44 protein-coding genes, 1 other RNA gene and 3 pseudogenes are annotated in these 53,163 nt (G+C 73.2%); 30 read left to right on the top strand and 18 right to left on the bottom strand.

Going from position 1 to position 53,163, the window contains the following annotated elements; genetic code table 11:
- Positions 1–145: 145 nt before the first annotated feature.
- The gene (locus ACEZDE_RS32620; RefSeq protein ID WP_380544396.1) at positions 146–736 is read right to left on the bottom strand and encodes a TetR family transcriptional regulator; all 591 of its coding nucleotides are present in this window, start codon (positions 734–736) and stop codon (positions 146–148) included.
- Between the two features lie 225 nt (positions 737–961).
- Here ACEZDE_RS32620 and ACEZDE_RS32615 point away from each other — a divergent pair, with 225 nt between their 5' ends.
- The 3 genes from ACEZDE_RS32615 to ACEZDE_RS32605 all read left to right on the top strand — a co-directional run bounded on the left by ACEZDE_RS32615 (position 962) and on the right by ACEZDE_RS32605 (position 4,272).
- Positions 962–2,293, top strand: coding sequence for a glycosyltransferase family 4 protein (locus tag ACEZDE_RS32615; RefSeq protein ID WP_380544393.1), 1,332 nt, complete (start codon positions 962–964; stop codon positions 2,291–2,293).
- A gap of 78 nt (positions 2,294–2,371) precedes the next feature.
- A complete protein-coding gene (locus ACEZDE_RS32610; RefSeq protein ID WP_380544390.1) occupies positions 2,372–3,175 on the top strand; it encodes a class I SAM-dependent methyltransferase in 804 nt (267 codons plus the stop codon).
- Positions 3,172–4,272: a prenyltransferase/squalene oxidase repeat-containing protein gene (locus ACEZDE_RS32605; RefSeq protein ID WP_380544386.1), complete on the top strand. Its 1,101-nt coding sequence runs from the start codon at positions 3,172–3,174 to the stop codon at positions 4,270–4,272. The genes ACEZDE_RS32610 and ACEZDE_RS32605 overlap by 4 nt, the downstream gene beginning before the upstream one ends.
- 7 nt (positions 4,273–4,279) lie before the next feature.
- Here the strand turns inward: ACEZDE_RS32605 and ACEZDE_RS32600 are convergent, their stop codons facing one another.
- Positions 4,280–4,534 carry a hypothetical protein gene (locus ACEZDE_RS32600; RefSeq protein ID WP_380544383.1) on the bottom strand — a complete coding sequence of 85 codons (255 nt, stop codon included), beginning with the start codon at positions 4,532–4,534 and terminating at the stop codon, positions 4,280–4,282.
- Positions 4,535–4,645: 111 nt separating this feature from the next.
- Between ACEZDE_RS32600 and ACEZDE_RS32595 the strand changes: the two genes are divergently transcribed.
- Positions 4,646–5,446, top strand: a complete 801-nt coding sequence (locus ACEZDE_RS32595) for a maleylpyruvate isomerase family mycothiol-dependent enzyme (protein WP_380544380.1) — start codon at positions 4,646–4,648, stop codon at positions 5,444–5,446.
- A gap of 19 nt (positions 5,447–5,465) precedes the next feature.
- Here the strand turns inward: ACEZDE_RS32595 and ACEZDE_RS32590 are convergent, their stop codons facing one another.
- The 8 genes from ACEZDE_RS32590 to ACEZDE_RS32555 form a co-directional block, all read right to left on the bottom strand.
- On the bottom strand, positions 5,466–6,482 hold the full coding sequence (locus tag ACEZDE_RS32590; RefSeq protein WP_380544377.1) for an LLM class F420-dependent oxidoreductase: 1,017 nt from the start codon (positions 6,480–6,482) through the stop codon (positions 5,466–5,468).
- 165 nt (positions 6,483–6,647) lie between these two features.
- Positions 6,648–7,079: a hypothetical protein gene (locus tag ACEZDE_RS32585; protein ID WP_380544374.1), complete on the bottom strand. Its 432-nt coding sequence runs from the start codon at positions 7,077–7,079 to the stop codon at positions 6,648–6,650.
- Between the two features lie 194 nt (positions 7,080–7,273).
- Positions 7,274–8,260, bottom strand: a complete 987-nt coding sequence (locus ACEZDE_RS32580) for an ArsR family transcriptional regulator (RefSeq protein WP_380544371.1) — start codon at positions 8,258–8,260, stop codon at positions 7,274–7,276.
- Positions 8,261–8,470: 210 nt separating this feature from the next.
- Positions 8,471–9,616 (bottom strand): DUF5336 domain-containing protein, encoded by a 1,146-nt coding sequence (locus ACEZDE_RS32575; RefSeq protein WP_380544368.1) that lies wholly within the window; start codon positions 9,614–9,616, stop codon positions 8,471–8,473.
- A gap of 107 nt (positions 9,617–9,723) precedes the next feature.
- Positions 9,724–10,737 carry an N-acetylmuramoyl-L-alanine amidase gene (locus ACEZDE_RS32570; protein ID WP_380544365.1) on the bottom strand — a complete coding sequence of 338 codons (1,014 nt, stop codon included), beginning with the start codon at positions 10,735–10,737 and terminating at the stop codon, positions 9,724–9,726.
- Positions 10,727–12,361 (bottom strand): hypothetical protein, encoded by a 1,635-nt coding sequence (locus ACEZDE_RS32565; protein WP_380544363.1) that lies wholly within the window; start codon positions 12,359–12,361, stop codon positions 10,727–10,729. Before ACEZDE_RS32565 ends, ACEZDE_RS32570 begins: the two co-directional genes overlap by 11 nt.
- Positions 12,362–12,531: 170 nt before the next feature.
- Entirely contained in the window at positions 12,532–13,200 is a 669-nt protein-coding gene (locus tag ACEZDE_RS32560; RefSeq protein WP_380544360.1) for a class I SAM-dependent methyltransferase, read from the bottom strand.
- 64 nt (positions 13,201–13,264) lie between these two features.
- A complete protein-coding gene (locus ACEZDE_RS32555) occupies positions 13,265–14,611 on the bottom strand; it encodes a M48 family metalloprotease (RefSeq protein ID WP_380544357.1) in 1,347 nt (448 codons plus the stop codon).
- 127 nt (positions 14,612–14,738) lie between these two features.
- On the opposite strand from ACEZDE_RS32555, the gene ACEZDE_RS32550 reads away from it, so the two are divergent.
- From ACEZDE_RS32550 to ACEZDE_RS32530, 5 genes are all read left to right on the top strand, one after another.
- Positions 14,739–17,039: an acyl-CoA dehydrogenase gene (locus ACEZDE_RS32550; RefSeq protein WP_380544354.1), complete on the top strand. Its 2,301-nt coding sequence runs from the start codon at positions 14,739–14,741 to the stop codon at positions 17,037–17,039.
- A gap of 30 nt (positions 17,040–17,069) precedes the next feature.
- On the top strand, positions 17,070–18,266 hold the full coding sequence (locus ACEZDE_RS32545; protein ID WP_380544351.1) for a lipid-transfer protein: 1,197 nt from the start codon (positions 17,070–17,072) through the stop codon (positions 18,264–18,266).
- A gap of 214 nt (positions 18,267–18,480) precedes the next feature.
- Positions 18,481–19,344 carry a MaoC/PaaZ C-terminal domain-containing protein gene (locus ACEZDE_RS32540; protein WP_380544348.1) on the top strand — a complete coding sequence of 288 codons (864 nt, stop codon included), beginning with the start codon at positions 18,481–18,483 and terminating at the stop codon, positions 19,342–19,344.
- Between the two features lie 97 nt (positions 19,345–19,441).
- Positions 19,442–20,518 (top strand): Zn-dependent alcohol dehydrogenase, encoded by a 1,077-nt coding sequence (locus ACEZDE_RS32535; RefSeq protein WP_380544345.1) that lies wholly within the window; start codon positions 19,442–19,444, stop codon positions 20,516–20,518.
- 74 nt (positions 20,519–20,592) lie between these two features.
- Complete coding sequence (locus ACEZDE_RS32530; protein ID WP_380544342.1) at positions 20,593–21,561, top strand: 3-oxoacyl-ACP reductase; 969 nt, start codon at positions 20,593–20,595, stop codon at positions 21,559–21,561.
- A gap of 33 nt (positions 21,562–21,594) precedes the next feature.
- Here ACEZDE_RS32530 and ACEZDE_RS32525 read toward each other — a convergent pair whose 3' ends face one another.
- Positions 21,595–21,768 carry a hypothetical protein gene (locus ACEZDE_RS32525; RefSeq protein WP_380544339.1) on the bottom strand — a complete coding sequence of 58 codons (174 nt, stop codon included), beginning with the start codon at positions 21,766–21,768 and terminating at the stop codon, positions 21,595–21,597.
- A 202-nt stretch (positions 21,769–21,970) separates the two neighbouring features.
- Positions 21,971–24,256, bottom strand: a complete 2,286-nt coding sequence (locus tag ACEZDE_RS32520; RefSeq protein WP_380544336.1) for an alpha/beta hydrolase family protein — start codon at positions 24,254–24,256, stop codon at positions 21,971–21,973.
- Positions 24,257–24,522: 266 nt separating this feature from the next.
- Between ACEZDE_RS32520 and ACEZDE_RS32515 the strand changes: the two genes are divergently transcribed.
- The 3 genes and pseudogenes from ACEZDE_RS32515 to ACEZDE_RS32505 all read left to right on the top strand — a co-directional run.
- Entirely contained in the window at positions 24,523–25,386 is an 864-nt protein-coding gene (locus ACEZDE_RS32515; protein WP_380544333.1) for a Nif3-like dinuclear metal center hexameric protein, read from the top strand.
- Between the two features lie 54 nt (positions 25,387–25,440).
- Positions 25,441–26,181, top strand: coding sequence for a zinc ribbon domain-containing protein (locus ACEZDE_RS32510; RefSeq protein ID WP_380544399.1), 741 nt, complete (start codon positions 25,441–25,443; stop codon positions 26,179–26,181).
- A 74-nt stretch (positions 26,182–26,255) separates the two neighbouring features.
- Positions 26,256–26,918, top strand: a pseudogene (locus ACEZDE_RS32505) (histidine phosphatase family protein); the annotation flags it as partial.
- Positions 26,919–26,983: 65 nt separating this feature from the next.
- On the opposite strand, the gene yaaA reads toward ACEZDE_RS32505, so the two are convergent.
- On the bottom strand, positions 26,984–27,778 hold the full coding sequence (gene yaaA, locus ACEZDE_RS32500) for a peroxide stress protein YaaA (RefSeq protein WP_380544329.1): 795 nt from the start codon (positions 27,776–27,778) through the stop codon (positions 26,984–26,986).
- Positions 27,779–27,876: 98 nt separating this feature from the next.
- On the opposite strand from yaaA, the gene ACEZDE_RS32495 reads away from it, so the two are divergent.
- From ACEZDE_RS32495 to ACEZDE_RS32435, 13 genes are all read left to right on the top strand, one after another.
- Positions 27,877–29,559 (top strand): RNB domain-containing ribonuclease, encoded by a 1,683-nt coding sequence (locus ACEZDE_RS32495; RefSeq protein WP_380544326.1) that lies wholly within the window; start codon positions 27,877–27,879, stop codon positions 29,557–29,559.
- A gap of 85 nt (positions 29,560–29,644) precedes the next feature.
- Positions 29,645–30,047: RNase P RNA component class A (rnpB, locus tag ACEZDE_RS32490), an RNA gene on the top strand.
- Between the two features lie 379 nt (positions 30,048–30,426).
- A complete protein-coding gene (locus ACEZDE_RS32485) occupies positions 30,427–31,329 on the top strand; it encodes a transcriptional regulator (RefSeq protein WP_380544323.1) in 903 nt (300 codons plus the stop codon).
- Between the two features lie 21 nt (positions 31,330–31,350).
- Positions 31,351–31,929: an HD domain-containing protein gene (locus tag ACEZDE_RS32480; protein WP_380544320.1), complete on the top strand. Its 579-nt coding sequence runs from the start codon at positions 31,351–31,353 to the stop codon at positions 31,927–31,929.
- Positions 31,926–32,249: a 4a-hydroxytetrahydrobiopterin dehydratase gene (locus tag ACEZDE_RS32475; protein ID WP_380544317.1), complete on the top strand. Its 324-nt coding sequence runs from the start codon at positions 31,926–31,928 to the stop codon at positions 32,247–32,249. The genes ACEZDE_RS32480 and ACEZDE_RS32475 overlap by 4 nt, the downstream gene beginning before the upstream one ends.
- 76 nt (positions 32,250–32,325) lie before the next feature.
- The gene (locus ACEZDE_RS32470; RefSeq protein ID WP_380544314.1) at positions 32,326–32,874 is read left to right on the top strand and encodes an NUDIX hydrolase; all 549 of its coding nucleotides are present in this window, start codon (positions 32,326–32,328) and stop codon (positions 32,872–32,874) included.
- A gap of 314 nt (positions 32,875–33,188) precedes the next feature.
- Entirely contained in the window at positions 33,189–35,051 is a 1,863-nt protein-coding gene (araB, locus tag ACEZDE_RS32465; protein WP_380544311.1) for a ribulokinase, read from the top strand.
- 4 nt (positions 35,052–35,055) lie between these two features.
- A complete protein-coding gene (locus ACEZDE_RS32460; protein WP_380544308.1) occupies positions 35,056–35,895 on the top strand; it encodes an L-ribulose-5-phosphate 4-epimerase in 840 nt (279 codons plus the stop codon).
- On the top strand, positions 35,892–37,400 hold the full coding sequence (gene araA / locus ACEZDE_RS32455; protein ID WP_380544305.1) for an L-arabinose isomerase: 1,509 nt from the start codon (positions 35,892–35,894) through the stop codon (positions 37,398–37,400). Before ACEZDE_RS32460 ends, araA begins: the two co-directional genes overlap by 4 nt.
- Before the next feature lie 208 nt (positions 37,401–37,608).
- Positions 37,609–38,670 (top strand): LacI family DNA-binding transcriptional regulator, encoded by a 1,062-nt coding sequence (locus tag ACEZDE_RS32450; protein ID WP_380544302.1) that lies wholly within the window; start codon positions 37,609–37,611, stop codon positions 38,668–38,670.
- Between the two features lie 137 nt (positions 38,671–38,807).
- Positions 38,808–39,962, top strand: a complete 1,155-nt coding sequence (locus tag ACEZDE_RS32445) for a substrate-binding domain-containing protein (protein WP_380544299.1) — start codon at positions 38,808–38,810, stop codon at positions 39,960–39,962.
- 5 nt (positions 39,963–39,967) lie between these two features.
- Positions 39,968–41,665 carry a sugar ABC transporter ATP-binding protein gene (locus tag ACEZDE_RS32440; RefSeq protein WP_380544296.1) on the top strand — a complete coding sequence of 566 codons (1,698 nt, stop codon included), beginning with the start codon at positions 39,968–39,970 and terminating at the stop codon, positions 41,663–41,665.
- Complete coding sequence (locus ACEZDE_RS32435) at positions 41,662–42,681, top strand: ABC transporter permease (protein ID WP_380544293.1); 1,020 nt, start codon at positions 41,662–41,664, stop codon at positions 42,679–42,681. Before ACEZDE_RS32440 ends, ACEZDE_RS32435 begins: the two co-directional genes overlap by 4 nt.
- Before the next feature lie 66 nt (positions 42,682–42,747).
- On the opposite strand, the pseudogene ACEZDE_RS32430 reads toward ACEZDE_RS32435, so the two are convergent.
- Positions 42,748–43,734, bottom strand: a pseudogene (locus ACEZDE_RS32430) (ADP-ribosylglycohydrolase family protein); the annotation flags it as partial.
- A gap of 104 nt (positions 43,735–43,838) precedes the next feature.
- Positions 43,839–44,198: pseudogene (locus ACEZDE_RS32425) on the bottom strand (ATP-grasp domain-containing protein); the annotation flags it as partial.
- Positions 44,199–44,355: 157 nt separating this feature from the next.
- Between ACEZDE_RS32425 and ACEZDE_RS32420 the strand changes: the two are divergent.
- The 5 genes from ACEZDE_RS32420 to ACEZDE_RS32400 all read left to right on the top strand — a co-directional run bounded on the left by ACEZDE_RS32420 (position 44,356) and on the right by ACEZDE_RS32400 (position 49,040).
- Positions 44,356–45,660: an MFS transporter gene (locus tag ACEZDE_RS32420; protein ID WP_380544290.1), complete on the top strand. Its 1,305-nt coding sequence runs from the start codon at positions 44,356–44,358 to the stop codon at positions 45,658–45,660.
- A 66-nt stretch (positions 45,661–45,726) separates the two neighbouring features.
- Positions 45,727–46,098, top strand: a complete 372-nt coding sequence (locus ACEZDE_RS32415) for a hypothetical protein (RefSeq protein ID WP_380544287.1) — start codon at positions 45,727–45,729, stop codon at positions 46,096–46,098.
- A gap of 82 nt (positions 46,099–46,180) precedes the next feature.
- Positions 46,181–47,221 (top strand): Gfo/Idh/MocA family protein, encoded by a 1,041-nt coding sequence (locus tag ACEZDE_RS32410; RefSeq protein ID WP_380544284.1) that lies wholly within the window; start codon positions 46,181–46,183, stop codon positions 47,219–47,221.
- Positions 47,222–47,310: 89 nt separating this feature from the next.
- Positions 47,311–48,360, top strand: coding sequence for a LacI family DNA-binding transcriptional regulator (locus ACEZDE_RS32405; RefSeq protein ID WP_380544281.1), 1,050 nt, complete (start codon positions 47,311–47,313; stop codon positions 48,358–48,360).
- A gap of 92 nt (positions 48,361–48,452) precedes the next feature.
- Entirely contained in the window at positions 48,453–49,040 is a 588-nt protein-coding gene (locus ACEZDE_RS32400) for a DUF2269 domain-containing protein (protein ID WP_380544278.1), read from the top strand.
- Here the strand turns inward: ACEZDE_RS32400 and ACEZDE_RS32395 are convergent.
- The 3 genes from ACEZDE_RS32395 to ACEZDE_RS32385 form a co-directional block, all read right to left on the bottom strand.
- Positions 49,021–50,637 carry a peptide chain release factor 3 gene (locus tag ACEZDE_RS32395; RefSeq protein WP_380544275.1) on the bottom strand — a complete coding sequence of 539 codons (1,617 nt, stop codon included), beginning with the start codon at positions 50,635–50,637 and terminating at the stop codon, positions 49,021–49,023. The two genes, ACEZDE_RS32400 and ACEZDE_RS32395, sit on opposite strands and share 20 nt — an antisense overlap.
- Before the next feature lie 94 nt (positions 50,638–50,731).
- A complete protein-coding gene (locus ACEZDE_RS32390) occupies positions 50,732–51,814 on the bottom strand; it encodes a Zn-dependent alcohol dehydrogenase (RefSeq protein ID WP_380544272.1) in 1,083 nt (360 codons plus the stop codon).
- A 43-nt stretch (positions 51,815–51,857) separates the two neighbouring features.
- Positions 51,858–53,163, bottom strand: a 1,306-nt coding sequence (locus ACEZDE_RS32385; RefSeq protein ID WP_380544269.1) for an aldehyde dehydrogenase family protein, incomplete at its 5' end; no start/stop codon positions are given.

The following is a 53,163-nucleotide window of genomic DNA, read 5'->3' as shown; positions in this document are numbered from 1 at the left end:
CGAGGGCTCGCACGTGATCAGCCGCAAGGACTACGGCATCACCTGGAACGCGCCCCTGGGTGGGTGCAACTTGCCCACGGTGGGTCGGTTGCAGCCCCCAGGGGCGCGGGGAACTGCGCGAACAACCAGGCAGACGCCGCAGGCGTCAGAGCAGTCGGCACGCGGTTTCCAGGTCGATGCGGACCTGGGCGATGGAGGCCCGGCCGGAGAGCCAGGTGACCAGCGCGGAGTGCCAGGTGTGCTCGATCACCCGGACCGCCGCCAGCTGGTCCCGGCTCGGCGGGTGGTCCAGCCCCATCGCCTCGGTGATCAGCACCGCGGTGAGCCGGCTGACCTGGTCCACCTCGGCGCTGACCGAGCGGTCCGCGAAGGTCAGCGCCCTGACCATGGCCTCGGCCAGCTGCGGTTCGCGCTGCAGCCCGCGGAAGGTGCCCATCAGCGTCTCGGTCACCCGCGCCCCGGGCGTCGCCCCGGACGGCGGGTGCTTGCGCAGCTGAACCTGCATCAGCTGGAGCTGGTCCTGCATCGTGGCGACCAGCAGGTGCACCTTGGAGGGGAAGTAGCGGTAGAGCGTGCCCAGGGCGACCCCGGAGGTCTCCGCGACCTCGCGCATCTGCACCGCGTCGAACCCGCCGCGGCAGGCCAGCTGCGCCGCCGTGTGCAGGATCCGGCGGCGCCGGGCCTCCTGCCGCTCGGTGAGCGGCGGCGCGGCGGGCGGCCTGGGGCTGGTCGTCATCGGGCGCTCCCCACGGTCGGGTACTTCGCCTGCCGTCCGCTGCTGCCGGCGGCACTGGACATGTCGTGTTCCGCATGATGGCGCAGAGTCGGGTGGTGGCGCGAATCACCCGCCTCGTGCGGAGGCGGATCCCTACGGACCGGTAATCTCGGGTCTCCGTGCTCCGCATCATTGGAACGTGTTCTAGATTACCCTGAGCCGGGACGACAGAGGAGAAGCATCCAGGTGACCAGTGCTGTGCGGGACGCCGCGCCCGCGGACCGGCCGCTTCGGATCGCGTTGCTCTCCTACAAGGGCAACCCCTTCTGCGGCGGCCAGGGCGTCTACGTCCGCCATCTCTCCCGTGAGCTGGTCCGGCTGGGCCATGACGTCGAGGTGCTGGGCGGGCAGCCGTACCCGGTGCTGGACGAGACCGACGGCCCCGGCCGGCTCGGCTTCACCGAGATCGCCAGCCTGGACCTGTACCGCCAACCGGACCCGTTCCGTAACCCCCGTCCGAGCGAGTACCGGAGCCTCGCCGACGTGGTCGAGTACGCGACCATGCGCAGCGGCGGCTTCCCCGAGCCGCTGACCTTCAGCATGCGGGCCCGGCAGCACCTGGCCCGGCACCGCGGGCGCTACGACGTGGTGCACGACAACCAGACCCTCGGCTACGGCCTGCTCGGCCTGGACCGGATCGGCTTCCCGCTGGTCACCACGATCCACCACCCGATCACCGTGGACCGCGAACTGGACCTGGCCGCCGCCGACAGCCTGAAGCGGCGGCTCTCGGTCCGCCGCTGGTACGGCTTCACCCGGATGCAGCGCCGGGTGGCCCAGCGGCTGGACTCGGTGCTGACGGTCTCGCAGAGCTCGGGCCGGGAGATCACCGAGCACCTGGGCGTCCGCCCGGAACGGGTGCACGTGGTGCCGATCGGCGCGGACGTGCGGCTGTGGTCGCCGGACGCCTCGGTGCCGGTGGTGCCCGGACGGATCGTCACCACCTCCAGCGCGGACGTGCCGTTGAAGGGCCTGGTCCACCTGGTCGAGGCGCTGGCCAAGGTCCGCACCGAGCGGGACGCGCACCTGGTCGTGGTCGGCAGGCGGCGCGAGGACGGGCCGGTCGCCGAGGCGATCCGCCGGCTCGGGCTCGAACGGGCGGTGGAGTTCCGCGGCGGAATAACGGACGCGGACCTGGTCGACCTGGTCCGCAGCGCCGAGGTGGCCTGCGTGCCGTCGCTCTACGAGGGCTTCTCGCTGCCCGCCGCCGAGGCGATGGCCACCGGCACACCGCTGGTCGCCAGCACCGGCGGAGCGATCCCGGAGGTGGCCGGACCCGACGGCGAGACCTGTCTGGCCGTCCCCCCGGGCGACTCCGGCGCGCTCGCCGCCGCGCTCGGCCTGCTGCTGGACGACCCCGCGCTGCGGGCCCGGATCGGCGCGGCCGGACGTGAGCGCGTACTCACTCGCTTCACCTGGGAGCGCGCCGCCGAACTCACCGCCGAGCGCTACCGCGAGGCCATCGCCACCGGCGTCGGGCAGCGTGCCCGCGCGGGTGACGGCTGGCGCTACGTCTGAACGAACGCCCTGCCCGCGGCACCCTGCCTCCCGCCCTGCTTCCCGTGCACCGAACGACGTGAATGGAGCCCAGCGACTGTGCTGACCGTCGACTTCTCCCGATTCCCGATCGCCCCCGGCGACCGGGTGCTCGACCTCGGCTGCGGTGGCGGCCGGCACGCCTTCGAGGTCTACCGGCGCGGTGGCCGCGTCGTCGCGCTGGACCAGAACGCGGAGGAGATCCGCGAGGTCCAGCGCTGGTTCACGGCGATGGAGCAGGAGGGCGAGGCCCCGGCCGGAGCGTCCGCCACCGCGATGGAGGGCGACGCGCTGGCGCTGCCGTTCCCCGACGACAGCTTCGACAAGGTGATCATCTCCGAGGTGATGGAGCACATCCCGGACGACAAGGGCGTGCTGGCGGAGATGGTCCGGGTGCTCAAGCCGGGCGGCTCGATCGCGATCACCGTGCCGCGCTGGCTGCCGGAGAAGATCTGCTGGGCGCTGTCCGACGCCTACCACGAGGTCGAGGGCGGCCACATCCGGATCTACCGGGGTGACGAGCTGGTCGAGAAGATGCGCGGTGCCGGGCTCACCCCGTACGGGCAGCACCACGCGCACGCGCTGCACTCGCCGTACTGGTGGATCAAGTGCGCGGTCGGCGTGGACAACGACAAGGCGCTGCCGGTCAAGGCCTACCACCAGCTGCTGGTCTGGGACATCGTCGGCACCCCGGTGATCAGCACGCTGACCCGGGCGGCGGAGAGCGCGCTCAACCCGCTGATCGGCAAGAGCTTCGTCGCCTACGCCACCAAGCCGCACGACGGCCGCGGGCTGGACGGGGCGGGCCTCGACGGCTCGGGCCTCGACGGCGCGGCGGCCGACGGCGTGCGGGTGGACGGGTGACGGGGGGGCGGGTCACCGGGGGGACCGGGCCGGTCGCGGTGCCCGACGTGCTGGTGCTGCCCGGGGTGCTCGACCCCGGCCAGGCCGCCGCCACCGTCCGCAGCATCCTCGCCGAGCAGCGTGCCGACGGCGGCATCCCGTGGTTCACCGGCGGCCACCTCGACCCCTGGGATCACACCGAGGCCGCCATGGCCCTGGACGTGGCCGGCGAGCACGCCGCCGCCGAGGCCGCCTACCGCTGGCTGATGCGGCATCAGAACCCGGACGGCTCCTGGTACTCCGCCTACACCGACGGCGTGCCGACGGACCGCAACCGGGAGTCCAACTTCTGCGCCTACATCGCCGTCGGCGTCTGGCACCACCATCTCGCCACCGGCGACGACACCTTCCTGGAACAGGTCTGGCCCACCGTCAGCCGCGCGGTCGAGTTCGTGCTCGACCTGCAGCGCGCCGACGGCACCGTGGCCTGGCGCCGGGACGAGGACGGGGGCGTGCCGGACGAGGCGCTGCTCACCGGCTGCGCCAGCGTCCACCATGCGCTGCGGTGCGCCCTCGCCATCGCCGAGTGCCTCGAAGAACCGCAGCCCGACTGGGAGTTGGCGGCCGGACGGCTCGGCCACGCGGTCGCCGGACACCCGGAGGCGTTCCTGGACAAGGACCGCTACTCGATGGACTGGTACTACCCGGTGCTGGGCACGGCGCTGCGCGGCGCCGCCGCCGAGGAGCGGATCAGGCGGGACTGGGACCGCTTCGTGGTGCCCGGCCTCGGCGTCCGCTGCGTCTCCGACCGCCCCTGGGTGACCGGCGGCGAGAGTGCCGAACTGGCCCTGGCACTCTGGGCGGTGGGCGAGTCCGACCGGGCGGTGGAGATCCTCCGCTCGATCCAGCACCTGCGGCACGAGGACGGCGGCTACTGGACCGGGTACGTGTTCGAGGACGACGCGGTCTGGCCGGAGGAGCGCACCACCTGGACCGCCGGAGCGCTGCTGCTCGCCGTGGCCGCGCTCGGTGGGGACGAGGCGACCACGACGGTCTTTGGCGGGGCGCTGCTGCCGACCGGTCTTGCCGACGAGTGCTGCGCCGCCGAAGCTCGCTGACGGGCCGTCAGGCCCGCTCGCCGGTGCGGCCGAGGACGTTGCCGACCGCGCCGTAGACCAGGGCCGGCAGCCCGAACACCAGCAGGGCACGGAACTTGCTGTTGTGGACGCTGTTGAACAGCCCGTGGGACCAGCCGGACAGCCAGTCGGCGGCCTGGTGGAACCAGTGGACGACGTCATTGGCGTTGTTGGCGTCGAAGAGGTAGAGAACGAACCAGATCACCAGGATCAACGCGCATAGGTAGAGCGCGATTCCGATCATACGTACGAGTCCAGTCATGGTCGGCGTATTGCCGCGATCCGGACCGGCAAACCGCCCCGCGAGCGGCGGATGCTAGCGTGCTGGGCCTGCGGAGCGGAAGGAGAGCCGGTAGTGACAGCCACGACAGCGGGGGCGGCGGGGGTGGCGGCGTTCGACCACGGGCGGTATCTGGCGGCGATGGAGGCGGAGGCCCGCTCCTTCGCCGCGGCGGTGGCCCGGGGCGACCTGGCGGCGCGTGTGCCCAGCTGCCCGGACTGGGATCTGGCCGAACTGGTCCGGCATCAGGGGCTGGTGCACCGCTGGGTGACCAAGATCGTGCGCAGCGGCACCCGGCAGCGGGTGGACTGGAGCGACCTGCCGGACCGGGCGCGCCCGGACGACCCGGCCGGACAGGCCGACTGGCTGCTGCGCGGCTCGCTGGTCCTGGTCGGCCTGCTCCGGGAGCAGGGCCCCGACACGGAGGTCTGGGGCTGGGCCAGGGAGCAGCACACCGGCTGGTGGGCCCGGCGGATGGCGCACGAGCTGCTGGTGCACCGGATCGACGCCGAGCTGGCGGTCGACGGGATCGGCCCGGTGGACCCGGAGTTGGCGGCGGACTCGATCGACGAACTGCTGCACAACGCCGGGGCCCCGTCCGCCAACGCCTTCCCCCGCCGGGAGAAGCTGCGCGGCGAGGGCGGCACGCTGCACCTGCACTGCACCGACGTCCCCGGCGAGTGGCTGCTGCGCCGCACCCCGGACGGCTTCGGCTACGAGCCCGGCCACGCCAAGGGCGACGCGGTCCTGCGCGGCCCGGCGGCAGAGCTGATGCTGCTGCTCAACAAGCGGCTGCCGGACGGCGCCGGAGCGGTGGAGTGCCTCGGCGACGCCGAGCTGGCGGAGCTGTGGTTGGACGGGCTGACCTTCGACTGAGACACCGTCAGCAGCTTTGTCAGAGCACCAGTTCGGCCAGGATGCGCAGGGTGTCCGGGTCGCGGGCGGTCAGCAGCAGGTCGGTGACCGGGCTCGCCCGCCAGGCCTGGAGCCGGTCGGCGATCCGCTCGCGCGGGCCGACCAGCGAGATCTCGTCGGCGAAGGCGGGCGGGACGGCGGCGATCGCCTCGGCGGTCCGGCCGTCCAGGAACAGCTCCTGGATCCGGTGCGCCTCGGCCTGGTAGCCCATCCGGGCCATCAGGTCGGCGTGGAAGTTGCGTCCGCGGGCGCCCATGCCGCCGATGTAGAAGCCCAGCATGGCCTGGATCGGGGCGAGGCCCGCGGCGACGTCGTCGCAGACCCGGGCGTGCACCAGCGGCGCGACCGTGAAGCCCGGCGCGGCGGCGGCCAGCGGGCCGGTGTAGAGGTCGGCGTCGCGGGGGGTGGGGGAGAAGTAGAGCGGGAGCCAGCCGTCGGCGATCCGCACGGTCTGCGCGATGTTCTTCGGGCCCTCCGCGCCGAGCAGGATCGGCAGGTCGGACCGCAGCGGGTGCAGGATCGGCTTCAGCGGCTTGCCGAGCCCGGTGCCGTCCGCGCCGGGGTAGGGGAGCGGGTGGTAAGCCCCGTCCAGGGTCACCGGCTTCTCCCGGCGCAGCACCTGGCGCAGCACGTCCACGTACTCGCGGACGGCAGTCAGCGGCGAGCGGGGGAACGGGCGGCCGTACCAGCCCTCGACCACCTGCGGCCCGGACAGGCCGAGGCCGAGCAGCAGCCGCCCGCCGGAGAGGTGGTCCAGGGTCATCGCGTGCATCGCGGTGGCGGTGGGGGTGCGGGCGGCCATCTGGGCGATGCCGGTGCCCAGCCGGATCCGGCTGGTGCGGGCGGCGATCCAGGTCAGCGGGGTGAAGGCGTCGGAGCCCCAGGCCTCGGCGGTCCAGACCGAGTCATAGCCGAGGCGTTCGGCCTCGACCGCGAGGTCGACGAACCCGGGGGTGGGCGCCGCACCCCAGTAGCCGAGCGCGAGTCCTAGCCGCATGGTGGGCACCCCCAATATCTGATGGACCGTCAGTTGTACTGGGGGGATCGTAGGCTGCCCGCCACGAGGCCACAACAGCCGTACCGGACGAGGCTGCGGCGACGGGGCGGGCCGAGGCAGCGGAGGGCTGTCCCCGGCCCGCTCCGCACGACGCGGGGAAACGGCTCAGGGCTGGTACCAGCCGGTGCACTTGTCGCTGTCGCCGACGAAGCCGCAGGCACGGGCGTAGGTGTACGCGTGGTCGCTGGTGTTGGCGTAGGTCGAGCCGCTCGGCACGGTCGCACTGGCGATGAGGTAGAGGTCCGTGTCTATGGTGAGCGGGTTGTTGGTGTAGTCGAGGTGGACGTAGTTGTCCTCGATGGCGCCGGAGATCTCGGCGTGCCACTGGTGGTTGTTCAGGTTCAGCCAGAGCGTGATCGTCCGGCCCGACAGGCTGACCGTGCTGACTCTCTGGTACGAGTCGGCGGCTTGCGCGGTGCCCGCGGTCGCGCAGGTCCCCGCGACGGCGAGCAGGGCCGAACCGAGCGCGAGGCCGACCGCGCGCCGTCCGCGGGACCGCCGCGGTCGCCGGGTCGCGGTGCCTGTTTCCACTGCCATGTCGTTTCTCCTCTTTCGAGCCCCGGATCCGGTGAATTCCCACGCTTTTTCCGAGGCGACTCGATGGTCGCGAGATCGCGCGGGGTCATTCCAGCACGGGCGGTCCCGAAGCGGCCATGCCGTGTACTCCAGGGTTAAAAGCCGAGGTCAGACGCAGTTTTCCCAGGTCTGCGGGATCACCCGGGATCACCGGATCACTGGGCGGCGGCGCCGCGGAGCAGCGATGCGCCGAGCGGCGTGAGGGTGTGCAGGACGCAGGCGCCGTGGCGGTGGGTGGTGATCAGGCCCGCCTCCCGCAGGGCGTTGGCGTGACGGCTGGCGGCCGGGGCGGAGATGGCCGCGGCCCGAGCCAACTCCCCGGTGGTGGCGCCCTGGGCGGCGGAGCGCAGCACGGTCGCCCGGCTGGAGCCGAGCAGCACGGCCAGCGGCGTCCGGTCCCGGTCGGCGGTCGCGTCGGGGAGGAGCCGGCGCTTGAGCGGGTAGGCGAGCACCGGAGGCAGGCTGGGGTCGGCCAGGCTGACCGGATTGCCCCAGCAGAAGTAGGACGGCAGCAGGAGCAGGCCGCGTCCGTCCAGATGGAGGTGGTGCCGACCGGCCACGTAGGGGACTTCCAGCACCGGGGGCCGCCACTGCATCAGCGGCGCGAGCCCCTGGAGCAGGCCCGGGACGCCGCCGTTGAGCAGGTCGCGCAGGCGGACGGCGCGATCGGCCTCCAGATGCGCCTGTATCTGCTCGGAGAAGGGGTCGATCAGGGCCCGGTGGTAGGCGCGGAGCGCCTGCACCAGCGCCTCGCGGGTGTCCCGTTCGGACAGTCGCCGGGTCCAGGCGGGCGCCCCGGCGACCTGGTCGAGCAGGCCGATCTCGTGCCGGACCTGCTGGTCGGGGGTGGCCATGACGGCTTCCAGCCCGGCATCCAGGCCCTCCGAGGCCAGTTGCGGGGTCAGGAAGTCCGGGAAGTACGACGTGCGTGGGAAAAGCGGCAGCAGGACCGTGGAGAGGACCGGGCGGAGCCCCTGCTCCCGCACGCGGCCACTGACGGCGCGCCGCCAGTCGGCGAAGGCCCACCGGCCCTGATCGGTCTGGAGCCGGTGCATGCTGAATGCGATCTCCCAGAGCGGGTCCGGGGCCTTCGCGACCCGGGTGTGTGCGAGATCCGAGTCGGTGAAGTGGATGTGCAGCACGCGGCGCTCCCCTGTCGGCCCGCAGTGGGCCCCGCGGTCATGGTGACCACGGCGGTCACCGGAGGCAAGAGCTCCGACCACGGCTCGGGAAGGCGATCGTGCGGCAGGCGGCAGGGGCCGCGCAGACGACGGTGGCGGTCTCGTCACCCCACGAGACCGCCACCGTCCACCTGCTCTGGTCAGTTGGGTGATCCAGAGGAAACGCCCCGACTAGCCGCGCTGGATGCCGCTGGTGTCGGAGAGCAGGCCGCGCTTGCCCTCCTGAGTCTGCGTCAGCAGGGCGTCGCCGCGCTGGGCGATCGCCAGGTACCAGGTGCCGGGGACGAGTTCGCCGACGGGCTGGCCGCCGGAGTTCTCCTCGGGGGCGAGCGAGCGCACGGCCGGGACCGCGAACCAGAACGGGGCGAAGCCGGGGGCGGCGGACGGCTCCGACTCGGACCCGGCCGCTGCCGCGGCGACCGGGGCGGCAGCAGCTGCGGCGGGCTCGGCCTTGGCCAGGTCGGGCGCCTGCGCCGCGGACTCGGCCTGCTCGGGGGCGGCCTGACGCTTCATCGCCGGGGTCAGCATCGCGGTGGCGTGGTCCGGCTGGTCGTCCTGGCCGTGGTCCTGAGCCTGCGCCTGGTACTGCGCCGGCGGGGCGTCCTGCGGAGTGGGCGCGGGCGCCGCTGCCCCGAACTGGCCGCCGTAGGACGGCGCCTGAGGCGCGGCGGCCTGCGGGTGGCCGAACGCGCCGCCCTGCTGCGGCGCGGCCGGAGCCTGCGGACCGGTGAACGGCTGGCCCGGCTGCGCCTGCTGGACCGGTTCGCCGTGCTGGAACTGCTGCTGCGGGTACGGGTACTGGCCCGGCTGGCCCGGCTGCGGCTGCCCGTAGGCGGGGTAGCCGCCGGGGCCGACCGGGGCTCCGGCGGGCGCGTTCGGCAGCAGCGGCTCGGCCAGCGGCGGGAGCAGCGGGCCGGCCACCGCCGCACCGGCCAGCACCAGGGAGAACAGCAGCGCGAGGTAGGCGCCGAAGCCGTGTCCGGTGCCCGTCCCGCCTCCGAACAGCGACCACAGCGCGCCCCAGAACGCGGCAACGGCGAGCACCGTGCCCCAGTGGCCCAGCGGGATGCCCGCGGGCTTCGGGTCCTGCGGCAGCAGCCGTCCGAGCAGGATCAGCGCCGCCGCGATCACGCCCAGCAGGAACACCGAGGGCAGCAGCGGGAAGAAGGAGGAGTGCCAGGCGTTCGCCGTGAAGGTCCTCGTCCCGTATCCGTACGAGTCACTGGCGCTGTAGTAGGGCAGGAACGAGGAGATCAACAGCAGGAGCGCGGCGCCTGCGACAGCGGCGTCCCCCCTGGTGACGGTTCGGAGGTTCACCGGAGAAGAACCCTCTCGTGAGTGATGCGACGAACGGGGCGAAAGCAAGGACGGGCCTTAGCGTACGGTGTCTGCGCCGCTGAGGGCATTGTCCGGATCAGGTCCGCTCAGCGCGCCTTCCCGGCAAAGGCGGTGAGGCCTGCGGCGATGCCCTTCGCGGCGAGCTGGCGCCAGGAGGCGCTGGTCATCCGGGACGCGTCGGTGGAGTTGCGCATGTTGCCGCACTCGATGAAGATCTTGGGGACCTTCGACATGTTCAGGCCGCCGAGGTCGCTGCGGACGTCGAGCCCGCTGCCGTCGCTGATGTAGTTGGCGTAGGGCTCGCCGGTCGCGCCCTGGAACGCGGCGCGCACGTCCAGGCCCAGGGTCCGGGACGGGGCGACGATCGCGCGGTTGTCCGCGCCGCCCTGGTCCACGGCCGCCGGGAGGATCACATGGAAGCCGTGGTCGCTGCCCGGCGCGCCGTCGCCGTGGATGGAGATCGCGGCGTCCGCGTGCGCGGCGTTGCCGATGGCGGCGCGCTGGGTCACGCACGGCCCCCAGGGCAGGTTGCCGTCCTGGGTGAACACCACCTTGGCGCCCTCGGCCTGCAGGATCGTGCGCACCCTGCGGGCCACGTCCAGGGTGAAGTCGGCCTCCGGGTAGCCGGCGTTGGTGGCGGTGCCGGTGGTGTCGCAGCTGGTGGTGCCCTTGCCGATGGCCACAGTTGCGTTGATCTTGCTGGGGTAGTGGACGTTGCCCGGGTTGTGGCCGGGGTCGATCACGATCACCTTCCCGGCGAGCGGGTGCGCGGCGTCCGCGCCCGCGGCGGGGACGGCGGCGGACTTGGCGGCGGACGGCGACGCGGACGCGTTCGGGCTCCCGGAGCCGGACGGCGAGGCGACTGCGGACGGGCTGCCCGCGGACGAGCCGCCGGACCCCGCCGGTGCGGCGGGCAGGGTCGCGTCGGCGGAGGCCTTCTGGTCGTGGCCGCCGTCACCGGCGACCGCCTGCCAACCCAGCCAACCCGCGAAGCACAGCGGGACGACGGCGGCCAGGACGATCACGCGGGTGGCCGTGCGGGCGCCGCGGGGGGCGGACCCGGTGTCGTCATGCCGGTCGAGCGGGTGTTCAGATCGCACCGGAGGACCTCGTTTTCAAGCCGTACTGTGCCGCGATCGGGTTCCAAGCCGCGACGAAGGAGTTCTTGTCATTGGTGGCGCTGCTGTTCTTCGCGCCGACGGCGCGGGAACTGTCCGTGGCCGGGACGTTCCCGGGGGAACAGGTGTCCGCCACCGCGCCGGCCCAGTCAGCGTAGTCGGTGTCCGCGGCGGCCGACTCCGACCAGGCCCTGCTGAGGGTCTTCATCGCCGCCGCACCGCCCTGGATCTGCGACACGTCGAGCGCGGCGGCCTGCTGCGACAGCGTGGTCCTGGCGGTCGCGGCCTCGCTGAACAGGGACTGGGCGTTCCGCACCGAATCCGGGCTGGCGCAGTCCTGCAGCGCGGTGGAGGCCTGGGCGACCTTGGCGCGGGAGTCGGCCGCCTGGTCGAGCAGCTGGTCCACGGCGGTGGCCTGGGCCTGCGCCCCTCCGGCCGCAGCGGTGCCGGTACCGTCCGACGCGCCGTCGGTCGGCGACGCGGACTGCGACGGCGCGACGCTGCCCGACACGGAGGGGCCGGCGGTGGGGCTGCCGTTGCCGCCGCCCTTGGACTTGCCGAGGCCGAGCCCGAAGACGGCGCCGACGCCCAGCAGCGCGGCCACGACCACGACCAGCACGCCGAGCAGCACCGGGCTCATCCGTCGGCCCGAGCCGTCGGGATCGGGGCCGGGGCCGAAACCGCCGTCGGGCCGGGAGTGCTCCTGGGGGTGGGCGTACTGCTGCTCGTAGGAGTACGGCGGCGGGGCCGTCGGCGCGGCCTGCTGCCACGGGGCGGTCTGGGCCTGGTACGGCGGTGGCTGCTGCGGCGGGCTCTGCTGCTGGCTCTGCTGCTGGTCCCGGTAGAGCGCGGGCCCGGCCTCGCCGGGGGCCGGTGCGCCGTAGGGGTCGGGGCGGTACATCGGCGTCGCGGGCTGCGTCGGCGGCTGCGGGGGGTTCTGCTGGTACGGCGACTGCTGCGGCTGATGCTGTGGCGGTTGCGGTTGCGGCTGCTGCGGCGGCGGCAGGTACGCGGGCGGCACGTTGTACCCCGCCGGGGGATAGCCGTACGCCCCGGGCTGGGCGGCGGGCTGCTGGGCCTGCGTCGGCGGCTGCGGGGGCGCCTGCGGCGGGGGCGTGACCTGCGGGAGGTCGCGGGCGGTGGGGAGGTAGGGCCGAGCCGCGAGCTGCTCGAACTGCGTAGGCACGGGCGCGGCCCCGCCACCGCCGCCCGGAGTCGGCGGCAGGACCGAGGTCGGCTCGTCCCCGGGGCCCGCGGCGGAGCGGGGACCCGAGCCGGGGGCAGCGGCTGCGGCGGGGCCCGCATTCGCTCCCGCCCCCGCGCCGGCTCCCGCATTCGGGCCTGTGGCCGTCGCGGGGCCGCCGGAGCGGGGGTCCGGGGGCGCTGTCGGCTGCTGGGCGGCGGCCGGTGCGGTTTCCGGTGCTGCCGCGGCGGTGGCGTCGTCACCGTCCGCGGGGGCGTCTTCCGGGGGCGTGGGCACCGCCTGTGCCGGGGCTCTGTTCCACATCGCGGCGGTCTTGGGGTCGCGTCTGCGGACCCACCCGCCGGCCCCGTCCCTGGCCGTGGGATCCCACACCGCCGGTGCGCTCTCCTCCGGATCAGCCATGGCCGGTCCCCCTCAGGTCCTTCGTCCAGGTGCGATGACTCGCCGCTCTTGCCTGCGGCCACCGTACCGAAGGCAGACTCCGGACGAGGGCGTTGTCCGTGATCAGCCCCTGTCCGTGCAGCAGCCCTGCTCCCGCCGCAGCCCCGCCGCAGCCCTGTCTCAGCTTTGCCTCAGCCCCGCCGCAGCACCCGCAGCGACCCGGTCACCGAGACCTCGGCGAAGCCCTCCGCCAGCGCCCGCAGGTAGATCCGGTACGGGGCCTGGCCGCCGTCCGCCGGGTCGGGGAACACGTCGTGGACCACCAGCAGGCCGCCCGCGGCCAGATGCGGCACCCAGCCCTCGTAGTCGCCGACGGCATGCTCGTCGGTGTGGCCGCCGTCGATGAAAACCAATCCGACCTGGCCACCCCAAACCGCCGCGACCTGCGGCGATCGTCCGACCAGAGCGATCACGTGGTCCTCCAGGCCGGCCCCGCGCAGCGTCCTGCGGAAGCGGGGGAGGGTGTCCATCAGCCCGACCTCGGGGTCGACCAGTGAGCTGTCGTGGTACTCCCAGCCGGGCTGCTGCTCCTCCGAGCCCCGGTGGTGGTCCACGGTCAGCGCCACCGTCCCGGCCAGCCGCGCGGCCTCGGCCAGCAGGATGGTGGAGCGCCCGCAGTAGCTGCCGACCTCCAGCAGCGGCAGCCCGGTGCGGACGGCCGCGTCCGTCGCGGCGGCGTAGAGGGCCAGCCCCTCGTGCACCGGCATAAAGCCGGTCGCCGCCTCGAACGCCGCCAGGACCTCCGCCGAGGGCGCCTCCACCGAGGAGGAAGCGTCCGTCGCCCGCGCTGTGTCCGTCATCCGCCGCACGCCCTCTTCCGCTACTGCTTCTGCTACTGCCGACAGGACCCTACTGGACGGTATGTCATTCCAGCCCCTTGGCGACGGCGGCCAGCACCGGAGCGAGCTGGGCGTCGATGGAGGCCAGGTCGGCCGGGTCGGGGAGGATCAGGGGCTCGGGGTGCGGCTGGCCGCGGATGAAGGCGATCCGCAGGTGGGTCGGCGGGTGGGTGCTGTCCGTCGCGGAGTCGTCCAGCTCGGAGATCCGCAGTCGGCGGGCCCGCTCGGTCTCCGGGACGGAGTCGAGGTAGTCGCGGAGGGCGGTCCACAGGTCCGGCCGCGCGGCCGACTCGGCCGGGGCCTCGCCGCGACGGCGGCTCACGACGCGGGTGCCACGGAAGCGGCGGCGCTGCAGCACATGCGCCAGGGAGTCGCCGAGGGTGAGCTGTGTCAGCAGCTCGGCGGTGGCGGCGTTCCCGGCGATCCGGGCGGCCATGGAGTCGGCGAGGTACTCGGCACGGCGGCTGCCGAGCACGGTCACCCGCCGCAGCAGGCGGTGCAGCAGCATGACCGCCGCGGCGAAGACGTACATCACTATTCTGGCCACCATCTCGCCCAGGGCCACCAGCCCGCGCGAGCCGATCCGGCGACCCGGCGTGAGCAGGGCGTACCACTCCTCCAGGCAGCCCAGGGCGGAGCCGACCCAGAGCCCGTGGGTGTTGTCGCCGTTGGCGCCGTGGCCCAGCTCATGCCCGAGCAGGGCGACCCGCTGCCGCGCGGAGAGCGTCTCCCACAGCGGCAGGCCGAGGGTGAGCACCGGCTGACGGCGCAGCCCGACCCGCCGGTAGGAGGCGTTGTAGCGGCCGTCGAAGCAGATCAGCCGGAGTGGCGCGGTGCCGAGTTCGGCGGCGATCCGGTCGGTGAGCCGGTACAGCGCGGGTACCTGGTCGCGGTCGAGGTAGAACGAACGCTTGCGGACGCGGCGCATGGTGCCCAGCCGGGGACGCAGTCCGACCGTGCCGAGGATCAGCGCGCCGCCGATGACCAGGCCCGGGGCGCTGTCGGGGTGGCGGGCGATCAGCAGCGCTCCGACGAGTGCGATCGCCAGGGTGACCAGGTGCACCAGCGAGGCGAGTACGACCGCGGCCACCCATGCCCCGTCTCGGACCGGGCTCAGGCTGCCGCTCGTGGTGATCCGTTGGAACAGCCGGTCCTCGGCGGCGCGGTTGAGTCGTCGTTCGAGCCGGTCGCCGCGGGTGGTGGCGGTGGTGGCCCCGGGGTGGGCGTTCCAGCCGCAGGCCTGGCACCAGCGGACGAAGCGGGGGTCGGCGGTGAGCGCGGATCCGCAGTCGGGGCAGGGGGCGGCAGGGGCGGTGTCCGGTGTTGCCGTTATGGGCGTTTTGGCTGGTCCGGGCGCTGGGGGTGTGGGCATGAACGCGCATCATGCCGTAGTTGTGGACGCCCCGTGAAGGGGAATTGTCGGGAGGCGGACTTCCCTGGAAGTGGAACACGTTCTAATCTGACGCTGCGTCAGCCAATGGGGAGCCGAAGGGGAACGCATGGCCATCGGGATCACGGAGGAGCACCGACACCTGGGAGCGGCAGCCCGGGGGCAGTTGGAGCGGGAGGTCCCGGGTGGGGCGGTGCGGGCGTGGTCCGAGGGTGACCGCTCCGGAAGGCCGACGTGGTGGGCCGGGATCGCCGGGCAGGGGCTGCTTGGCCTGCACCTGCCCGGCGAGCTCGGAGGCGGCGACGGCGACCTGCTGGATCTGGCGGTGGCGCTGGAGCAGACCGGCCGCGCGGTGCTGCCGGACGCCTACCTGCCGACCGTGCTGGCCTCGGCGGTGCTGGCCTCGGCGGTGCCGGTTCCCGTGGGAGTGGGGTCGCTCGGGCTCCCGCATCCGTACGACGCGCTGGCCGAGCGCTGGCTTCCGGGGCTCGCCGACGGCTCCGCCACGGCCGCGCTGGCCTTTGACTCACCTGATGTGACTGCTCGTCAGACCGCTTCGGGCGGATGGCTGCTGACCGGCCGCACCGGCCCGGTGCTGGGCGCCGACCAGGCCGATCTGCTGCTGCTGGCCGCCGCGACCGACCAGGGCCAGGCCTGGTTCGCGGTTGAGCCGGAGCAGGCGCGGGAGCAGCTCTCGGTTCGTCCGCTGCGGGCACTGGACCTGACCCGGGGCCTGGCCGAGGTCGAGGTCGCGGCGGACGGACTGATCCTGGCCGAGGAGCAGCGGCTCGCCGTCGCGCCCGGCGCGGTCCGGCGGCTGGTCCAGCTGGTGTTCGCCGCCGAGGCCTGCGGCATCGCGGGCTGGGCGCTGGACACCGCCGTCGCGCACGCCGCCGTGCGCGAGCAGTTCGGGCGGGCCATCGGACGGTTCCAGGGGGTCAAGCACCTCTGCGCGCAGATGCTGGTACGGGCCGAACGGGCCCGCGCCGCGACCTGGCAGGCCGCCCGCGAGCCCGCCGCCTCGCCGTCCGCGCCGCTCGCCGCCACGCTCGCTGCTGCGACGGGCCTGGAGGCCGCCTTCGAGAACGCCAAGGACTGCATCCAGATCCTCGGCGGGATCGGCTTCACCTGGGAGCACGACGCCCACCTGCGGCTGCGCCGGGCTTTGACGCTTCGTCAACTCATGGGCAGCGAAAGCGCTCTGTATGCGGAGGCGGCCGACCTCGCGGCGGGGGCGTCCGGGTTCGACCGTCCTGCCCTGGAACTCCCGCCCGAGGCTGAGGAGTTCCGTGCCGCGCCGCGGTCCGCGGCGGAGTCGGTCCGCGGTCTCGATCCGGACGAGCAACGGCGGCGGCTCGCGCCCGAGGGCTGGGCCGCGCCGCATCTGCCGCCCCCGTACGGAAAGGGCGCGGACGCGCTGCGGCAACTGGTCGCGGAGGAGGAGTTCCGGGCCGCCGGGGTGCGGCTGCCGGATCTGACCATCGGCAACTGGGTGGTTCCCTCGCTGGTCGCCCATGGCACGCCGGAGCAGCAGCGGAGGCTGCTGATGCCGACCCTGCGCGGCGAGTTGACCTGGTGTCAGCTGTTCTCCGAGCCCGAGGCAGGGTCCGACCTGGCCTCGCTGCGCACCCGCGCGGTGCGGCTGCCGGACGGCCGCTGGCGGGTGGACGGGCAGAAGGTCTGGACGTCCAGCGCCCGTACCGCGGACTTCGGCATCCTGCTGGCGCGGACCTCGCCGGACAAGCCCAAGCACCAGGGGTTGACCTATTTCCTTGTCGACATGCGGACGACCGAGGGAATCGACATCCGCCCGCTGCGCGAGCTGACCGGCGACGCGGTGTTCAACGAGGTCTTCCTGGACGGGGTCGAACTGCCCGCCGACGCCGTGGTCGGCGAGGTGGACGGCGGCTGGCGGGTGGCTCGGCACACGCTGGGCAACGAGCGGGTGCACATGTCCGACTCCAGCCCGACCGCCGACGCGGTACGGCAGTTGCTGGCCTCCACGGGGGCCGGGGCCGGGGCAGGGGCCGGGGCCGATGGCCGCCGCGACGCCGTCGACCGGGCCGCCGTCCCCCGTCCCGCCGCCGTCGGCCGGGACCGGCTCGGGCGGCTCGTCGCCGACGAGCACGTCCTCGCCTGCATCGACCTGCGCACCGCGCTGAGCAGCCTGGACGGGCTCGACCCGGGGGCCGGCGCCAGCGTCCGCAAGCTGATCTCCGCCCCGCACGCGCAGCGCGTCGCCGAACTGGCGCTGGAGCTCTGCGGCCCGGCCGGTGCGGTCTACGAGGGGCCGGGGGAGCGGCTCGGCCACGCCTTTCTGATGTCGCGCTGCCTGACCATCGCGGGCGGCACGACCCAGGTGCAGTTGAACGTCGTGGCCGAACGAATCCTCGGCCTTCCGCGCGACTGAGACCCGACGACCAACGGAGAGGGACCACCCATGCCTGAGAAGACCTATCTCGTCGGCGTCGGCATGACGAACTTCGAGAAGCCGGAGACCCGTGACTGGCAGTACTGGGACATGGCCCGTGAGGCCGGGCAGGCGGCCCTCGCCGACGCCGGGATCGACTACGGGCTGGTCGAGCAGGCCCCGGTGGGATTCTGCCAGCAGCAGTCGACGGCCGGTCAGCGCGCCGTCTACGAGCTGGGGCTGTCCGGCATCCCGGTCTACAACGTCAACAACAACTGCGCCACCGGCTCGTCCGCGCTGATGATGGCCCGTCAGTTCGTGGCCGGTGGGCTCAACGACTGCGTGCTGGCGCTGGGCTTCGAGAAGATGAGCCGGGGCGCGCTGGGCGCGGGGGCGGGCGCCGGGGACTTCGCCGCGAGCCCGCTGGCCCGGCACTACGGGGTGATGGCGGCCCGGCACGGCTTCGAGCGGACCCCGCCGACCGCGCAGATCTTCGGCAACGCGGCCCGCGAGCACATGGAGCGCTACGGCACCACCGCCGAGCAGCTCGCCCTGGTCGGGGTGAAGAACCACCGGCACTCCGCCGACAACCCCCGGGCCCAGTTCCGCGACAGTTACACCCTGGACGAGGTGCTGGCCTCGCGCACCGTCCACGCCCCGCTGACCAAGCTGCAGTGCTCGCCCACCTCGGACGGCGCGGCGGCGGCGGTGGTCGCCAGCGAGCGCTTCGTCGAGCGGCACGGGCTGCGGGGCCGGGCGGTGGAGATCCTCGGCCAGGCGATGACCACCGACACCGAGGAGAGCTTCGGCTCCGGCTCCAGCATCGACGTGGTCGGCAAGCCGATGAGCCGGGCCGCCGCCCGTGCGGTGTTCGAGCAGTCCGGGCTCGGCATCGAGGACGTGGACGTGGTGGAGCTGCACGACTGCTTCTCCATCAACGAGCTGCTCACCTACGAGGCGCTGGGCATGTGCGCGGACGGCGAGAGCGGCAAGCTGATCGCCGAGGGCGCGACCGGGCACGGCGGGCGCTGGGTGGTGAACCCGTCGGGAGGCCTGATCTCCAAGGGGCACCCGCTCGGCGCGACCGGCCTGGCGCAGTGCGCCGAGCTGGTGTGGCAGCTGCGCGGCACGGCGGGCGAACGCCAGGTCCCCGGCGCCCGGGTGGGGCTGGCCCACAACATCGGCCTGGGCGGCGCGGCGGTGGTGACCATGCTGCGCCGGGGCTAGCGGCTGCCTGAACCCGTGCCGTCCGGGCGCGTTCGGGGCATGGGCAAGGAGCCTTGGATGCGTTATACCTGACGGATAGTCAGATGTAACAGGTTCTACAAATAGACTCGCGGCGACGGCCGGGCCACAGAGCCGGTCACCGCGCAGAGCGACCCCGGCGCGTCCGACGGTGCGGACGGCCGCGTCGGGGTCCACCAACCAGGGAGCAGACACCATGCCCATCGACGCCGCCGCGGCCCTCGCGGCTCCGCCGCGTACCACCGACCTCACCTGGGACAGCAAGGACGTGCTGCTCTACCACCTCGGCGTGGGAGCGGGCGCGCACCGTCCGGCCACCGACCCGGACGAGCTGCGCTACACCTACGAGAAGGACCTCCAGGTGCTGCCCAGCTTCGTCACCGTGGCGGGGGGCGGTCTGGCCAAGGCCGGGGCGTTCGACCAGCCGGGGCTGCGGCTGGACCTGGCCAAGGTGCTGCACGGCGGCCAGCGGATCGAGCTGCACCGCCCGGTCCCGGCCTCCGGCGGCGCGGTGCTGACCAGCAGGCTGGCCGCGGTCTACGACAAGGGCAAGGCCGCCGTCCTGGTGATGCGCAGCGAGGCCGCGGACGCGGGCGGACCGCTGTGGACCTGCGACACCGAGATCTTCGTCCGCGGCGAGGGCGGCTTCGGCGGCGAGCGCGGTGCGAGCAGCCGGATCACGCCGCCCGAGCGCGCCCCGGAATGGGAGCGGGACGTGCCGGTGCGGCACGACCAGGCGCTGCTCTACCGGCTCTCCGGGGACTGGAACCCGCTGCACGCCGACCCCGACTTCGCCAAGCTGGCCGGATTCGACCGCCCCATCCTGCACGGGCTCTGCTCGTACGGGACCACGCTCAAGACCGTGGTGGACACGGCCCTCGGCGGCGACGCGAGCCGGGTCCTGACCTACAGCACCCGCTTCGCCGGGATCTTCTTCCCGGGCGAGACGCTCCGGGTCCGGATCTGGGACGAGGGCGGCGGGCGGCTGGTGGTCACCGCCTCGGCGGTGGAGCGCGCCGACGCGCCCGTGCTGGCCGACACCGTCCTCTCGTACCACTGACCTTTCGTACCACTGAGCTCTCGTATCCACTGAGCACCGACTGAAGTAAGCACTCACTTACCACCCAGGTTCCACCACCCAGGTTCAGGGAGCAGACATGCGCGCAGCGGTCCTGCACGAGACCGGCCAGGAGAAGCTAGAGGTCCACGACGGCGTCACCGTCCCCGCCACCGGCCCGGGGAAGGTCAAGGTGCGGATGCGGGCGGCGAGCCTGTGCCACTCGGACCTGTCCGCGATGAGCGGCGTCCTGCCGCAGCCCGCCCCGTTCGTGCCCGGCCACGAGGGCGCGGGGGAGATCACCGAGGTCGGCGCGGGGGTCGAGGGCCTCGCCGTCGGCGACCACGTGGTGGTCTGCTGGATGCCGCCCTGCGGGGTGTGTCCCAGCTGCCTCCGCGGCGAGGGCAACCTCTGCCTGGCCGGGTTCGCCAACATGGGCACCCCCAACTACCACCACGACGGCGCCGACATCTTCGGCTTCTCCGGCACCGGCACCTTCGCCGAGGAGAGCGTGGTGGCGGCCGGCTGCGCGGTGAAGCTGCCCGACGACGTCCCCTTCGCGGTCGGCGCGCTGATCGGCTGCGGCGTCACCACCGGGGTCGGCGCGGCCGTCAACACCGCCAAGGTCGAGCCCGGCTCCTCGGTGGCGGTGATCGGCTGCGGCGGCGTCGGCATCGCCGCGATCCAGGGCGCGCGGGTGGCCGGTGCGGCGCAGATCGTCGCGGTCGACCCGGTCGCCGCCCGCCGCGAGTGGGCGCTGCGCTTCGGCGCGACCGAGGCGGTCGCCCCGGACGGCCTCGGCGACGCGGTCCAGCGGCTGACCGGCGGCGAGGGCTTCGACTACGCCTTCGAGGTGGTCGGCAGGTCCGCGACGGTGCGGGCCGCCTACGACGCGGTGCGGCGCGGGGGAGCGCTGGTCGTGGTGGGCGCCGGGGCGATGGACGACAACGCCGAGTTCAACATGTTCGAACTCTTCTTCAACGAGAAGCGGATCCTGCCGTCCCTCTACGGCGGGTCGGACGTGCTGCGCGGCTACCGCACGGTGATCGACCTCTGGCGGGCCGGACGGCTCGACCTGGAGGGCATGATCACCCATCACGTCCGGCTGGAGGACATCAACGACGCGGTCCAGCAGATGCGCAGCGGCGAGGCGCTCCGCACCGTCATCGACCTCTAGGGCTTCCTTCCGTCCGATCCCCGACAGTCCGATCTCCCCCGACAGCATGATCTCTGAACAGGAGTCAGGCAGCGATGAGCACCTCCCTCTCGGGCAAGACCGCCGTCGTCACCGGTGCGGGGCGCGGCCTCGGCCGGGCCGAGGCGCTGGAACTGGCCCGCCTCGGCGCGAACGTCGTGGTCAACGACTTCGGCGCGCCGGGGCGCGACGGCAGCGGCGCGGCCTCGCCCGCACCGGCGGACGAGACCGTCGCGGCGATCCTGGCCGAGGGCGGGCGGGCGGTGGCGCACTACGGTGACGTCTCCGACCTGGACGCCGCCCGGGCACTGGTCGAGCTGGCCGTGTCGACCTACGGACAACTCGACATCCTGGTCAACAACGCCGGGATCCTCCGGGACCGGATGGTCTTCTCGATGTCGGAGGAGGAGTGGGACTCGGTCATCCAGGTCCACCTCAAGGGCCACTTCGCCACCACCCGCTTCGCCGCCGCGCACTGGCGGGCCCGCTCCAAGGCGGCGGACGCGCCGGTGTTCGGACGGATCGTCAACACCTCCTCGGAGGCGTTCGTGGCCGGCTCGGCCGGGCAGCCCAACTACGCCGCCGCCAAGGGCGGCATCGTCGGGCTGACCACCAGCTGCGCGGCGGCGCTGGCCCGTTACGGGGTGACCGCCAACGTCATCTGCCCGCGGGCGCGGACCCGGATGACCGAGGACGTCTTCACCGGGGGCATGGGTGCGCCGGACCAGGGGCTCGACCCGCTCGCTCCCGAGCATGTCTCGCCCCTGGTCGGCTACTTGGCCTCACCCGCGGCGCAGGGCGTCAACGGGCAGGTGTTCGTGGTCCACGGCGGGATGGTGGCGGTGCTCGGGCAGCCGCCGGTGCTGGCCGTCTTCGACACCGCCAAGGACCTCTTCACCCCGGCCGAACTCGACGACCTGCTCACCCCGTACTACGCGGGCCGCACCCCCGGCGACGGCTACGCCAACCTCGGCGTGCTCGCCCTCCGGCACACCGTCCCGGGGGAGGGGCAGGGGCAGGGCTGACGCATCCGGCCCGGCCCGTACCGGTTCTGATGGTCACTCGGTGTCGGCGGAGACCCGGCGGTGGCGTCCGTGCCCCGTCGGCTCCCGTCGGCCCTCGCGGTCGTCCTCGGCGACCGTGCCGCGGTGTTTGCCTTCCGTGTCGTGGTGGTCGTGTCCCGGAGCTGCGTCCAGGCGGTTCTCAGTGATGTCGTCGAAGGCATCGGACATGAGAAGTCGTCTCTCCGTCGGTGTTGTCTTCTGTGCTGTCATGTGGAGCTTTTATGTGGAACCTGATCACCCTATGCAACGGGGGATAGCGGTCGTACCTCGGGTTCGTAACAAGACGTCCACGGTTTGTACCCTTCGGTAGCACTCGCGGGGCGAACGGTGGGGCGTGCCGAGCCTGCGCTGAGGCCGCGCTGAGCCGCCGTCAGGCCGGTCGCCCGGTGCGGAGGAAGCCGGCCAGTAACTCGTGCAGCACCGGTGCGCCGTCCTCGGCCAGCACCTCGTGGCCCGCGCCCGCCGCCTCGACGTAGCGGAAGTCGCCGCCCTCGGACCGGCCCATCCGCAGCAGTTCCTGACGCAGCGTGCGGGACTGGCTGACCGGCACCACGTCGTCCTGGTCGCCGTGCAGCACCAGCAGCGGCGCGGTCAGCCGGTGGCAGACCCGCAGTACGTCGCGCGGGCCGAGCCCGTCCGGTCCCGGGTCGGGCACGCCGTCCGCCCGCGCGCCGCCCAGACGCAGGGTCAGCGCCTGGACCGCGGGCCCCGCCTCGGCCAGCAGCCGGGGGCCGGACAGGAACGGCGCGACCACCGCGCAGCGCGCCACCTGCTCGGGGGCCGACGAGGCGGAGAGCAGCGCGAGGAACGCCCCGTAACTCACCCCGAAGAGTGAAGGGCGCTCCAGCCCGAGGGCGCTCCGCTGGGCGGTGACCGAGGACAGCAGGGCCAGCACGTCGTCCAGGTCGGGGCCGCCCCAGGCGTTCTGCACCGCCTGCGCGTACTCCACGCCGTAGCCGGTGCTGCCGCGCTGGTTGACCGCGACCACGGCCAGGCCCTCGGCGGCCATCCGCTGCAGTGTCGGGTCGAACTCCAGCCGCCAGGCGTCGGCCGGGCCGCCGTGCAGCGCGATGACCAGGTGCTGGGCCGTCAGCCAGGCGTCGCCGCCGTAGACCACGGCCTCCATCGGCCCGGCCGCCCCGGCCAGCTCGACCGTCCGCGCACCGTGCCAGCGACCGCCGTCGGCGGGCGCGGCACTGCCGTCGAGCCGCCACCCGGAGCGCTGGCCACGGGGCGCCGCGGCGTCCTGCCCGTTCCGCGCCGCGGGGAATATCCGGATGACGCTGCCCATGCCGGCCGAGCCGCCCTGGAGCGGAGCCAGCCGCAGCGGCATGGTCGGCGCGGGCTCGGAGCCCTCCGGCGGGGACGCCAGCAGCCGGTCCACGTCGATGGTGGCGATGCCCGCCGGGTGGTCCGGCGCCGAGTAGGGCATCCGCAGCCCGGCGGCGGACCAGTGGCCCACCCCGCCGAGCCGTCCGGGGGGCGCGGGCAGGGGGTCGAGCCGCCCGGACGAGGGCTGCCACAGGGCCAGGGTGGAGCCCGCGCCCCAGTCGCCCTGCAGCACCACCCGCAGATCGGCCGGTGCGCCGCCGGCCGGGGCGGAGCCGGGTGAGGCGGAACCGGACGGGGCGGAATCGGGCGAGGCGGAACCGGGCGGATGGGCGTTCGACGGGGCGGGCTCGATCGCCACCGGGCGCAGGAAGCCCCGGGGCCGGTGCAGGCAGTCGGGGAAGCGCGGCGGCTCCGCGCCGCCGAGGACGGCCCAGCCGAGCCGGTCCTCGCCGGGCGCGTCGCTGCGGACCAGGATCAGCCCGCTGCCCGGATCCGCGGCGACCAGCCGGTCGTTGCTCCGCGGCGTCAGTTCGAGCAGCGGGTTGACCGTGCCGGTGGCCAGGTCCAGCACCACCGTCTTGACCACCGGGCCGTGCACGCCGAAGCCGGCGCTTCCGGTCGGCTGGACGTGGTCCAGCGCCAGCAGCCGCCCGCCCCGGTCCAGCCACACGCCGCCGCCGGAGATCCCCGCGAACTCCGCGACCTGCTGCGGCTGGGTCGCTCCGTCCGCGCTGACCAGCCAGACCGAGGTGACCTGCCGGGTGTCGGTGCCCAGCGCCACCGCGACCGGGCCGCCCGGCTCCGACGCGGGCATGGCCATCAACCGCAGGGCTGCCGCGCCCAGCGACCCGACCGAGGACTCGCGGACCGAGGCCGGGGTGCGGACCACCAGCTCGTACCGGTCGGCCGCGGTGTGGCGGCAGATCAGCACCCGCCCGTCCGGCAGCGAGACCAGCTGCGACCGCAGGCTCTCCGACCCGGCCCCGCCGCCCACCCCCGGCGCGAGCGGCAGCGGGACGGGTATGGCGGCGGCCACGGCCCCGTCGGCGGGGTCGCCGAGGCCGCCCACGATCAGGCCGCCGACCAGCGCGGCGCCGCCGACGGGGCCGAGCCCGCCGACGGGGCCGAGGGCGTCGCCGGGGCCGCCGCCGAGCGGGGTTCCGTCCAGGCGCCAGCTCTCCGGGTACCAGCCGCCGTCGCCGGAGGTGGCCAGGCAGGCCGCGTACGCGCCGTCGGCGGAGAAGGTGAAGCCGACCCGGCGCAGCGCGGGGGCCGCTCTGGTGTGCGGGAACGCGCCGACGAGGGTAAGAGGTGTCGCAGTCATGGGAAGCCACCACCGGAAAGAGGAGGTCGGACCGGGCGGGCTTGCCGCCGCCGGTCCGCAGTCGGGGATCGTTCGGTCCCTCAGGAACCCGCCGACGCCCCCGCCGCACCACAGACGCTACTTACGCCACCCCCACCACCCGAACGGATCGATGACCCTTCACTCATAAGGGTGAGGAGTTCTCCGGGGAGCCGGGACGGCTCCCCGGCGCGGTCGGTAGGGAGGGGACGTGCGGATCGGCGCCGAATCTTCTGTAATCTCGACGGGTGCCGATCCTCTCCGACGTCCTCAGCGTGTTCGACGAGCTGTACCCGCCCGCCCGTGCGGAGTCCTGGGACGCCGTCGGCCTGGTCTGCGGTGATCCGCAGGCCCCGGTACGGCGGGTGCTGTTCGCCGTCGACCCGGTCGGCCAGGTCGTCGACGAGGCCGTGGCCTGGGGTGCGGACCTGCTGGTCACGCACCACCCGCTGTATCTGCGCGGGGTCGTCAGCGTCGCCGCCACCGGCTTCAAGGGCCGCGTCGTGCACACCCTGATCAAGCACGACATCGGCCTGCTCACCGCCCACACCAACGCCGACTCGGCCGATCCCGGGGTCTCCGACGCCCTGGCCGAGGCCGTCGGCCTGCGGATCACCGGGCCGCTCGTCCCCGACCCGACCGACCCGGCCGGACGCCGCGGCACCGGCCGGATCGGCGAGCTGCCCGCGCCCGAGCCGCTCGCGGCCTTCGCCGCCCGGGTCGCCGCCGGGCTCCCGGCCACCGCGCAGGGCATCCGCACCGCGGGCGACCCGGACCAGACGGTCCACCGGGTGGCCGTCTGCGGCGGCTCCGGCGACTCCTTCTTCGACGCCGTCCGCGCCGCCGGTGTGGACGCCTATGTCACCGCCGACCTGCGGCACCACCCGGTCTCCGAGGCCCGCGAGGCCGGGCCACTGGCCCTGGTCGACGCCGCACACTGGGCCACCGAGTGGCCCTGGCTGCGGAGCGCGGAGCGCGAGCTGCTCGCGGCCTCCGACAAGCACGGCTGGGGGTTGGAGACCCGGGTGTCGCAGCAGGTCACCGACCCTTGGACACTGCACACGGCGTCCAGCACCACCACGTCCGGTACGACATCTCCCGCGGCGGACTGACGCCCCCTCAGACCCTTCCTGACCCGACCGACGCACCACCCCGAGGAGCACCCCCTGAACGCCGCGCCCGCCGACCAGATCCGCCTGCTGGACCTCCAGGCCCTCGACTCCCGCCTGGACCTCCTCTCGCACCGCTCCAACTCCCTCCCCGAGCACGCCGAGATCCAGCAGCGCGGCAGCGACCTCACCGAGCTGCGCTCGCTCACCGTCGCCGCCGAGACCCAGCTCAGCGACACCAAGCGCGAGCTGGTGAAGGCCGAGCAGGACGTCGAGCAGGTCGTCACCCGGGCCGCCCGCAACCAGCAGCGGATGGACTCCGGCTCGGTCGGCGCCAAGGACCTCGCCAACCTGCAGCACGAGGTCGGCGCGCTCGCCAAGCGGCAGAGCGACCTGGAGGACGTGGTCCTCGAAGTCATGGAGCGGCTGGAGAGCTCGCAGACCCGGGTCAGCGAGATGACCGCCCGCCGGGACGACGCGCAGCACAGCCTCGCCGAGGCCGAGAGCCGCCGCGACGCGGCCCAGGCCGAGATCGACGTCGAGGTGGAGAAGGTCACCCGCGAGCGGGCGACCGTGGCCGCGGTCATCCCGGACGACCTGATGAAGCTCTACACCCGGCTCCGGCAGACCCAGGGCGGCACCGGCGCGGCCCGGCTGTTCCAGCGCCGCTGCGAGGGCTGCCGGGTCGAGTTCGCCACCGCCGACCTGCGCACCATCCGCGCCGCGGCGCCGGAGGAGGTGCTCCGCTGCGAGAACTGCAGCCGGATCCTGATCCGCACCTCCGACTCCGGCCTCTAGGCCGGTCGGCGATGGCGTCCGGACGGTCGCTCCGCGAGGCCGACGGCGAGACCCGGGGCGCCCGGGTCGCGGTCCCGTCCGTCGGCTGGGGGAGCGCCGCCGACCTCGGCGCGCCCACCACGCTGGTGCTGCTCCGGCACGGCGAGACCGCGCTCACCCCGGAGAAGCGGTTCTCCGGCAGCGGCGGCGGCGATCCCGAGCTGTCCGACCGCGGTCGCGACCAGGCCGCCCGCGCGGCGGCGGCGCTGGCCGCCCGCCCCGACCCCGGGGCCGTCCAGGCGGTGGTCAGCTCGCCGCTGCTGCGCTGCCGTCAGACCGCGGCTGCCGCCGCCGCCCGGCTCGGCCTGGAGGTGCTGGTCGAGGACGGCCTGCGTGAGACCGACTTCGGCGCGTTCGAGGGCCTGACCTTCGCCGAGGCCAAGCAGCGGCACCCGGCCGAGTTGGACGCCTGGCTGGCCTCGGCCGCCACCGGCCCGCCCGGCGGCGAGAGCTTCGACGCCGTCTCCGAGCGGGTGTCGGTCGCCCGCGACCGGCTGCTGGCCCGGTACGCGGGCCGGACCGTCCTCGTGGTCTCCCATGTCACGCCGGTGAAGACGCTGGTCAGGCTGGCCATCGGGGCGCCGCAGGAGTCGCTCTACCGGATGGAGCTGTCGCCCGCCGCACTGTCCGAGATCCAGTTCTACGCCGACGGCAACGCGTCGCTGCGCGTCTTCAACGACACCTCCCACCTGCGCTGACAGCGGCGCGTGCGGCGCGTCTGCGGCGGGGAGCGGTTTGCGGCGGCTGCGGCTGCGGCGGAGCCCTAGAGCTCGGTGACCACCACGTCCAGCGCCCACGGCTTCCCCGCCGCCGGCGGCACGCTGTCGACCGTGTACTTGAGGTCCCGCAGCGCCACCGCGAGCTCCGCCGGCGACTCCGGCTCCGCCCCGGCCTCCAGCAGGGCCCGGACGATCCGCCCCTTCGTCGCCTTGTTGAAGTGGCTGACCACGGTCCGCTTCAGCACCCCGCCGACCTCGCGCTCGTGCAGCACCCGTACCGTCGCCGTCCGCCCGGCCACCGCGCCCGCCGGACGCCACAGCCCCGCGTACGCGGTCGACCGCAGGTCCAGCACCAGGCCCCGGCCCGCGACCTCCGGCAGCACCGCCGCGGTCTGCGCCCGCCAGAACGTCCCCAGCGGACCCAGCGGCGGTAGCTTCACCCCGCCCGAGCAGCGGTACGGCGGGATCCGGTCGGTGATCCGGACCGCGCCCCACAGCCCGGAGAACACCAGCAGCGAGCGCACGGCCCTGGCCTGCGCGTCCGGGCCGAGCGTGGACAGCTCCAACGCGTCGTAGAGCACGCCGGTGTACAGCTCCCCGGCCGGGAGCGCCCCGGCCGTCCGCAACGCGGTGTTCCTGGCCAGCTCGCCGCGCAGGCCGGGGCTGAGCCCCAGCACCTCGCCGGCCCGGTCCGGATCGCCGCCGCTCAGTTCCACCAGCGCGTCCAGGACCTGTTCCCGGGCCGGGTTCAGCTCCGGCAGCGACAGGCTCCGCAGCTTCAGCGGCGCTCCCGTCCCCGCGGCGGCCTTTCCCTCGGACGGCGGCAACAGCACCAGCACAGCGTGACTCCTCGGATCGGACGCGCATCGGACGACACGCCCAGCCTATTGACTCCGGACGACGCCCATCGACCACCCCACCTGCCTAGGCTGCGAGCATGCCTCGTCGCCATCTCAGCGTCCGAACCGCCGGGACCGCCCGGATCGACAGCGAACTGGCCGAGCTGCGGGCCCGGCTGGAGCTTCCGGAGAGCTGGTCGCCCGAGGTCCTGGCCGAGGTCGAGGAGGTCGCGCGGTCGCCCCGGCTGCCGTCCTACGACGCCACCGACCTGCCGCTGTTCACCCTGGACCCGCCCGAGTCGATGGACCTCGACCAGGCCATGCACCTGGAACGCCGGGGCAGCGGCTACCGGGTGTACTACGCCATCGCCGACGTCGGCGCCTTCGTCCGTCCCGGCGGGGCGATCGACGCCGAGGCCAGACGGCGGGTCGAGACCCTCTACTTCCCGGACCTGCGCGTCCCGCTGCACCCGCCGCAGCTCTCCGAGGGCGCCGCCAGCCTGCTCCCGGACCAGGACGCGCCCGCCCTGCTCTGGCAGTTGGACCTGGACGTGGACGGCGAGCTGATCGGCGCCGACCTGCGCCGGGCCCTGGTCCGCAGCCGTCGCAAGCTCGACTACGCGAGCGTTCAGCGGGACATCGACGAGGGCCGGGCCGACAAGGCCCTTGCGCTGCTCGGCATCATCGGTCCGCTGCGGGAGGAACGCGAGGCAGACCGGGGCGGTGTCAGCCTGCCGCTGCCGGAACAGGAGATCGAGCCGGTCGACGGCGGCTACGCGCTCAACTACCGTGCCCCGCGCCCCGCCGACGGCTGGAACGCGCAGATCTCCCTGCTCACCGGCATGGCCGCGGCGGAGATGATGCTCGACGCCGGAGTCGGGCTGCTCCGCACCCTGCCGGGCGCGCCCGCCGCCGCGTACGCCCGGCTCCGCCGCACCGCCACCGCCCTCGGCGTCGACTGGCCCGCCGACCTGCCGTACCCGAAGCTGATCCGCTCGCTGAACCCGGCCCGGCCGGCCCACGCCGCCTTCCTCAACGAGTGCACCGGCCTGCTCCGCGGCGCGGCCTACACCGCCTTCGACGACGCTTCTCCCGGCCTGGGCGCTGGGGTGGATCCGGCCGCGGGGACAGCAGTTCCCGGGCGGGCGTCCGGAACTGGCCCGACGTCCGGATCCGTGCCGGCGTCGGCCCCGGGCTCGGCGTCGGCCCCCGCCCCGGCGTCCGGATCCGCGACCGTGCCCGTCCCTGCCTCTGCCCCTGCCTTTGCCTTTGCCCCTGCGCCCGGGACCGGGACCGACCCCGCCCCCGCGGCTGCGGACGCCGCCCGCCGCGCGGCCCTCGGCCACGCCGCCGTCGCCGCCCCGTACGCGCACTGCACCGCCCCGCTGCGCCGCCTCGCCGACCGCTTCGCGGGCGAGGTCTGCGCCGCCGTCGCGTCCGGTGACCCGGTCCCTGACTGGGTGCGCGAGGCGCTGCCGGAGATCCCCAAGCTGATGGAGACCGGCGACCGCCGCGCCCACGAGGTCGAGCGGGTCTGCGTGGACCTGGTCGAGGCCGAACTCCTGCACGGCCGCGAGGGCGAGGTCTTCGACGGCGTGGTGGTGGACGTGGACGAGCGGAAGCCGCAGTCCGGCACGGTCCAACTGCACGCCCCCGCCGTCCGCGCCCGCCTCACCGACGACCGCCCCGACGCCGCCCCGCTTCCCCTGGGCACCCGCCTACGCGTCCGCCTCACCACCGCCGACCCGGTCAAACCCACCGTCCGCTTCGCCCCGGCCTGAACGGGGGCGCCCCCAGCGGCCTGGCCCCGACCACGAGGCGTCCGGACCGTGGCTCCGCAGCGGCTACCATGGTCCACACGGCGGACGAGCCGGCCGGGCGGTCGCGTTGCACCCTTCACCGGGTGTGCCGAGGAACGTCCGGGCTCCACACGGCAGGGTGGTGGGTAACGCCCACCCGGGGTGACCCGCGGGACAGTGCCACAGAAAACAGACCGCCGGCCGCTTCGGCAGCCGGTAAGGGTGAAACGGTGGTGTAAGAGACCACCAGTGCCCAGGGTGACCTGGGCAGCTAGGTAAACCCCACCTGGAGCAAGGTCAAGATGGGGCGTCGCAAGACGCCCCGCGCAGGCGTTCGAGGGCTGCCCGCCCGAGCCTGCGGGTAGACCGCTGGAGGCTGTCGGCAACGGCAGCCGTAGATGGATGACCGCCTCCGCGCGGGCCGCAAGGCCCCCGCGAGACAGAACCCGGCGTACAGGCCGACTCGTCCGCCCCACCTTGGCGATCACGCCGGGTAGGAGGTCTGTACTGCAAAAACAGTCTTTTCTGGGTTTCGCTCGATGCCCCTGGATGTCACTCTGGGACTCCCCCTGGCTCCCCGGACTCCCCTGGACTCCCCAAGAAATCCAGTGAAATGGCGACCGCCCCGGTCCCTCGCCAGGGAACACGGGGCGGTGCCCAGACCGGACCGCGGACTTGGCCTCCCCTGCTACTTGCCGCGATCTGGTCCCCACCGGCCGCCCCAATAGATCTGGGGCTGCCGGAGCTTGTGGGTCGGCTGGAGTGCCGACTGCTGCAGCGAACTGACAGGTGCACACTTTGTGTGGGGAGTCTGGGCGCCGCCCGCTGACCGCCGTCCCCGTCGGCCAGATGCTGGTCTACCGGCACCAGATGCTGCACCTCGGAGTGTCACCGCAACTCCTGGCTGCACTCGATCGAGCCATAGAGGCAGACGTCCTCCTGGCCAGCGCCCTCGAGGACCACACACCCGCATCCCATCCGCTCGGCGCCTGGGTCATGCAGCGTGACCTCGCCGACCTCCTCACCTGGCCGCTCCACGGGCGCGTACCTGAGCTGATCGCCGCCCTGCCCGCCCCCAACCGGCCCCGCCGCGGGCCAGTCGCTGCGGCACCTGAGCTGCCCGCGGCCGACCGCGAACGGTTCTTCACCCGCATGCGCGCCACCGCCGAGCAGGCCACCGGCGGCGACCAGTTCCTGCTACGCCGCCAAGCCCTCTACTTGGCCGGGTACGATCGCAGCCCGGACACCACCGACTGGCTCGACCACCAGCAGCGTTCGACGCACCCCGAAGGCTGGCTCGACCAGTGGCTCAACGCCCGCTCCGTCGCCTCAGTCGGCGCCCGGCAAGGTGACACCGACCAGATCACGGGGTTCATCGCGACGACCCTTGTGGACGACGACGCGGGCGAGGCCGCGAACCTCAACTACTGGGCCTACTGGGTCGGCGAGATCCCTGACATCCAACTGGACGACACGTTCATGGGCACCCGCAGCCCGGACTCCTGGCACGGGCGCCGGCTGCTCCACCACGTCACCGGGCGCCTCGACCCCAAGTTCGGGTACCTCGACCTGTACGTCCACACCCTCTGGGCGCTCCTCGCAGCCCGCCCGCAGCTGCTGCGCGACGGCTCCGTCAACCGGTCCTGGCTTCGCGAACGCGTTGAGATCCTGTTGGATAGCCCCGGGGTCTCACGGCAGGCTGACCGGGACCTCGCCGGTGTCCGGTACGCGCTGCGCCTCGCCGAGGTGTAGCACCGACGAGAGGGCTCATCTGTGGCCGACGAACTGAGCGCGGTGGCGAACTTCCTGTTCGAGGCGGGGACGCTGAAGGCTGCGAAGCGTACCGGCTGGTGGATGGCCGGGGTCAAGGACCCGGAGACGATCGCCGAGCACTCCTGGCGCACCTCGCTGATCGCCTCCATGATCGCGCAGCTTGAAGGAGCTGACCCTGCGCGGGCCGCGTTGATGTCGGTGTGGCACGACTCGCAGGAGACTCGGACCGGGGACGTGAACCACCTCGGGAAGAAGTACCTCGATGGCGAGATCAGTGCGGAGGCCGTCACCGCGGACCAGGTCGCAGGGATGCCCGAGTCCCTGGCCAAGGCCGTGCAGGCCGTCGTCGGCGAGTACGAGGCCCGGGAGTCCCCGGAGGCGATCTGCGCCCGGGACGCGGACAAGCTGGAGTGCCTGCTGCAGGGCCTGGAGTACAAGGCCCAGGGGTACGAGAACGTCCAGCGGTGGATTGACAACAGCTGCGGCCGGCTCGTCACGGCGACGGCGAAGGCGCTGGCCGACGAGCTGATCGCGACGGGGTCGCTGATGTGGCTCAAGACGGTACTGGGCGAGAAGTGACCGTCCCGGTCCCGTTGTCGGAGGACGAGATCGCCGGGCTGCTGGCCGGGCTGCCTTTGTGGGAGCGGCAGGGCGATGCGATCACCCGGCTCGTGGCACCGATCCGGTATCACGCCGGGGTTGCGTTGATCGTGCACGTCGCGGATATCTCGCGGCTGACGCACCACCATGCAGATATCAACCTGTCCTTCAACGGCGTGCGGTTCACGATCACGACCCACGACGCCGGCGGTGTGCTGACCGAGGCGGACTTCGAGCTGGCCGCACGGATCGACGCCATCGCCGCGGGGCACGCGGCCAACTGGGACATCGGTGCCTGACCGGCCGTACCTCTCTTGGCATGCCGTGCTGCGGTAGCGTCGCACCTACCTGGGTCGAGCGAAGCGGGGCAGCGGCATGTCGGTGTGGAAGAACCTCGGCGAGCACACGGTGTACGAGAACCCGTGGCTGCGGATCAACCTCGCCGACGTCGAACTCCCCGACGGCCGCCACCTCGACCATTACCTGATGCGCCTGCGCCCCGTCGCCCTGTGCACGGCAGTGAACGAGAGCAACGAGGTGCTGCTGCTGTGGCGGCACCGGTTCATCACCGACACCTGGGGCTGGGAACTGGCCGCTGGCGTAGTAGAGGTGGAGCTGGGCGAGTCCCTGGAGGAAGCCGCGGCCCGGGAGATGCTGGAGGAGACCGGGTGGCGCCCTGGCCCGTTGAAGCACCTGCTGACCGTGGAGCCGTCGAACGGGCTCTCTGATGCGTTGCACCACGTCTACTGGTCGGAGTCCGCGGAGTACGTCGGGCATCCGGAGGACGACTTCGAGTCTGAGCGGCGCGAGTGGGTGCCGCTGGCCGCGATCCCGGAGATGATCGCGAAGGGTGATGTGCGGTCGGCCAACGCCGTCGCGGCCCTGTTGATGCTCCACCAGATGCGGTGCCACCAGGCTGGCTGAACCCGGGATGATGTTCCCGTGCCTCTTCCCCCGCCGTCGCGTCCTGACCTGCAGGCTGCCGTGGACCGTGCGAACACGGCGATCCGCGACTACCTGCGCAGGCTGCCGGAGCGTTCGCCGCAGTCGGACGGGGAGGGGCACGGAGGGAGGTGTATGTGAGCGCTCACATACACCTCTCGCGTTCGCGAGTCCAGATCCCTTGACGGCGCCATATGTGAGCGTTAACACTGAGGCCCCGGGGCGATGGCGCGACGGCCGCCCGTCCGGAGCCCGACGTTTCGCCGCTGTTCGAGGCTGATCCTGGAGTGCATTCTGTGAGCGCTAACAATCCGCTGGTCGCCGTGGGCGTGGACTTCGGCACGCTCTCCGGCCGGGTCGTCGTGGTCTCGGTCGAGGACGGAACACAACTGGCCGACGCCGTGCACGAGTACCGGCACGGCGTGGTCGACCGCCGACTGCCCGGCGGCGGGCCCGCCCTCCCGCCGGACTGGGCGCTGCAGGTGCCGGACGACTGGCGCGACGTGCTGCGGATCGCGGTCCCCAAGGCCATCGCCCTGGCCGGGGTCACCCCGGAGCAGGTCGTCGGCATCGGCACCGACTTCACCGCCTGCACCGTGCTGCCCGCCACCGCCGACGGCACGCCGCTGTGCGAGCTGCCCGGCCTGGCGACCCGCCCGCACGCCTACCCCAAGCTCTGGCGGCACCACGCCGCGCAGCCGCAGGCGGACCGGATCAACGCCGTGGCCGCGGAATTGGGCGAGCCCTGGCCGGGACGCTACGGAGGGAAGATCTCCAGCGAGTGGGAGTACGCCAAGGCCCTGCAACTGCTGGACCAGGACCCGGAGCTCTACCACCGCACCGACCGGTGGATCGAGGCAGCCGACTGGATCGTCTGGGAGCTGACCGGCGCCGAGACCCGCAACCTCTGCACCGCCGGGTACAAGGGCATCCACCAGCCCGACCTGTTCCCCGACCCGTTCCCTGACCGGTTCCCTGGCGGCAGCGGCGGCCGTCCGGGCCGGGCGTTCCTGGCGGCGCTCGACCCGGCCTTCACCGGCTTCACCGCCAAACTCGACCACCCGCTGTCGCCGCCGGGCGGCCTCGCGGGTGCACTGACCGCTCGGGCGGCGGCGTGGACCGGTCTGAATGAGGGCACACCGGTCGCCGTGGGCAATGTGGACGCCCATGTCACCAACGCCGCCGCTCGGGCACTGGAGCCGGGACACCTGCTGGCCATCATGGGCACCAGTACCTGTCACATCCTCAACTCCGACCGCCTGGCCGAGGTCCCCGGTATGTGCGGGGTGGTCCGCGACGGCGTCGTCCCCGGGCTGTGGGGGTACGAGGCCGGACAGAGCGGTGTCGGCGACATCCTCGCCTGGGCCGCGGGCACCCTCGCGCCCGAGGCGTACGCCGTCGAGGCGCGCGAACGCGGCCTGAGCGTCCATGAACTGCTGACCGAGAAGGCCGCGGCGCAACCGGTCGGCGGGCACGGGCTGGTCGCCCTCGACTGGCACAGCGGCAACCGCTCGGTCCTGGTGGACCACCGTCTGTCCGGTCTGCTGCTGGGGCTGACCCTGGACACCCGGCCCGAGGAGGTCTACCGGGCCCTGGTGGAGGCCACCGCCTTCGGCACCCGGATGATCATCGAGGCGTTCGAGCAGGCGGGCGTGCCGGTCACCGAGTTCACCGCGGCGGGCGGGCTGCCGCGCAACCGCTTCCTGATGCAGGTGTACAGCGATGTGCTGCGCCGCCCGCTGAACGTGATCGGCTCCGGGCAGGGGCCGGCCCTGGGCTCGGCGATCCACGCGGCGGTCGCCGCGGGCGTCCACCCGGACATCCGGTCCGCGTCGGCGGCCATGGGCAGCGTCCAGCGGGGGGTGTACACCCCGGACCCCGAGCGGGCCGACGCCTATGACGCGCTGTTCGCCGAGTACCGCCGACTGCACGACCACTTCGGACGCCTGCGCGAGGGCGGGGGGCCGGGCGCGATGCACCGCCTGCGCGCGCTGCGCGACCGGGCCCGGGACGTTCCGGCGGCCGGAACCCCCGCGCCTGCCGAAGCCCCCGCGCCCGCCGGAGCCCTCTCGCCTGCCGAAGCCCCCGCGCCCGCCGGAGCCCTCTTGCCTGCCGAAGCCCCCGCGCCTGCCGTGACCACCGACGACCAGGAGGCCTGAGGCCATGGACACCCTCGACGACCTGCGGGAGCAGGTCTGCGTCCTGCACGGCGAACTGCTGCGCTGGGGGCTGGTCGCCTGGACCAGCGGCAATGTCAGCGCCCGAGTGCCGGGCGAGGAGCTGATGGTGATCAAGCCATCGGGCGTCTCCTACGACGAGCTGACCCCGGACACGATGATCGTCACCGACCTGCACGGCGCCGTCGTGGACGGACGGCACGCGCCCTCCTCGGACACCGCCGCGCACGCCTACGTCTACCGCCATCGCCCGGACGTCGGCGGCGTCGTGCACACCCACTCCCCGTACGCCACCGCCTGGGCCGCCGCCGGACGGCCGATCCCCTGCGCCATCACCGCGATGGGCGACGAGTTCGGCGACGACATCCCGCTCGGGCCCTTCGCGCTGATCGGGGACGACTCCATCGGCCGCGGCATCGTCGCCACGCTGTCGGGGCACCGGTCCCCGGCGGTGCTGATGCGCGGGCACGGCGTCTTCGCCGTCGGCGCGGACGCCCGCGCGGCCGTCAAGGCGGCCGTGATGTGCGAGGACGTGGCCCGCACGGTCCACCTGGCGCACCAACTGGGTGGCGACGTGCCCCGGTTGGACCAGGACTCGATCGACCGGCTGCACGACCGCTACCAGAACGTCTACGGCCAGCCGCTGGACCAGCCGAACCGCCGAGACCAACCGGATCGCCGAGACCAACCGGCGGACCGCCGCGACCAACCGGCGGACCGCCGCACCCAACCGGCGGACCGCCGCACCCAACCGCAGGACCGCCGCACCCCATCGGCGGACCGCCGCGACCGCCCCGACCCCACCCCTCCAGGAGTGAACGCATGACCCATGCCGCCCCCGCCCCCGAGGTCTGGTTCCTGACCGGGAGTCAGCACCTGTACGGGGAATCGACGCTGAGCCAGGTCGCTCGGCAGTCCCGGGCGATATCCGACCAACTGGCCGCGACCGCCGACCTCCCGGTGCGGCTGCTCTGGCGGCCGGTGCTGACCGACGCCGACGCCATCCGGCGCACCATGCTCGACGCCAACGCCTCCGCCGCCTGCGTCGGGGTGATCGCCTGGATGCACACCTTCTCGCCGGCCAAGATGTGGATCGCCGGGTTGGACGCGCTGGACAAGCCGCTGCTGCACCTGCACACCCAGGCCAACACCGCGCTGCCGTGGTCCAGCATCGACATGGACTTCATGAACCTCAATCAGGCCGCGCACGGAGACCGGGAGTTCGGCTACATCCAGTCCCGTCTCGGGGTGCCTCGGAAGACCGTGGCCGGCCATGTCACCGACCCGGCCGTCGCCGACCGGGTGGCGGTCTGGGCCCGTGCCGCCCGGGGCCGCGCCGAGCTGCGCGGGCTGCGGATCGCCCGGTTCGGCGACAACATGCGCGACGTCGCGGTCACCGAGGGCGACAAGGTCGAGGCCCAACTGCGCTTCGGCGTCTCGGTCAACACCTACGGCGTCAACGACCTGGTCGCCGCGGTCGACGCGGTGTCCGACGGCGAGGTGACCGACCTGGTCAAGGAGTACCAGGAGCTCTACGCGCCGGCCCCGGAGCTCAGGACCGGCGGCGCGCGGCATGACTCGCTGCGCTACGCCGCCCGGATCGAACGGGGGCTGCGCGGCTTCGTCGACGAGGGCGGCTTCGGCGCCTTCACCACCAACTTCGAGGATCTCGGCGGCCTGCGCCAGCTCCCCGGCCTGGCGGTGCAGCGGCTGATGGCCGACGGCTACGGCTTCGGCGGCGAGGGCGACTGGAAGACGGCGGCGCTGCTGCGCACCCTCAAGACCATGGGCGAGGGACGTCCCGGCGGCAGCTCCTTCATGGAGGACTACACCTACCACCTTGGCGCCGGAAGGCAGTTGATCCTGGGCGCGCACATGCTGGAGGTCTGCCCCAGCATCGCGGCCGGGCAGCCGAGCTGCGAGATCCACCCGCTCGGCATCGGCGCCCGCGAGGACCCGGTGCGGCTGGTCTTCGACGCGGCCCCCGGCGCCGCCGTCACGGTGGGCCTGGCCGACCTGGGGGAGCGGTTCCGGCTGGTCGCCAACGAGGTCGACGTGGTCGAGCCGTTGGAGCCGCTGCCGCGGCTGCCGGTGGCCCGTGCGGTGTGGGCCCCCCGGCCGGACCTGACCACCTCCACCGAGGCCTGGCTGACCGCCGGGGGACCGCACCACACCGTGCTGTCCACCGCCGTCGGCAGCGCCGAACTGTGCGACTTCGCCGAGATGACGGGCACCGAGCTGGCCCTGATCGACGCGGAGACCACCGTCCGCCGGTTCGCCCGGGAGCTGCGCTGGGAGCAGGCGTACCACCGTCTGGCACGGGGGTTGTAGCCGATGGAAGGCCTCGGTCCGCGGCTGCGGGCGAAACCCGAACGTTACCGCCGCGACCCGTTGACGACCACTGGTGTGAGCGTTAACAATACAGTACCCGCACGGCGGAGCACGGGGCGTGCGGACCCGCGTGTGATGCTGGGACCGCACCGGAAACCCCCGGTGGCGCCGGTACGGACAAGCGCAGGCGAGGACGAGGGAGTCGGGCATGGCAGCAGGGAGCACCGCCGGCGGGCGCCAGCCGGTCATGGCGGATGTGGCCAGGCTGGCCGGGGTCTCGCACCAGACGGTGTCGCGGGTCCTGAACGACGGGCCCAACGTCCGCGCGGAGACCAAGGAACGGGTGCTGGAGGCGATCCGGGAGCTGGACTACCGTCCCAACTCGGCTGCGCGCGCCCTGGTCACCCGCAGGTCGCAGACCCTGGGGGTGGTCAGCTTCGACACCACGCTGTACGGGCCCGCGTCCATGCTCTACGGCATCGAGCAGGCGGCCCGCAGCGCCGGGTACTTCGTCAGCATCGCCAGTCTGCGTTCCCTGGACGGGCGTTCGGTCCAGGAGGCGGTGGACCGGCTGCGCGACCAGGCGGTCGAGGGGGTCCTGGTCATCGCGCCGCAGACGTCGGCGGTCGGCGCGCTGGGGCAGATCCGCACGGTGACCCCGATGGTCGCGGTGGGCGCGGCGTCGGCGAACCGGGTGTCCGCCGTGGCGATGGACAACGAGGCCGGCGCCCGCGCCGCGGTCCGCTTCCTGCTGGACCTGGGCCACCGCACCGTCCACCATGTGGCCGGTCCGACCAGCTGGCTCGACGCGCAGGCGCGCCGCGAGGGCTGGCGCGCGACGCTCACCGAGGCGGGACGACCGGTGACCCGGCACGTCCTGGGCGACTGGAGTGCCCGCTCCGGGTACGAGGCGGGGCTGCACCTGGCCGAGGACCCCGAGGTCACCGCGGTGTTCTGCGCCAACGACCATATGGCGCTCGGCCTGCTGCGGGCGATGCACGAACGCGGGCGGCAGGTGCCCGCGGACGTCAGCGTGATCGGCTTCGACGACATCCCGGAGTCCGCCTACCTCGCGCCGCCGCTCACCACGGTCCGTCAGGACTTCGGCGAACTGGGGCGGCGCGGTCTGGAACTGCTGGTCGAGCAGATCGACGAGCGGGCCGAGGAGCCGGAGGACGCCGCCGGCCGGGGCGGGATCCGACGGCATGTCATGGTCGCCCCCGAGCTGATCCTGCGGCAGAGCACCGGAACAGCCGTCGGGCGCGGCTGAATTCTTCCCGTCCTTCCTGTCCTTCCTGTCCTTCCTGATCACTGCTTCACCGCACCAATTGTTAGCGATCACATTCGCACGGAGAACGGCCCAGCACCGCACACGTGGATCAGACCACCCTCCGAGAGGAACCACAGATGCGCTCCAACCTCAGAAACCGCCGGTTCGCCGCCCTGGCGGCCGTGGCCGTCATGGCACTGACCGCCGCCACCGCCTGCAGCAAGCAGGGCGCGGGCAGCACCACCCCGGCCGCGGCCGGCTCCGACTCGGCCGGGGCCAGTGCGGCGGCACCGGCGATCCAGGGCGACATCACCTTCAACGACGCCAACCTGGCCAAGCTGGACGCCGCCCTGAAGACCGCACTGGCGGGCAAGGACGTCTCCAAGCTGGACCTGGCCATGGTGGTCAACGTCGCCGTCGACTACTGGAACGCGGGCAAGGTCGGCTTCAACAAGGGCGTCGCCGACCTGGGCGTCAAGGGCACCTTCCAGGCTCCGGCCAACGGCCGTCTGGACCAGCAGCTGTCGATCATCCAGACCCTGCGCGGCCAGAACATCAGCGGCTTCAGCGTCTCGGCGATCGACCCCACCGCGATCAAGGCCCCGATCGCCTCCGCCAACGCGGCCGGGATCCCGGTGCTGGCGATCGACTCGCCCCTCCCCGCCGAGGACGGCGCGGACCTCTACCTGGGCACCCCCAACTACGAGGCCGGGCAGAAGGCCGGGGAGGCGATGAAGGCGGCGCTGGGCGGCAAGGGCGAGGTGGCGGTCCTGGTCGGCTCGCTGACCGCCTCCAACGCGGTGCAGCGGATCCAGGGCTTCGAGGACGCCCTCAAGGGCACCGGCATCAAGGTCGTCAACAAGCTCTCGGACAGCATGGACGCCTCCAAGGCGCTGACCAACGCGCAGACCGCGGTCCAGACCGACCCCAACATCACCGGCCTGTACGGGGTCTACTCCTATGACGGCCCGTCCGCCGCGCAGGCGGTCCAGGCCGCGGGGAAGTCAGGGCACATAAAGATCATTTCCGACGACACCGACCCGCAGACGCTGCAGTTCATCCAGTCCGGGGCGATCCAGGCCACCATCGTCCAGGAGCCCTACCAGCAGGGCTACACCGGCGCCTACCTGCTGGCCGCGTTCAAGGTGCTGGGCAAGGACGCGACGCTGGCCCTGGTCAAGCCCTACCTGGAGTCCGACGGGACGACCGTCAGCTCCGGGGTCGGCGTGGTCACCCAGGCCAACCTCAGCGCCTACAAGGCCAAGCTGACCCAGCTCGGCATCGCGGGGTGACGCGGATGACCACCGACGTCCCCGGTCCGGACGCCTCCTCCTCCCCGCGCGGGGACGCCGCCGGGCTTCCGGCAGCCGTCCTGCGCGGAGTGCGGAAGAGCTACGGTCCGGTCACCGTGCTGGACCTCCCGGCACTGGAACTGAGGCGCGGTCAGATCACCTGTGTCGTGGGCGAGAACGGGGCCGGCAAGTCCACCCTGATGGGTGTGCTCTCCGGCACCGTCACCCCGACCGCGGGTGAGGTCCTGATCGCCGACCAGCCCCTGCCGGGCGGCCGTCCCGACCTGGCCAAGGCGCTGGGGGTGAGCATGGTCGCCCAGGAGTTCCCGCTCGTCGGCAAGCTCAGCGTGGCCGAGAACCTGCTGCTCGGCCGACGCACCCGGGCCGCGCAGCACGCGGGCCCGCTGCGCCGGGCGCTGTTCGACCGCAACGGCACCCGGCGCGAGGCACGGGAACTGCTGGCCGACATCGGCGTCGCGGACGTCGACGTCGACCGCGCGGTGGAGCATCTCCCGGTCCCGCTGCGGCAGATGATCGAGATCGCCAAGGCCTGGGGCAACCGTCCGCTGGTGCTGATCCTGGACGAGCCGACCTCCTCGCTGGGGCCGGTGGAGGCGGACAAGGTCCTGGCACTGGCCCGTCGGCACACCGCCGACGGCGGCGCGGTGCTGTTCATCGGCCACCGGCTGGACGAGGTGCGGAACATCGCCGACCGGGTGCTGGTCCTGCGCAGCGGGCGCCTGGTCGCCGACCTGACGCCGGAGCAGGCCACCGAGGAGCGGATGATCCGGGAGATGGTCGGGGCGGAGTTCGCCCGCGCCGACATCACCCCGCCCGCGTCGGTCGAGCGCCGGGCGGTGCTGGAGGTCAGCGGGCTCGCGGCGGACCGCCTCGGCCCGGTCGACCTGCGGCTGAACGCCGGTGAGATCGTCGGCGTCGCCGGGCTGATGGGCTCCGGCCGGAGCCGGCTGCTGCACACTCTGATGGGCGCCCAACCCCGCACCGCGGGCCGGGTGCGGCTGGACGGCGCGGACTTCCACCCGCGGCACCCGGCCGAGGCCGTGGCGGCGGGCGTCGGACTCGTCCCCGAGGACCGCAAGGAGCAGGCGCTGCTGCCGCGGCACCCGGTGCGCTGGAACGCCACGCTGGCCACGGTGCAGCGGGACGCCCGGCACGGGGTGCTGACGCCGGGCGCGGACCGGCGGCGGGCCGGGCGGATCGTGGCCGACCTCGGCGTCCGGCTGCATTCGCAGGAGCAGCCGATCGGCGACCTGTCCGGCGGCAACCAGCAGAAGGTCGTCTTCGGCCGCTGGCTCGCGGCTCGGCCCCGGCTGCTGCTGCTGGACGAACCGACCCGCGGGGTCGACGTCGGGGCCAAGGCCGAGATCTACCAACTCATCGACCGGGCCGCGCAGGACGGCCTGGCGGTGCTGGCGGCGTCCTCCGAGTTGGAGGAACTGCTGTGGATCTGCCACCGGATCGTGGTCATGGCGGGCGGCCGGGTGGTCGCGGACATCCCGCGCGAGCAGTTCAGCAAGGAACGGATCATGACCGCGGCGGCAGGCACGCAGGCCGCGGCGGGCGGTGCGGCATCGAGTGCGGCGTCGAGTGAGGCGTCGGCGGGCGGGGCGGTAGCGGGCAGGGCAGCGGTGACCAGCGCGGCGGCAGGCAAGACGGCGGCGAGTACGGAGGCATCGGCATGAGCACGGAAACAGTCCCGGTCCCGCTCAAGGGGGATCCCGACGCACCGCGCGGCCCCCGGCCGCTGCGGCGGCTGGTGGAGACGCCCGAGGTGGGCGTCGTCGCCGCCTGCGTCGCCGTGTTCGTCGCGCTCACGCTGGCCCGGGGCACCTTCGCCAGCGCGGTGAACCTCCAGGGCATGGGGTTCGACCTGGCCCAGTACGGGCTGATCGCCATCGGCGAGTCGCTGGTGATCCTGACCGGGGGGATCGACCTGTCGGTCGGCGCGCTGCTCGGCACCAGCGTGATCCTGATGTCCTGGTTCAACGTCAGGGCCGGACTGCCGGCCGGGGTCGCGGTCCTGGCCACGCTGCTGGTCGCCGGGCTGGTCGGCCTGGTGCACGGGCTCGCGGTCACCCGGCTGAAGATGCCGCCCTTCGTGGTCACCCTGGTCACCTACACCGTCGCCCAGGGCGTCACGCTGGCGGTCACCTCCGGCACCTCGATCGTCGGCATCTCCGGCTTCTTCGGCGACCTCGGCCAGAGCTATCTGGCGCAGATCCCGGTGCCGCTGGTGCTGTTCGCGGTCGTCGCGGTGCTGGCGTGGTTCTTCCTGGAGCGGACCTACGCCGGACGCCAGGTCTACGCCGTCGGCGGCAACCCCGAGGCGGCCCGGCTGGCCGGGGTCCGCGGGGACCGGCGGGTGGTGTCCATGTATGTCACCAGCTCACTGCTGTCGGCCTTCGCCGGGATGCTGGTGCTGGGCCGCATGGGCGTCGGCTCCGCGAGCGGCGTCGGCGTCGGCTGGGAGCTGTCGGCGATCGCCGCCGCGGTCATCGGCGGGGTCAGCCTCACCGGCGGGCAGGGGCGGATCATGGGCATCGTGGCCGGGACGATCCTGCTGGAGCTGATCAACAACGGGCTGACCACCCTGCAGATCAACTCCGACTACACCAACATCGTCCTTGGCTGCGTCCTCGGCCTTGCCATCACCGCGGACCGCCTCCGCGCCCGCCACCTGGCCAAACGCATTCACTGACGGAGCGTCAACTGTGCTGGTGGGCCGGTCCGTTCGCTGCGGGCCGGATCGCCGGTCGGGATCTGCCCAGGCCGGAAGCGGCTCGGTGGAATCACGCCAGGGGGCGGGGACGGCGTCGGCGCCGAGGTGGGCGGCGACGATGCCGCCGACGATCGCGCAGGTGGTGTCCACGTCCCCGCCGACCGAGGCGGTGGCCCACAGGGCGGCCTGGTAGTCGTCCAGGTGGCGGGCCGCGCACCAGAGCGTGAAGGGGACCGTGTCCACCGCGCTGACCTGGCGGCCGTTGCCGAGCCGGTGGGCGGCGAACTCCACCGGCTGGGGTCGGTCGAGCAGCTCCAGGGCCTCGGCCACGCCGTCGCGGACCCGGCTGGGCGGGGTCGACTCCAGGACTGGGAGCAGCAGTTCCTGCGGTGGCACGGCAGTACCGGTCTGGCCCTGGTCCTGGCCCCGACCCCGGGTGCGGGTGGCGACGGCGGCGGCGAGCGCTACCGCGACCGCGCCGGCCACGGCCTCCGGGTGTGTGTGGGTCACCTCCGCGGAGCGGGTGGCCTGCCGGACGGCCTCGTCCAGGTCCGCGGCGAACCAGGCGCCGAGCGGGGCGACCCGCATCGCTGCGCCGTTGCCCCAGGAACCCTGGCCGCCGAAGAGGCCGGTGGCGAGTTCACGCCATGATCCGCCCTCGCGGACCAGCCGCAGCAGACGATTGGTCGCCGGGCCGTAGCCGCGGTCGAAGTCGTGGTGCCGGGCGAAGGACGCGGCCAGTTCCCCGTGGTCCACCGTGCCGCGGTCGCGGAGGGCGGTGAACACCGAACAGGCCATCTCGGTGTCGTCGGTCCACGGCCAGAGCGGGGGCGGCAGTCGGCGCTCGCGCAGGGCGGGCAGGTTGTCGGGGACGAAGAACTGGGCGCCGAAGGCGTCGCCGACGGCGAGGCCGCGCAGCGAGTCGCGGGCGGCGGCGCGGTGGTCGAATCCGGCTGAGAAGGGTGAGTAAAAGGGTGAGTAAGGGAGGGGAGCTGCCGCGTCGGCGGCGGGAGTGGACGGATCGTCAGTCATCAGCAGGAATCCTGCCAATTCCACGGCCGGGGCGCCACCGGAGTACCGGCGGGCGGCCCCCCGGGCGAACGGGCCGCACCGCTCAGCCCGCCGCCTCGACCGCCGGCCGGGATGCCCTTGTCGTTCGGCGACTTCACAAAGACCGGCCGCCGCAGCGGGTACGCGTCGCCCAGCGGCATCGCCAGGATCCGGCGGCGGGTGAACTCCTCCGGCAGCCGGGTCAGCCAGTCCGCCGGGGCCTCCAGCAGGGTGATGCCCAGGGGGCCGGCCACGGCGTCGGCGAAGGCCGGTCCGGCGTGCAGGCGCTGGGCCCTGAGGTCGTCCGGGACGGCGAAGTCGGTCAGTTGCACGGTGTGCAGACCGCGTGCACGCGCTGTGTCACGCAGGGTGAGTGCCGAGTCGGTGAGCCGCGGCGGCAGCACGAGGGTGTCCGTCGCGGTGGCCACCCGGTTTTGCTCGCTCATTAACGTGCTCGCTCAGGTGTTCGCCAGTAGGGGGTTCCTGCCTTGAGGTTATGGCCCACTGGGTGTCACCACGCTCAGTTGTGAAAATTCTTCAAGAGTGCTTGGGTCGGGCCTTCAGGCGGTGTAGGCATAGGGGGTGACCGAAAAGACCATGGCCATGACATCCGACTCATCTCCACCGAAACCGAGCCTCTGGCGGCACCGGGACTTCCTGCTGCTCTGGTCCGGTGGTGCCGTCAGCGATGTCGGAACAGCCGTCTCCACCCTGGTCCTTCCCCTCATCGCGGTCCGTACGCTGGACGCGTCGGTGTTCCAGGTCGCCCTGCTCACCGTGATGATCCGACTGCCCTCCCTGGTGCTGACGCTGCCCGCGGGCGTCATCGTCGACCGGGTGCGGAACCGGCGGATGCTGATGATCTGGTGCGACGTCGGACGCATGCTCGCGGTGGGCTCCATCCCGCTCGCCACCGTCTTCGGCTCGGTCACCATGTGGCAGCTGGCGCTCGCCGCGCTGGCCATCGGCACCTTCCGGGTGTTCTTCGACGTCGCCGACCAGAGCTACCTGCCGACCCTGCTGACCCGCGAGCAACTCGTGGACGGCAACGGCAAACTGCGGGCCTCGGAGACCCTCGCCGACTCGCTCGGCCCGAGCCTCGGCGCCGCCCTGTCCGGGGTGTTCGGTGCCGCGCGGGCGATCTCCCTCGACTCGATCACCTACGCCGTCAGCGTCCTCACGCTGGTGCTGATCCGGACACCGGAGACCGGTCGGGAGGCCGTGTCCGGCGCTCCCCGGGTGGGCTTCCGGGCGGCGATGGGGGAGGGGCTGCGCTTTGTCTTCGGTGACGCGATCCTGCGCCGGATCGCCGCCTGCACCGCCACCGCGAACCTGGCCATCGGCGTGGTCACCTCGCTCGAAGTGGTCTTCCTGATCCGCTCGGTCCACTCCAGCCCCACCCAGATCGGCATCGTGCTCGGGCTCGGCACGCTCGGCGGGTTCGCTGGCAGCCTGATGGCCCACCGGCTGGCCCAGCGGGTCGGGACGGCCCGGATCATGTGGGTGGCCCTGGTGGTGCCCGCCCCGCTCACCTTCCTGATCCCGCTGGCCTGGTCCGGCTGGGGCGCGCTGGTCTACGGCGTGGGCTGGGCGGCCTTCAACGCCTCCGGCGCGGTCTACAACACCGCGCAGATCTCCTACCGCCAGGCGATGTGCCCACCGGAGCTGCTGGGCCGGGTGAACGCGTCGATCCGCTGGCTGATCTGGAGCACGGTCCCGGCCAGCGCGCTGATCGGCGGGGGGCTCGCGACCTGGCTGGGGCTGCGTCCCACGCTGTGGATCGGCGCCACGATCATGGCGCTCACCGGGATGTGGCTGGTGTTCTCGCCGCTCCGCGGGATGCGGGACATTCCGATCGCCACGATGCGGGCAGGTACCACCGGGGCCGCCGGCGCGGCGACTGCCTGACCGATCCTCAGGAGACCTTCATCCGCCGTGGAGCCGACTGTCAGTGGCGGCTGCCAGAATGAGGTCATGTCGTCAACAGGCACCCGCTTTCCGCGTGACCTCGTGCGGGCCCAGCAGCAGGTCTGGGCCTGCGAGGCGGCGACGCGCGCGTTCGTGCTGGCGGGGCCCAGCAGCCCGCTGCTCGCCTGGCCGCTGCCCCGGCAGGCGGAGTACCAGCGGCTGCGCGGCGCGCAGGAGGCGGCGCAGCGGGCGGTGCGGGAGCATCCGCTGATGGCCGGGGCGATCGCCGACCACCACTGGACCGCGACCCTGCGGGCGCTGTGGCAGGTGGCCCGGGAGCAGGGCGGCTCCGCCGACGAGGAGTGCGGGGATAGCGGCGGTCGGAGAAGCGTGACGCGGGGGGCGCTGGGCCTGGCCGCGGACCTGGCGGCTGCCTGACCCGGAGCCGGTGAGCCGGGAGCGCAACTGGGGCTCGCCCTGTGCGTGTTCATCGCGGCCGGGCGTCCCTAGGCTGACCCGCATGACCGCCACGCCCTCCACACCGCCCACGAGCCCCGCCGAGACCCCCGGCGCCCCGCTGCGGATCGGGGTCCTCGGCGCCGCCAGGATCGCCCCCTCCGCCCTGATCCGGCCTGCGGCGAAGCTGCCCGCCGCCGTGGTCACCGCGGTGGCCGCGCGGGATCCTGAGCGGGCCCGGAGCTTCGCCGCCAAGCACGGCATCGGCACCGTCCACCCCGACTACCAGGCACTGCTGGACGACCCGGACCTGGACGCGGTCTACAACCCGCTGCCCAACGCCCTGCACGCCGAGTGGACCCTCAAGGCGCTGGCGGCCGGGAAGCACGTGCTCTGCGAGAAGCCGTTCACCGCCAACGCGGCCGAGGCCCGAGCGGTCGCCGACGCCGCCGAGGCCTCCGGGCGGGTGGTGATGGAGGCGTTCCACTACCGCTACCACCCGCTGGCGGCGCGGCTGCGGGAGATCGTGGACAGCGGCGAGCTGGGCACGATCCGCTCGGTGCGGACAGCGATGTGCTTCCCGTTGCCGGTGTTCGGGGACATCCGCTACAGCTACCCGCTCGGCGGCGGTGCGCTGATGGACGGCGGCTGCTACGCCCTGCACCTGCTGCGGCTGCTGGGCGGGGCCGCGCAGGGCACGCCGGAGGTGGTCAGCGCCGAGGCGAAGCTGCACGGCCCGGACGTGGACCGGGCGATGACCGCCGAGCTGCGTTTCCCCGGCGGGGCGAGCGGACGGATCACCGCCTCGCTGTGGTCCCGGCGGCTGCTGGACTTCAGCGCGACCGTGCGCGGCGACGCGGGCGAGCTGAGGGTCGTCAACTACCTTGCCCCGCAGCTGTTCCACCGGCTGACGGTACGGACCGCGGCGGGGCGGCGGCGGGAGCGGGTCCCGGGCGGGCACACCTACACCTACCAGTTGCGGGCGTTCACCGAGGCGGTGCTGAACGGCGGCCCGGTGCTGACCCCGGCCGAGGACGCGGTGGCCACCATGGGCCTGATCGACGACGTCTACCGGGCGGCGGGCCTCCGCCCGCGCGGGCAGTAGCCGGGGCTGGTGGCGGCGCGTAGACAGTAACCGACTCGCAACCGGGGACGGCGGCTCCTCCCCTTCGTCACAGCAGGTATAACTACGTCATGAACAGGAAGCCGCCGTCGCTGGGTTCGGTCACGCTCGAGGACGTGGCGAGGGTCGCCGGCGTGTCCCGTGCCACCGTCTCCCGTGTCATCAACGGCAGTACCACGGTCGACCCCGCCATGCGCCAGCTCGTCGAGGACGCCGTCGCCGCCACCAACTACGTGCCCAACCGGGCGGCCCGCTCGCTGGTCACCCGGCGGACCGACTCGATCGCGCTGGTCGTCTCCGAGGCCGAGTCCCGGCACGTCGCCGACCCGTTCCTCGGCCGCATGTTCACCGACCCCTTCTTCGGCCGGGTGGTCACCGGCGTCATGGAGGTGATCCGCCCGCGCGGCGTGCAGATGGTGCTGATGCTGGTGGACGACGCCGACTCACGCGCCCACCTGGTCAGCTACCTGCGGCAGGGGCACGTCGACGGCGTGGTGCTGATCTGCGGGCACATCGCCGACCCGCTGCCCGGGATGCTGGCCGAGGCGCAGGTGCCCGCCGTGCTCTCCGGCCGTCCCGGCCAGACCACGCCGATCAGCTTCGTCGAGGCCGACCAGCGGGCCGGGGCCGTCCTCGCGGTGGACCACCTGGTGGGCCGCGGCCGACGCCGGATCGCGCACCTGGCCGGGCCGCTGGACATGCCCTCGGCGCAGGAGCGGCTCACCGGCTTCCGCCAGGCGATGGCCGCGCACGGGATGCAGGAGGCAGGGGTGGTCGAGGGCGACTTCACCCAGCACGGCGGCGCGGTCGCGATGCGGGAGTTGCTGGAGCAGGCGCCGGACCTGGACGCGGTGTTCGTCGCCTCCGACCTGATGGCCCTCGGCACGATCCCGGTGCTGAACCGGGCCGGGCGGCGGATTCCCGAGGACGTCGCGCTGGTCGGCTTCGACGACAGCAGCGCGGCGCTGGCCTGCGACCCGCCGCTGTCCACGGTGCGGCAGCCGCTGGAGGAGATGGCGGCGCGGATGGCCGAACTGCTGCTGGCGCGGATCGTGGAACCGGCGGAGACGCTGCAGTCGGCGGTCTTCCACCCGACCCTGGTCGTCCGCGACTCCGGCTGACGCCGGGGGCAGGCCGCATACTGCGGTGGGAGTAGGGCGGGAGCCGCTCCTGCGACGACGCGCGGGGCGCGCCGGGGCGGCAGGGTGGAGGCATGTCCGCTGCTCCCGTCCCTGCCGTGTCGCCGTCCGCGCCGTCGCCGTCCGCGCCGTCGCCGTCCGCGCCGCCGTTGTTCCGGCTCGGGCCGGGCGCGCGGCGGTTCTGGCTGACGCTGCACGTGATCACGTCCGTCGGCTGGCTGGGCCTGGACCTCGGGCTGCTGGCGCTCGGCGTGACCGGGCGCTGGTTCACGCCGCCGGACGGGGAGTTGGGGGTGTACCGGGCGATGGACCTGCTCGGGTACGCGGTGGTGCTGCCGGTCGCGCTGCTGGCGCTGCTGACCGGGGTGGTGCTGTCGCTGGGCACGCCGTGGGGGCTGCTGCGCTACCGCTGGGTGGTGATCAAGCTGGTGCTGACCGTGGGCGCCGCCACCGCCACCAGCTTCGGTCTGCTGTCGCTGCTGGACCACGCCGTCGCGCACTGCCTGGCCACCGGCGGGCCCGGCAGGTTGGGCAACAGCCTGGTCGCCGCCCCGATCGTGGCCGGGACGATCTACACCACGGCGACCGTGCTCTCCGTCTACAAACCGGGAGCCCGCCGCACCAGCCGCCGTGCCCGCCCGGTCAGTCCGCCGTCGCGATGAGGGTCTCCAGCTTCACGTCCGGGTTGCTCCGGACGAAGCTGTTCATCTGCCACTTGTCGCCGAACAGCGCCAGCAGCACGTCGTCGCTGCGGCGGGTCAGCGTCTCGCCGGTGACCAGGCGGGCGCGGTTGAGCACGGCCGCACCCTCGGCGTCGGTGACCCGGGCGATGTTGTAGGGGAGGTGGTCCAGCGTGATCGGGGACGAGAACTCGTGCTCCATCCGGTGCAGCACCACGTCGAACTGCATCGGGCCGACCGCCGCCAGCACCGGGGCCTGGTCGCCGCGCCGGTCCGAGACCAGCACCTGCACCACGCCCTCCTCGTCCAGCTGCGAGATGCCCTTGCGGAACTGCTTCGACCGGCTGATGTCCTTCGGTCGGGCCACCGCGAAGTGCTCCGGGGCGAACGCCGGCAGCGGCGGGAACTCGGCCTTCTTCCCGGCGTAGAGGGTGTCGCCAACCCGCAGCGCGGTCGCGTTGATCAGGCCGACCACGTCGCCGGGGTAGGAGGTGTCGACCACGGTGCGCTCCGCGCCGAAGACGGTGTGCGCGTACTTGGTGGCGAAGGACCGGCCGCTGGCCGCCCGGGTCACGTTCATGCCGCGCTCGAAGACGCCGGAGCAGACCCGGACGAAGGCGATCCGGTCGCGGTGCGCCGGATCCATGTTCGCCTGGATCTTGAAGACCAGGCCGGAGAAGTCGCTCTCCACCGGACGTGTTGCCTCGGCGACGGCCAGCGGACGCGGCCCGGGGGCCGGGGCCAGGTCCACCACGGCGTCCAGCAGCAGCCCGACGCCGATGTTGGTGAGCGCCGCGCCGAAGAACACCGGGCTGATCTTCCCGGCCCGGAACGCCTCCGGGTCCCAGCCGGGGCCCGAGGAGAGCACCAGCTCCAGTTCCTCCAGAGCGGTCTCCCAGACCTCTCCCTCGGCCGCTGTGGCCTCGGCCGCGGTCAGCTTCTCCTCGACCGCCTTGTGGGTGCCGCCGGGGACCCGGGTGAAGCGGCGCATCTGCTCGGTGTTCGAGGCCTCGACCAGCCCGCGCAGGTTGCCCGCGTTGCCGACCGGCCAGACCACCGGGACCGGGGTGATGCCGAGCACGTTCTCGATGTCGTCCAGCAGCTCCAGCGCCTCACGGCCGCGGCGGTCCCACTTGTTGATGAAGGTGATCACCGGGACGCCGCGGTGCCGGCAGACCGAGAACAGCTTGCGGGTCTGCTCCTCCAGGCCCTTGGCCGCGTCCACCAGCATGATCGCGCAGTCGACCGCGGACAGCACCCGGTAGGTGTCCTCGGAGAAGTCGGCGTGGCCGGGGGTGTCCACCAGGTTCATCACATGGTCCCGGTGGCCGAACTGCAGCGCGGCCGAGGTGACCGAGATGCCGCGCTCCTTCTCCAGCTCCATCCAGTCGGAGGTGACGCCCTTGCGTCCGCCCTTGCCGTGCACCGCGCCCGCCGAGGTGATCGCCTGGGCGTGCAGGGCGAGCGCCTCGGTGAGCGTCGACTTGCCTGCGTCCGGGTGGCTGATCACCGCGAAGGTGCGACGTCGCGAGGCCTCTTCGAGGACGTGGGACGCGCTGGCGGGCTGGTCGGAACTCACGTGAAATCCTCGGTCCTCGGGCGGGCGTAACAAATCACCCTAACGTTCCGCCCGCCCGCGCGTCGAACCACTTCGGACGCACCCGCGGTCGGGCTCAGTCGAAGACGACCAGCGACCGCCCGCCGCGCCCCCGCGCCATCCGTTCGAACGCGTCCGGGATCTGCTCCAGCGTGATCCGGTCGGTGATCAGCGCCTCCAGGTCCAGCGCGCCCGAGCGGACGTGCTCGGCCAGCACCGGGACGTCCTTGACCGGGTCGCTGTTGCCGTAGACGCAGGCGCCGATGGTCCGGGCGAAGTGGAACAGCTCCAGTGCGGAGAAGGAGACCAGGTCGTCCTTGCCGCCGATGCCGACCACCGTGGTCCGCCCGCCGCGGCGGGTCGCGGACCAGGCGGCCCGGACGGTGCTGCCGCGCCCCACGCACTCGAAGGCGTGGTCGGCGCCCTGTCCGCCGGTGAGCTTGCGGACGGCCTTGGCGGTCCCGTCGTCGGCGACCAGGAAGTCGGTGGCGCCGTGCCGCCGGGCCAGCTCCTCCTTCTCCGGGCTGACGTCCACCGCGATGATCGGCGCGGCTCCGGCGATCCGCGCGGCCTGGAGCACCGCGAGGCCGACCCCGCCCAGCCCGTACACCAGTACCGACTCACCGGCCCTGACCCGGGCGGCGTTGTGCACCGCGCCGTAGCCGGTGAGCACCGCGCAGCCGAGCAGTGCCGCCGAGGTCAGCGGTACCCCCTGCGGCAGCGGGATCAGCGCGTTCTCGGCGACCACGGTCTCCTCGGCGAAGGCGGCGACGCCCAGGCCGGGGTAGAGGCCGGTGCCGTCCGGCAGCGCGGCGTAGGTCTCGGTCGAGGCGGCGTAGGAGTTCTCGCAGAGCCACGGTTCGCCGATCCCGCAGAGGTGGCAGTGCCCGCAGGCCGGGGCCCAGTTGAGCACCACCTGGTCGCCGGGACGGACCGTGCCGACGCCCTCGCCGACCGAGACGACCGTGCCCGCGCCCTCGTGGCCGAGCACCACCGGGGTCTTGGCCCGCAGCACGCCGTTGGACAGGGACAGGTCGGAGTGGCAGACGCCGGCCGCGGCCAGCTTCACCCTGACCCGGCCGGGGCCGGGCTCGGGCAGCTCGATCTCGACGAGTTCGAGCGGTGCCCCCACCGCGGGGAGCAGGGCGGCGCGGACCATGCTGGGCCTCTTTCCGTTACTGGACAAAAATGTTGACGATGTATCAGAACTGCAGCGACTTGGGCTGGAGGAACTCCTCCAGGCCGTGCCGTCCCAACTCGCGGCCCACGCCGGAGCGCTTGTAGCCGCCGAACGGCGCGAGCGGGTTGAACCGTCCGCCGTTGATGTCGATCTGGCCGGTGTCCATGCCCCGGGCGAACGCCGCCGCGGTCTCGTTGTCCGCCGCCCAGACCCCGCCCGCGAGGCCGTAGTCGGTGCCGTTGGCGATGCTCAGCGCGTGCGCCTCGTCCCGGTAGGAGAGGATCGACAGCACCGGGCCGAAGATCTCCTCCTGCGCCACGGTGGCGTCCGGGGTGACGTCGGCGAGGACGGTCGGGCGGATGTAGAAGCCGGTCTCCAGGCCCTCGGGCGCCTCCGGGCCGCCCGCGACCACCCGTGCGCCCTCGGCGACGGCGGTCTCGATGTAGCCGCGGACCCGGTCCCGCTGCTTGGCGTTGACCACCGGGCCGAGCCGGGTGGCCGGGTCGGTCGGGTCGCCGGGGACGTACTTGGCGGCGGCCTTGGCGGCGAGTTCCACCGCCTCCTGGTACTGGTCCTGGTGCACCAGCAGCCGGGTCCAGGCGGTGCAGGTCTGGCCGGAGTTGGCGAAGACGTTGCCGACGTTGACGTTGACCGCGCGGGCCAGGTCGGCGCCGGGCAGGACCACGTTGGCGGACTTGCCGCCGAGCTCCAGGGCGACCCGCTTGATGCCGCGTCCGGCCGTCTCGGCGATGCTCGCGCCGACCGCGCTGGAGCCGGTGAAGGAGACCAGGTCGACGTCCGGGTGTCCGGCCAGCGCCGCGCCCGCGACCGTGCCGACGCCGGTGACCAGGTTGAACACCCCGGCCGGGAAACCGGCTTCGTGCACCAGTCGGGCGAACAGACGGGCCACCAGGGGGGTGTCCTCGGCCGGCTTCAGGACGACGGTGCAGCCCGCGGCCAGTGCCGGGACGACCTTGGCGACGACCTGGTGCAGCGGGTAGTTCCACGGCGTGATCGCGGCGACCACCCCGGCCGGTTCGGCGTAGACGGTCGAGTTGCCGACCTGCTCGGTGAACGCGTACCCGGCCAGGATCTCCAGGTAGGAGTGCGCCACGCCGAGCGGCAGCGCGGCCTGGACGGCGGTGGCGAAGCCGATCGGGCAGCCCAGCTCGGCCACCACGGTCTCGGCGATCTCCTGCTGGTGCGCGGCGGTGTAGCGGATCTCCAGGTTGTCGTCGGTCTCCAGCAGCTCCAGGGCGTCCCTCAGGTGCTGCTCCGCCTCGGCCGTGCGACCGGCCAGAGCGGCCAGCAGCCCGGTGAGGTAGGCC

Origin of the sequence: Streptacidiphilus cavernicola (assembly GCF_042510955.1) — a bacterium.
GTDB lineage: Bacteria > Actinomycetota > Actinomycetes > Streptomycetales > Streptomycetaceae > Streptacidiphilus > Streptacidiphilus cavernicola.
Note: the sequence above shows the minus strand (reverse complement) of the source record. Positions and strands in the feature narration are given on the sequence as shown.

Excerpts from the sequence above, each read along its gene's own strand:
- ACEZDE_RS32620 (WP_380544396.1), bottom strand. The coding sequence starts at position 736 with ATGACGACCAGCCCCAGGCCGCCCGCCGCGCCGCCGCTCACCGAGCGG.
- ACEZDE_RS32600 (WP_380544383.1), bottom strand. The coding sequence starts at position 4,534 with ATGATCGGAATCGCGCTCTACCTATGCGCGTTGATCCTGGTGATCTGG.
- ACEZDE_RS32590 (WP_380544377.1), bottom strand. The coding sequence starts at position 6,482 with ATGCGGCTAGGACTCGCGCTCGGCTACTGGGGTGCGGCGCCCACCCCC.
- ACEZDE_RS32585 (WP_380544374.1), bottom strand. The coding sequence starts at position 7,079 with ATGGCAGTGGAAACAGGCACCGCGACCCGGCGACCGCGGCGGTCCCGC.
- ACEZDE_RS32565 (WP_380544363.1), bottom strand. The coding sequence starts at position 12,361 with ATGGCTGATCCGGAGGAGAGCGCACCGGCGGTGTGGGATCCCACGGCC.
- ACEZDE_RS32560 (WP_380544360.1), bottom strand. The coding sequence starts at position 13,200 with ATGACGGACACAGCGCGGGCGACGGACGCTTCCTCCTCGGTGGAGGCG.
- ACEZDE_RS32555 (WP_380544357.1), bottom strand. The coding sequence starts at position 14,611 with ATGCCCACACCCCCAGCGCCCGGACCAGCCAAAACGCCCATAACGGCA.
- ACEZDE_RS32550 (WP_380544354.1), top strand. The coding sequence starts at position 14,739 with ATGGCCATCGGGATCACGGAGGAGCACCGACACCTGGGAGCGGCAGCC.
- ACEZDE_RS32545 (WP_380544351.1), top strand. The coding sequence starts at position 17,070 with ATGCCTGAGAAGACCTATCTCGTCGGCGTCGGCATGACGAACTTCGAG.
- ACEZDE_RS32540 (WP_380544348.1), top strand. The coding sequence starts at position 18,481 with ATGCCCATCGACGCCGCCGCGGCCCTCGCGGCTCCGCCGCGTACCACC.
- ACEZDE_RS32535 (WP_380544345.1), top strand. The coding sequence starts at position 19,442 with ATGCGCGCAGCGGTCCTGCACGAGACCGGCCAGGAGAAGCTAGAGGTC.
- ACEZDE_RS32530 (WP_380544342.1), top strand. The coding sequence starts at position 20,593 with ATGAGCACCTCCCTCTCGGGCAAGACCGCCGTCGTCACCGGTGCGGGG.
- ACEZDE_RS32525 (WP_380544339.1), bottom strand. The coding sequence starts at position 21,768 with ATGTCCGATGCCTTCGACGACATCACTGAGAACCGCCTGGACGCAGCT.
- ACEZDE_RS32520 (WP_380544336.1), bottom strand. The coding sequence starts at position 24,256 with ATGACTGCGACACCTCTTACCCTCGTCGGCGCGTTCCCGCACACCAGA.
- ACEZDE_RS32495 (WP_380544326.1), top strand. The coding sequence starts at position 27,877 with ATGCCTCGTCGCCATCTCAGCGTCCGAACCGCCGGGACCGCCCGGATC.
- ACEZDE_RS32485 (WP_380544323.1), top strand. The coding sequence starts at position 30,427 with ATGCTGGTCTACCGGCACCAGATGCTGCACCTCGGAGTGTCACCGCAA.
- ACEZDE_RS32470 (WP_380544314.1), top strand. The coding sequence starts at position 32,326 with ATGTCGGTGTGGAAGAACCTCGGCGAGCACACGGTGTACGAGAACCCG.
- ACEZDE_RS32460 (WP_380544308.1), top strand. The coding sequence starts at position 35,056 with ATGGACACCCTCGACGACCTGCGGGAGCAGGTCTGCGTCCTGCACGGC.
- araA (WP_380544305.1), top strand. The coding sequence starts at position 35,892 with ATGACCCATGCCGCCCCCGCCCCCGAGGTCTGGTTCCTGACCGGGAGT.
- ACEZDE_RS32450 (WP_380544302.1), top strand. The coding sequence starts at position 37,609 with ATGGCAGCAGGGAGCACCGCCGGCGGGCGCCAGCCGGTCATGGCGGAT.
- ACEZDE_RS32445 (WP_380544299.1), top strand. The coding sequence starts at position 38,808 with ATGCGCTCCAACCTCAGAAACCGCCGGTTCGCCGCCCTGGCGGCCGTG.
- ACEZDE_RS32440 (WP_380544296.1), top strand. The coding sequence starts at position 39,968 with ATGACCACCGACGTCCCCGGTCCGGACGCCTCCTCCTCCCCGCGCGGG.
- ACEZDE_RS32435 (WP_380544293.1), top strand. The coding sequence starts at position 41,662 with ATGAGCACGGAAACAGTCCCGGTCCCGCTCAAGGGGGATCCCGACGCA.
- ACEZDE_RS32420 (WP_380544290.1), top strand. The coding sequence starts at position 44,356 with ATGACATCCGACTCATCTCCACCGAAACCGAGCCTCTGGCGGCACCGG.
- ACEZDE_RS32415 (WP_380544287.1), top strand. The coding sequence starts at position 45,727 with ATGTCGTCAACAGGCACCCGCTTTCCGCGTGACCTCGTGCGGGCCCAG.
- ACEZDE_RS32410 (WP_380544284.1), top strand. The coding sequence starts at position 46,181 with ATGACCGCCACGCCCTCCACACCGCCCACGAGCCCCGCCGAGACCCCC.
- ACEZDE_RS32405 (WP_380544281.1), top strand. The coding sequence starts at position 47,311 with ATGAACAGGAAGCCGCCGTCGCTGGGTTCGGTCACGCTCGAGGACGTG.
- ACEZDE_RS32400 (WP_380544278.1), top strand. The coding sequence starts at position 48,453 with ATGTCCGCTGCTCCCGTCCCTGCCGTGTCGCCGTCCGCGCCGTCGCCG.
- ACEZDE_RS32390 (WP_380544272.1), bottom strand. The coding sequence starts at position 51,814 with ATGGTCCGCGCCGCCCTGCTCCCCGCGGTGGGGGCACCGCTCGAACTC.